We start from the raw sequence: 45,769 nt of genomic DNA, 5'->3' as shown, positions 1-45,769 counted from the left end.
ACCAGATGGTCGCCCAAACACCACCAGGAGCACTCGAAGCCGCAACAACATGAACGGCTCGACGGACGAGACGACGAAAACGATCATATGGAGGTTAAATGGCGATCCAGTTCCTAACCGACGACTGGGCGACTGCGGTGACCGACGCGGCCAATGCCGACGAGAGGTTCCGCATTGCAGCGAAGGGACATGACGTGGTGCTCCGCGTATCCGTGTCGCAGAGCCCGGCCAGCGATGACTACTACATGCATTTCTCTGACGGGTCGCTCATCGTCGGTATCGGATCCCCGCCGCGCACGCCCGACGTGGAGGCCGAGCTCAGCTACGAAACAAACGTCGAGCTGTCTCGGGGTGCGCTCAACGGCCAGACCGCGGCCATGACCGGGCAGATGAAAGCCGTCGGCAACATGATGAAGATGATGTCGATCGGAAAAGCCCAGGATCGGCTCGCAGAACTCGAGAGCGGCTTAGACATCGACTACTAGCATTTATCGCGGCGCCTGAGTTGACTTCGCGCCGAGGGACACAATGCCACGAACGGGAGTGCATCGGCACCTACCATCGGCTCAAGTCCCACCCTGGACGGTCCGGCGCGACCATACCGCCAACAAAGCCATTCCGAAAATCCTCAAACCAGATTGGACACGGCTCATGACAACACGCACCAGCGAACTCGTTCCCAGCGACATGAAGGGGTTGTGGGGATTCGTGCCGGCCTGCTCGACGCCGGACGCCGCCGATGTCAACGCGGTCGACACGATCGACACCGATGCGCTGGCGTCTCTGGTTGATCGACTGGTTCGTGATGGTGTCGACGGCATCGTCACGACCGGCAGCGCCGGCGAGTCGCACACCCTTTCCGACGACGAATACCGCACGCTCATCACCACGGTCGTGGAGACGGTGAACGCTCGGGTTCCGGTGTTCGTTGGTGCCAGTACGCTCAACACGCGCGACTCGATCCGACGCGCCCGCGTCATCGCCGACCTCGGGGCGGACGGCATCATGAGCGGACCGCCGATGTATTTGCCGCAGACTGCCGAGAACGCGGTCCAGTACTACAAAGACCTCGCCGAGGCCGTTCCGGAGCTGGCGATCATGATCTACCAGAACCCGCACGCGTTCCGCATCACATTGCCGCCCGGTGCATTCAGGGAGCTGGCCCAGATTCGCAATATCGTTGCGCTCAAGCAGACCTCGATGGACATCTTCAATGTGATCGGCGCCATCAAAGCGGTCAAGGACAAGATGTCGGTCCTCGTCTTGGACCAATTGATGTACCCCGCAATGATGTTCGGTGCTGCCGGAGCGTGGAGCATCGACGTATGCATGGGTCCCTGGCCCGCGCTTTCGCTGCGCGATGCATGCCAGCGTGGCGACTGGGCAGAGGCCGCGACCATCGCCGACCAGATGCAGGCGCCATTTCGAACGCTGGGCTTGACTATGGAGGAATTCCAAGCCATGCAGTCCGCCTGGTGGAAGATCGCAATCGACACTGCGGGCTATGGGCGTGCTGGGGCTGCTCGGCCGCCCTTCGTTCACATACCGCAGACCGTCGTCGACTCCGCGCACCGCTACGGTGAACGCTGGGCAGGACTTGCGGAGCGCTACCACCGGTCAAGGGAAGCCGCTGGGCTGCCGCCTGCCGCGGCGAACGGCACCCCCGCCTCGTCGTCGACGCCGGGAAAGAACCTTCAGGGCGACCTGCTGACCACGCCCGCCACCTAGGCGTCTAGGTCTGTAGCCAACGTCGCCAGCCCACTCAGCACCGGCTGAACTTCGGGAAGGACTGCCAAGCCGAGCACTGCGACGGTGGCGAGGTTGAACAATGCCGCCTGCTCGCGGCCACCGACCTGGTGGGCTTCTCCAGAGCCCGTGCACGATGATGGGTCAGCCAGTCAGGATTGTGATCGAGAGCAGCGTCAGGATAGGAAGTCGCACCCGACCCAACGCGTCGCCGAGCACCCAGATGTTCGGCGTAACAAGCGTTTTCGCCGCCGTGGCCGCAGCGAGCATGTCACAAGTCACAAGCGCCACGGGCGGTCTGCCAGGGACCACGCCGGCGATCACTCGGAGATGTCCGAACCCATAGGTGCGACAATCATCATCGCCTGCCGACCCGGGCGATCCGGGGAGAGAAGCCGGCTAACGCCCGCAACCGGGGTGTTTGTCGGCTTCGCCGCGGACAGTAGCGGCAGCGACCGCCGCGAGCGCTTTCTGTTCCCGAGCCCCGCGGCCGAAAGCTCCCAGCAGGGCACCGGCAGCACGACGACATCGCCAAAACCTCCGCCGTGACCGGCTGGCGGCCCCGGCGCAAAGGCAAGTCGGTCAACGAGATCAACACGTCCCGGTCTCGATCTTGCTTGAACTGCCGCAGCCTGCCGAGCGCGTCGTAAATGCCTGATTCGTCAGGATTTAGCGTGATCTCGCCGACATAAGGTGACGCGTCAGGCGCCCGGGTATCGCGCATCGGCTGGAGCCGCCACGTGAGCTCGCGTCCAGATCGGTTGTGCAGCATCGTCGTTAGCTCCGCGCCGTTTTGGTCGTGGTTCATTCCGACATGGCGTCTTGACGGGCCGGTGTGACGTATCTAGCATTCTCTACAGCGGAGGACGCATCTGTTCAGCAGAATAGAGAGTGAGTGTTGACGGGTTGATCGAGGAGTTCGGTGTGATGAATGCGGTCGGGGTCGATCGGGATACCCGTGAGGCTGTCGAGGCGTTCATGTTCCGGGAGGCGGAGCTACTCGATGGGGGGCAGTTCCGGGAATGGTTGGGTCTGCTCGACCCCGACATCCGGTATGTGGTTCCGGTGCGCACCACGAGGGAGGACTCCGCGGGTTGGGTGGGCGCGATCGCGCACTGGAACGACGACTACACGGGTTTGGAGATGCGGGTTCTTCGCGGCGAGACGGACTTCTCGTGGGCCGAGTCACCTCGGTCGCGGACCCGGCACTTCGTGTCCAACATCCGCACGACTGCCGGACCGGGGACTGATGAGTTGACCGTGCGCTCGAACCTGTTGTTCTTTCGCAGCCGCGGAGATAGCGGCCGCTGGGAGTTGCTCTCGGCCGAACGCGTCGACGTGTTGCGCCGGACCGACGATTCGCTGCGGCTGGCTCGGCGCGAGGTGTTGCTCGACCACTCGACGTTGCCCATCGACAACCTGTCGGTATTCCTGTAGGGCCAGCTCCCCTCACCACCTCCTCGTGGATATCGCCAATTCCAGAAAGGGCCCGACCATATGACCACCGAAACAACCGAGACGGACGTGATCGAGATGTTGGTGAAGGCGTGACTGACGTTATGGGCAGTGACCTGGATGTGTCGGTCCAAGAATGCGACGTCTTGGTGGTGGGTGGGGGAATTGGCGGAGTGCGGGCAGCACTACGGGCCGCCGAGTTGGGGTCGTCGGTGATTCTGGTGGAGAAGGCGGTGGTGTCTCGGGCAGGGCCGATGACGTATGTCCACAGCCAATACGCCCCTGATCACCGGGTGCAGGGTGAGGAGATGACGGAGTGGGCGCGCGAGTTCGTAGTGGGCAGCAATTATTTGGCCGATCAGGATTGGGTGCAGCAGTACATAGCCGAGGCCTATGACAGGGTTAACGAGCAGATCGGGTGGGGTGTGCCCTATTCCACCCATAAGGATGGGTCGCTGAAGTATGTGACGGTCCGCGGCCATAACCTTGGCACCACGCTGGGTGTGGATGGTCGCGTGTGTATGGAAATCCTCAAGGAGAGGATGAAGGCGGCGGGGGTGCGTCTGTTCGAGCGAGTCGATGTGATCGATCTGCTGACCACCGACGGGTGCCGGCCCACCGCTGGTGCGGTGTGTGGTGCGGTGGGGGTAAACGTTGTCACTGGCCAGTGTCATGTCTTTACGGCGGGCAGCGTCATCCTCAACACCGGCCCCTGGTATCCCAAGCTGCATTACGCGTTCGCCGACCATTGCAGCGGCGAGGGGCATGTGGCGGCGTGGCGAGTGGGTGCCGAGTTCGCCGGCATGGAGTTCGGCCAGTTCGCCGCCTGGAGTTACTTCAATCGTTCATTCTTCACACCGGGTCAAGCCAAGATTCAGGGGATCGGTGGCAAGTTCTGCAACGTGGCGGGCGAGTACTTCATGGACCGCTATGACCCGATCTGGGGGGATAAGGGCGGGCTGTTCACCATCGCGCGCGCGATCATGACCGAGATGGTGGAGGGCCGAGGGCCGTGCTATCTCGACTTGCGTCACGTACCACAGGCGGATCTAGAGGTGCTGTATGAAGTGTCTCCGACGGTGCGGCGCGCCTTTACCGAGTTTGAGGTCGATCCCTCCACTGACCTGCTGGAGGTGACCCCGTTCATCGTGCTCGGCACGAGCAGCACCAGCGGTCCCACGATCGACTTGGACGGAGCCACCACAGTGCCCGGCCTGTACGCGGCCGGGTATGGCACGGCGTGTCCGCATTTGATGTCGGGAATTTCTGGCAGCGGGATCTCGAGCTTCTCCGCGGTTGCGGGGTACCGGGCGGGCACTGCGGCGGCGGCGCGCGGCGGTCACGCGGTAGCGCGCAGTGTGTGGGAGAACCAGGCGCAGGAGAGCTTCGCGGAGTATTTCGCGCCGATGCGTCGGCTGCGGCAGGTCCGGCCGGTTGATGTGTGGAAAGCCATCGGCGAGGCGACGGCCAATCCGGCATTCGCATTGTTCAAGTCGGAGGCACGGATTGATTCAGCGCTCGCTGAGCTGTACCGGATCCGGGATCGGGTACTGCGTTACGTTTTCGCGCCGGACTATCAAGAACTTAAGAAGGCGCACGAGGTGCGCGCATACCTGACGTTGGCGATCATCACCTGTGAGGCGATGAAGCGGCGCACCGAAAGTCGCGGGGAGCTGTTTCGTATCGACTACCCCTACGCCGACAACGATGAGTGGCTGAAGTGGCTGCTCGTGCGCCGGGGCAGCGGCGGTGAGTTCGACCTGCAGTTCAGCGAACGCGACCTGCCGATCCAGTCGTGGCCGGTGCAGGCCCCGCCCGGCCGCCATCCAAGTCCATATACCGTGCCGCAAGGCTACCGCGAGGAGGCGGCGGTTCAGTGATCGAAAGCATCGACGAGACAACGTGCGACGGGTGCAACGTCTGCATCGACAGCTGCCCAACCGGGGTGATCCGGCTGGTGGAGGGCGACGAACCGTGGGCCACGACCAAGTGGCGAGCCAAGATCATCTACCCCAACGACTGTCATTCCTGTCGGTTGTGCGCAATCGATTGCCACGTGGACGCGATCGTTGTCAGCCACGCACTAGTGATCCCGGACCCCTTCCTCCCGGGCGTAGAGCCCCTCGACGGCAGCGGCGACTCTCCGCCCGACGAAAATAAAACTTGATGTCCTTCGGAGTAGCGCAAGCCGGGACGTGTTCGGCTTCGGCAAGGTCCAGGCTGCGGGGTCAGGCGATGATGGTCCCCCGATGCGGCCGGCGCCGGATTCGGCACTTATCTGGCGGTCGCCGGGCGATCCTCCGATGACCCAGACATGGCTCCCACAAATCAACCGTTCCCCGCAGGAAAGTTAGGACTTCGGCATGATCAACGCAAACCTCATCATCAACGGACGTGAGGAAACATCCGACCGGACGATCGACGTCGTCAGCCCGGCTGATATCCGAGTACTGCTCGGTTCGGTCCCAGACGCCGCACCCGGGCAGGTCGACGAAGCGGTTGCAGCGGCCTCAATGGCGTTCCCAGAATGGTCGTCGCGGCCCCTGGAAGAACGCCAGGGAGCACTACTTGCCGCCGCAGGCACGATCCACGACATGATCGAGGAATATGCGCCGATCCTGAGCCGGGAGAACGGAAAGATCCTCGAAGAGTCGCACGTCGACCTCGAATTCGCGTCGGGCATTTGCGGCTACACCGCAGGCATTTCGGCTGAAATCCTGGCAGACCAACAGATTCGCGACACCGGGGGCACGACCCTCATCCGCCGCCGCCCAATCGGGCCGGTGGCCGCCATCACGCCGTGGAACTTCCCGGTGGTCCTGGCATTCATGAAGCTGGCGCCCGCGCTCGTCGCCGGCAACACAGTCGTGTTAAAGCCCGCGGCAAACTCCCCGTTGGTTCTCGCTGAAGTCATCCGAGCCCTTCAACAGCACTTTCCTCCGGGCGTGCTCAACATGGTCACCGGAGGCGACGCGGTCGGAGAAGCACTCGTCGCTCACCCGAGAATTCGCAAGATTGGTTTCACCGGCGGCATCGATACCGGGCGCAAAGTTATGGCCGCGGCCGCGCGCGACATCAAGCGGGTGACGCTCGAGCTGGGCGGAAACGACCCTGCGATCCTCCTCGACGACGTCGACCTCTCGCCCGAGACTATGCGGCAGATCGTAAAAGGCGCGTTCGCGACCACCGGCCAGGTGTGCTTCGGTCTCAAACGTATCTACGTGCCGACCCGCATCCACGACCGCTTCGTGGAAGCGTTCTCAGCCGCCGTGGATGAAATCGTCGTCGGGCCCGGCGACGACCCCCGAGTCACCATGGGGCCGCTGAACAACGCTCAGCAGAAGAACCTCGTCGAGAAGATCGTGGACGACGCGCGCTCGAGCGGCGCGACCGTCACCACCCTCGGGCAGCGGCTCGATTCGGCGGCCTGGGACCACGGCCACTTCATGATGCCCAGCGTGGTCACTGCGGCTGATCCCCGCCTCGCAATCGTCGAAGAGGAACAGTTCGGCCCGGTAGTGCCCGTGCTGAAATACGACGAACTGGACGACGTGATCCGGCTCGTGAATCAATCGCAATACGGGCTTGCCGCCTCGATCTGGACGTCAGATGAAGAGCGGGCGTTCCTGCTTGGCCGTCGGTTCGACACCGGCTCCGTCTTCATCAACAGCCACACCTTCACCTCCCTCGACCCCCGCGCACCCTTCGGTGGGGCGAAAGCAAGCGGCTTGGGACGCGAATTCTCTCCAGCCAGCCTGGATTCCTACACCGAATTACAAACAATCAGCCGTCGCATCGGGCCGCCAGGCCCTCCGCTGTCCTGAGTCCGGCCGGGAGCCTGACCGACACATAAACGTCACGGGCGTAGATCCGCGACGACGACGCGGCGGTATCGATGCATAGGGATAACTCCGCCGAAGGTGCGGAGGCATGAGCGGCGCGTGCTTTAGCAGGCTGCCGCCATTAATGATCCATTCCAGCCCTCTAATCGCGGCGATTCGACCCTCATAACGTAGGGACCGGCCAATAGACGTGCGTGTGCTGCCGCGCGTTGACGAGGAAAACGCCGGCAGCGCTCTCACCGACAGTGCGCACATTGCAAGGGCCGCCGCCGCTGTCAAGCCGCCGGGCAAGGCGACGACCGGGCGATACATCCGGTTGTCGTCTGCAGGTTCGCTGGCCGTCAATGACGTGTGCCGTGGGGCTGGTTCGGGGAGCGCCGTGGGGCTTGCTGTGGGAGCCGTTTTGGTCGTGGTTCATTCCGACATGGCGTCTTGACGGGCCGGTGTGACGTATCTAGCATTCTCTACAGCGGAGGACGCATCTGTTCAGCAGAATAGAGAGTGAGTGTTGACGGGTTGATCGAGGAGTTCGGTGTGATGAATGCGGTCGGGGTCGATCGGGATACCCGTGAGGCTGTCGAGGCGTTCATGTTCCGGGAGGCGGAGCTACTCGATGGGGGGCAGTTCCGGGAATGGTTGGGTCTGCTCGACCCCGACATCCGGTATGTGGTTCCGGTGCGCACCACGAGGGAGGACTCCGCGGGTTGGGTGGGCGCGATCGCGCACTGGAACGACGACTACACGGGTTTGGAGATGCGGGTTCTTCGCGGCGAGACGGACTTCTCGTGGGCCGAGTCACCTCGGTCGCGGACCCGGCACTTCGTGTCCAACATCCGCACGACTGCCGGACCGGGGACTGATGAGTTGACCGTGCGCTCGAACCTGTTGTTCTTTCGCAGCCGCGGAGATAGCGGCCGCTGGGAGTTGCTCTCGGCCGAACGCGTCGACGTGTTGCGCCGGACCGACGATTCGCTGCGGCTGGCTCGGCGCGAGGTGTTGCTCGACCACTCGACGTTGCCCATCGACAACCTGTCGGTATTCCTGTAGGGCCAGCTCCCCTCACCACCTCCTCGTGGATATCGCCAATTCCAGAAAGGGCCCGACCATATGACCACCGAAACAACCGGAACAGCTGACGCGACCGATCCCTACCTGCGGCTCGCGTTGCGCGACGTAGCGGACGGGCTCAAGGTCGGGCGCTTACCGGCCCGCGTCGTCAGCGATCCTGCGCTGCACACGATCGAGATGGAGCGGATCTTCGGACGAGCGTGGGTGTTCCTCGGACATGAGTCGGAGTTGACCAAGTCCGGCGACTTCGTCGTGCGGCACATCGGGGCCGATTCGGTGATCGTTTGCCGGGACAGCTCCGGCCGGATCCAGGCGCTGTCCAATTCTTGTCGACACCGTGGTGCGCTCGTGTGCCGGGCGGAGATGGGAAACACCGCGCATTTCCAGTGCCCGTACCACGGCTGGGTGTACAGCAACACCGGCGAGCTCGTCGGTGTGCCGGCGATGAGGGAGGCCTATCCCGGCGGCTTCGACAAGTCGCAGTGGGGATTACGTCACATCCCCCATGTCGACTCGTACGCCGGATTCATCTTCGGCAGCGTCGATCCTAAAGCGCCCAGTCTGACCGACTACCTCGGCGACACGACGTTCTACCTCGACCTCATTGCGAAGAAGACGGCGGGCGGTTTGGAGGTGATAGGGGCACCGCATCGATGGGTGATGTCGGCGAACTGGAAGACAGCCGCCGACAATTTTGTCGGCGACTCCTACCACACCCTCTTTGCTCACCGCTCCATGGTCGAGCTGGGAATGGCGCCCGGTGACCCGAACTTCGCGAGCGCACCAGCGGAGATCTCGCTGCAGAACGGCCACGGCGTCGGCGTACTCGGCTTTCCGCCCACGCTCGCCGATTTTCCCGAGTACGAGGGATACCCCGACGAAGTCGTCGACCAGATGGCGGCGTCCTATCCGTCGCCGGCACACAAGGACATGATGCGACGCTCGGCCTTTATTCACGGCACCGTGTTCCCGAATTTGTCGTTCATCAACGTGACCATCGCGCCGGACCATATGTCGCCCCCAACCCCCTTCATCACGTTCCGGGTGTGGCATCCGCTCTCTCATGATCGGATGGAAATCCTCTCCTGGTTCCTGGTCGAACGCGACGCTCCGGAATGGCTGCGCGATGCGTCCCAGGCGTCCTACGTCAACAACTTCGGCCCGGGCGGTGTTTTCGAACAGGACGACGCCGAGGCATGGAAGGCCATCACCGAATCTGTCCAGGGTCCGTTCGCCGGTGCAGGCCTGCTGAACTACGAGATGGGCATGGACTTGACTCCGCTCACCGACTGGCCAGGGCCGGGAGAGGCTCTCCCGAGCGGGTACGCCGAGCAGAACCAGCGGCGGTTTTGGGGGAGATGGCTGGAATACATGGGCCAACCTGCCGCATTCGGTGGGCGTGCTTGATGAACCTGTTACCCAGGCTGTGCGCGAAATGCGCCCGTCCAACGATCGGCGCCGCGTGAGTGCCGTGACGGCGGGGGACCGCCGGGTCGCGATCGTCACCGCCGCCGCGGCGGGGATCGGTAAGGCGATCGCCATGCGGTGGTGCCGCGAAGGTGGGTGCTGTGTCATGGCCGACACCGACGGCGAGGGTCTCGATGCCGCCGTGGCCGAATTGGCCGAGTCCGGCGCGGCAGTTTGCGGCGTCGCCGGCGACGTTTGCCTCCGCGAGGTCGCCAACGGTGTCGTCGAACGGACAATGACCGAGTTCGGGCGGCTCGACGCACTGTTCAACGTCGTCGGCGGGAGCCTGGCCCGCAATGTTGAGGAGATCAGCGAGGAGCAGTGGCGCAGCCAGATCGACATGAACCTCGGCAGTGTCTTTCAGATGTCCAAACCCGTAATCCCCTTGCTACGCCAGGGTGGCGGCGGATCGATCGTTAACGTCGCGTCGACGGCCGGGATTCTGGCCGAGAACAGGTGCTCCGCCTACAGCGCGAGCAAAGGCGGGGTCGTGCTGCTCACGAAAAACATGGCCCTCGACTTCGCTCGCGACAACATCCGCGTGAACGCGATCGCCCCTGGGGGCACCCGTACGCCGAGGATCGAACGGTTCCTGGCCGAGCACCCCGAACACGCCTCGATGATGGTTGACCTCTGCGCGATGCAGCGTTTCGCAGGACCAGACGAGATCGCTGCACCGGCTGTGTTTCTTGCCTCGCCCGAGGCGTCCTACATCACTGGTGCCGTGCTGCCGGTCGACGGAGGCATGACCGCCGGCGTCACTTTCCGGGCGTTCGAGGCGGTATGAGCATGGTCCCTAACCATTGGAATCGTCGCCGGACCCACGAAAGCGCCGCGGGCTGAGATGGAAGCGATCGTTCTTAACGGCAACAACGACGTCGGTCTGACATCGGTGCCAGACCCGGCGCCGCAGGCCGGTGAGGTCATCATCGAGGTGGCGGCGACCGGACTATGTGGAACTGACCTCCACGAGTTTGTCGCGGGGCCTACCTTCTCGCAGCCGCCAGTGGTGCTCGGCCACGAAATCTCGGGCCGGATCGTTGAGGTTGGAGCGGGCATCGACCAATCCCGCATTGGCGAGGGCGCCGCGGTGATTCCGATGGACTTCTGCGGGAGCTGCCACTATTGCCACCGGGCGCTCTATCACTTGTGCCAGCGCCCAGGGTGGATCGGCTTCACCCGAAACGGGGGCTTGGCGAACTACGTCGCAGTGCCATCTCGGCTCGCGGTCCGAGTGCCGGACGTGGTGGACCTCGAGGTGGCGGCGCTGACCGAGCCGACGGCGGTGGCGTTCCACGCGGTGCGGCGAGCGAAACTGCTCCTCGGCGAAACGGTGATGGTCCTCGGCGCCGGGGCACTCGGGCTCACCGTGATCCAGTGCGCACGCGCAGCCGGAGCTGCGCGAATCTACGTCACAGAGCCAAGCGGCGTACGCGGCAGCCTGGCGCGCGACCTCGGTGCGACGTTGGTGCTCGATCCGAATGACCCCGGGACCACCGCGCGAATTTTGGAGGAGACACGGGGCGTAGGGGTGGACGTCGTCTTCCATGTGGCAGGCAGCGTGGAGGCGTTCACACAAGGCCTGGACTGCCTTCGCAAACAAGGCCGCTTCATGGAGATGTCGTCATGGGCCGGTTCGGCCTCGCTGGATGTCAACCGCCATCTGCTCAAGGAGATAGAGCTCCGGATGGTTTTCGGTTACGACATGTTCGACGATTTCCCGGCTGTTCTCGCCCTGATCGCTGACGGAAAACTCGCGCTAACGCCGCAGATCACCGCTCGAATCCCGCTGGACCGCGCTGTCAAGGAGGGATTGGGCGGGCTATTAGAGGGCCGGGAGGGTTTGGTCAAGGTGCTGGTGAAGCCGTGAGTGAGGGAGGCTTGATGGTCGTCGCCGCGACAAGCCGCGGTGTGTTCACCGTGTCCGGCGACGGCAAGTCCCGGGCCTGGCCAGAGTTGCCGGGGCAGGTGATGGCCTTGGCTGTCCAGGACGAGCGCGTCGCCGTCGCCGTCCATAAGCACGGCGTGTTTCTGGCCACCGCGGGCGCAGACCACTGGACTGACCTCGGCGATGGCCTCGCCCATCGCGACGTGCGCGCCCTGGCGTTCGACCCGCACACACCCAACGCGCTCTACGCCGGAACCGAACCAGCGCACTTGCTGCGGTGGCAAGACGGGACCTGGGCCGAGTGCGGAAACGTACTCGGCGTACCGGAAGCGAAAAGGTGGAGTTTCCCCATCCGCCCGGGAATCGCGCATGTCCGTACCATCGCCGTGCACCCACGCGAAGCTGACGTCGTCTACGCCGGCATTGAAGTCGGCTCCCTCCTGGTCACCCGGGACCGGGGACAGACGTGGGAGGAGATCGACGGCCTCGGTCACGACATCCACCGCGTGGTCCTGCACCATGATGCTCCCGACCGGCTCATTGTCACCACCGGCCAGGACACCAAGCCTTACCGCGGTGGCAAGGGCATTTACCGCAGCACCGACCGAGGATCGAGCTGGGTGCAGTCCAACGACGGACTCGGCGAGCGCAACTACACCGAAGACGCGATCGTGGTGCATCCCGCCGACCCCGACGTGGTGTTCCTCGCCGCGGCCGACGGCATCCCACCGAAGTGGGCCGCAGTGCGCCGGCTGGTGATGGGCGTGCTCAACGGCAATGTCTATTTCCTGTCGCCGTCCAAACTGCGCCGACGCCGCGGCGCCGACGTGGGATTCTTCCGCAGCAACGACGGTGGCGCCTCCTGGGTACGGCTGGATAGCGCGGACGACCGCGGCTTGTTCGACATGGTCTGGGCGCTGGAGGGCGAGCTCACTGATGGCGGCGAGCTGCTGCTGTACCACGGCACCACGGCGGGTGGGCTTTACGTGTCGGAAGACGAGGGCCACACCTGGAAGTGCCTCGCCGACGGCCTCGGCGCGATCACCCACATCGCGACGCCGAAGAAAGGAACAGCGCAGTGAAGCTTGGACCGACGCTGGAGTTCGACCATGTACAGCCGGCGATCCGGAAACGGTTCACCTCTGCCGCGGACATTCCCAAGGAGGTGTTCAGCGACCCCGACGTCTACCGGGAAGAGCTCACCCGCATCTTCTATGGCCCCTACTGGCATCCGATCGCGCACCGGGCCGAGCTGGCCGAGCGCAACGCCTTCCGGACGAGATGGCTAGCCGACGTGCCGCTGCTGATGGTGCGGGACGGCGATGACCGCATCCGCGTGTTCGTCAACTCCTGCGCCCATCGGGGAACGCTGCTGGAGCAGCGCCGGTGCGGGGTCGCAGAGCGATTCGAGTGTCCGTACCACCGGTGGCTCTTCAACAATGACGGCCGGTTCGCAGGCGCGCCACGCCGCATGCAGTTTCGCCCCGACTTCCGCGAGGAGGACTACGGCCTACGAGAACTGCACCTAGTCGAGTCGTGGGGGTTGATCTTCGTCAGCATGGCCGATGAGCCGCCGCCGTTCGACGATTACCTCGGCGATAGCGCGGCTCCGTTGCGCGACTGCATGCTCGACGACGGGGACTTGACGCTGCTGGGCTACCAGACGGTGGTGTTCCAGAGTAATTGGAAGACCTACATAGACAACGATCCCTACCACGCGCCACTGCTGCACAGCGCGTTCAAACTACTCAACTGGCAGGGCGGCAGCGGCAACGTGCTGGTCAGCGAGCCCTACGGGCACATGTCGATTCTGTACGATGCGCAACCCTACGTAGACAACGGCTTCCTGGCTGACCCGAGTGTGGTCACGCGGAAGGGGGACGACAGCCGAGCTCGCGTCATCGCGTTACGGCCGGTCACCGGGATCGTGCGTCACGTCGACACGATCAACATCCGGTACGCCCGCCCGCTCGGGGTTGATCGTACCGAGGTTCGATACACGTTCTTCGGCCACGCCAGTGACAGCGAGGACTTCGCACGCCACCGAGTCCGCCAGTCGTCGAACCTGCTCGGGCCGAGCGGCTTTATCAGTATCGAGGACGCCGCCGTCTACAACCGCGTGCAGGCGACCGCGCGTGACGGCGGCTATCAGCGGTTTGTCGCCGGGGTCGGCCGACCATTATCGGAATCGTCGCAGAACGATGAGGTCGCCAACACCGGCTGGTGGGCGCACTACCAGGAGGTGATGGAGTTTTGTTGACATCGAGCATCGAAGATCGGCGGGCACGTGCCGCGTACCTGGTGGACGAACTGCTGGGAGCCTACGCACGCGCAGTCGACGAGCGAGACTTCACCGCCTGGCTGGCCCTGTTCGCGCCGGAATGTGCCTACGAGGTGCGCGCGATGGAGAACGTCCGTGAGGGTCTGCCGCTGGCGTACATGATGGACGATTGCCGAGAACGGCTGGCCGACCGCGTGAAAATGATCCAGGAGGTCTGGGCGGGCACGGTCGAACCTTACGATACCCGCCACATTCAGCAGCGTACGGCGATGCGTGAGGTCGGCGAAGACCGCTGGGAGGTACGGTCCAACGTCCTCGTCGCCTACACCGGCTCCTCCGGCGAGCCCGGGATCTTGGTCAGCGGCTATAGCGAAGACGTCGTGGTCCTTGGCGACGAAACCGCGCTGTTCCAGCAGAAATTCGTGGTGGTGGACAACACTCCGCCGCGCTATCTGGTGTACCCCGTTTGACTCATCGACCGAAGGAGAGGATTCGATAATGACTGCCGTTGCGTTGATGTCGCCTGAGTGGGCACGCGCGTACCGCGACCTGTGGAATGACTCGGCCGAGATCCGGCAGGGTGCCAAAGAGTTGAGCATGCTGATCGAATGGCGGGTTCAGGACGCCGACGACCAGATCTCACAGTTGGAGATTACCGATGGTGAGGCCATCTACGGCGGGGTGCAGATCCAAGGGCGAAAGCCGGACTTCGTTCTGACTGCAACCGCGAGCGTCTGGCACCGGGTAGCGGAAGGCGAGATCGGCGTAGCGAGCGCCATCGCGACGCGCAAGATCAAATTCGTAGGCCCGATCAAGGTGGCGATGGCGAACATGGCGGTGCTCGGCGCCGGACTCCGCCTCGTAGGCCAGGTCGACGGACTCGTCTGGGGAGACTGAGGATGGCAGCTACTTCGCGGTGGCGTTGGGACCGGAGGGCCGGCGCCTCCGGGGCCATTCAGTTTCACGGGGTGATCACCGGTGAAGATGGTCGACCAGTTCCTGACGCCTTGATCGAGACCTGGCTTTCCGCGGGCGACGACAACAACGCGGTGGAAAAGACCGGACTGCTTCGGAGCGACGGCTGGATTAATGCTCGACCGACTTGCGTCATCACCGACCAACAGGGTCGATACAGCGTGAAAATGGTGCCGCCTCAAGCACCTGAGCACGGATCAGCACCGTTCATAGCGGTATCAGTAGAAGCCCGGGGGGGTCTCGATCGGCTGATCACCCGCGCCTACCTTCCGGGGTGCCATCTCGCCAAAGACTCCCTGCTGCGCCGCTTGCCCGCCGAGCAGCGGCAAGCCCTTATCACGACCCGCGACGACATCGGACTTCGTTTCGACATCACACTGCGGCCAGCAATTTGCGTGACGGCTGAAACCTCTGATGAGTCGCGCCAGGGAGCAGTGACGTGAACGTTTTGGGGCGATGCGGCCTCGCCGTACCGGCTGTCATGGACGCATTCTGGCGATGCTGTTGGCGTCGGCGTGGCCGCGGCGACGCCGACGGTCCCGGAGGCGCACCTCAGCACGGTAATGGGTTCTTCGAGTGAAGCGCTTTTCCCTCCGTAACACGGTCGCAGCCTTCCCGACAGCGGCTGACGTCAAAGCGCTGAAACCACTCAGCATTATTGGCGGGCTCTACGCGATGACGCTGGACATGTTCGTCGCGATGGTCAAGCCACCGTTTCAATGGCGCGAGTTCCTCTTTCAAACATGGTTCGTGGCGCGGGTTTCTGTGGTTCCCGCGCTGACGTTGTCGATTCCCCTCGTTGTCCTGACGTCATTCACCTTCAACACGTTGCTCAGCGAATTCGGCGCCGCCGACTTCTCAGGAACCGGCGCCGCATTGGGCGCGGTCAACCAGATCGGCCCCTTCGTGACCGTTCTCGTCGTGGCGGGCGCGGGCGCTTCGGCGATGTGCGCCGATCTCGGGTCGCGCACCATCCGCGAGGAAGTCGATGCGATGCGGGTCCTGGGGCTTGACCCGATCCATTCCCTTGTCGTCCCCAGGGTGCTGGCGACGACGACGGTCGCGGTGCTCCTGTCATCTGTCGTGACCGTGACTGGTCTCCTGGGCGCTTTCTTGTTCTCGGTGTACTTCCAGCACGTGACTCCCGGGTCATTCGTTGCCAGTATGACGCTGATCACGGGTCTCAGCGATGTCCTCGTGTCTCTGGTCAAGGCCACGCTGTTCGGTTTCGTGGCGGGTCTGATTGCCTGCTACCAAGGCTTGCGGGTGCAAAAAGGCGCGGCCGGTGTGGGTAACGCGGTCAACGAAACCGTTGTCATTGCGTTCTTGTTGCTGTTCGTCGTCAATGCCATCGTCACTGCGGTCGGGTTCGAGGTCACGAAATGAGCGCCGGCGTTGTCTTACGGCAGCGGTTTCCAGGCACCGCCCGCTCTTTGAGCCAGTGGAGGGCCAAGTGGAGAGATCTCGGCGATCAGGCCCACTTCTACGGACAGTCGGTCGCCTCGATCGTCCAGGCGGTGGGTATTTATCGGGCTGAATTGCTGCGCCAGATCGCCGCGATCGGTCTCGGAGCGGGATCCCTAGCGGTGGTTGGTGGCACCGTGGCCGTCGTTGCCTTCTTGAACTTATCGACCAGCGGCGCCCTCGCAAGTCAGGCCTACAACCAGATGTCTCAAGTCGGCGTGGAAGCGTTGGCAGGCTTCACCTCTGCCTTCGTCAACGTTCGGCTGGTAACCCCGGCCAGCTCCGCCTTCGCGTTCGCCGCGACGATCGGTGCTGGTACCACCGCGCAGCTGGGCGCAATGAAAATCAACGAGGAGGTCGACGCGCTAGCGGTGATGGGCATCCGGCCCATCGCCTACCTGGCCTCCACCCGTTTGCTCGCCGGCATGATCGTGGTCATTCCACTGTATTGCGTGGCCTTGTTGATGTCGTTCTTCTCGGTACGGGTCATCACCACCGCTTTTTACGGGCAAGGGCCCGGAGTATTCGACCACTACTTCGACACCTTTCTCAGTCCGCAGGCTGTGTTCTTCTCCTTCGCCGTCACGGTCGCCGAAGTGCTGGTGATCATGTTGATCCACACGTACTACGGACTTAACGCCACCGGCGGGCCCGCGGGCGTGGGCGAGGCGGTCGGGCGCGCGACCCGGACCTCACTGATCGCGTCTCAAATGGTGATTCTGTTAGTCACCCTGGCTCTCTACGGCCAGACCGGCAACTTCAACTACGCGGGGTGACGCATATGGCAGACGGTATGGGCGCTCGTCGGATCTCCCCTGAATGGTGGGCGATGTTGCTCGTCGTGGGCATCGTCGCGGCGGTGGTGCTAAGTCTGACCATGTTCAACAGGACGTTCACCCCAAGCGTGCCGGTGACTCTGACAGCGGACCGCTCCGGTCTGGTGCTGGAGCCCAACTCCCGCGTGAAGATGCGCGGGGTGCAGGTCGGCCGCGTCAGTTCTGTCGGCGGCGGAGACTCGACCCGCATCCAGCTGGACATTGACCCTGCCCAGATTCAATACATCCCGGCCAACGTCGAGGCGCGAATCCAATCGATATCCCTGTTCGGGGCGAAGTACGTCGACCTCGTCTACCCACCCAACCCAAGCCCACAGCGACTGTCCGCGGGAGCGGTGCTGAGATCATTGAACGTCGCCACCGAGGTCAACACCGTGTTTCAAAACGCGGTGCAGCTGATCAAGGCGATCGACCCGTTCAAGCTGAATGCCGTACTCAGCGCGCTTGCCGAGGGCGTGAGAGGACAGGGCGACAGGATCGGCGAAGCGATCACCGCGAGCAATCAGGTTCTGCTGCAGCTGAATCCGCGCACAGACACTCTGCGGGAGGACTTCCGCGCGCTTAAAGGTGTGAGCGACACCTACAGCGCCGCGGCAAAGAACATCATCGACACCCTGGCCGCCGCGACCACCACCAGCGCGACAGTCACCAGCCATGCCGAGCAACTCGATGCGCTGCTGCTCAACGTAGTGGGGCTGTCGCGCAGCGGAGTGGACCTGCTAGGGGCCAGCAAAGACAACCTGGTGACTGCGGTCAACCTGCTGGAACCCACGACGAACTTGCTTATGAAGTACAACCCCGAGCTCACCTGCTTGATCGTCGGCGCCAAGACCACTCTGGACTCCGGCTATGCCGACATGCTTGGCGGAAACGGCAAGTCTCTCATCATGGACGCTGAGCTGTTGCCGGGATATGACCCGTACCGGTATCCGAAAAACTTGCCCATCAACGCTGCTAAGGGCGGGGAAGGAGGCAAGCCCGGGTGCGGCTCGCTCCCCGACGTCGCCCAGAACTTCCCGGTGAGACAGCTGATCGCCAACACCGGCTTCGGCACCGGATTGGATTGGCGGCCCAATCCCGGCATCGGATTCCCTGGGTACGCCAACTACTTCCCGGTGACTCGGGCGGTCCCCGAACCGCCGAGTATCCGCTACCCGGGCGGCCCGGCGCCCGGTCCCATGCCCTACCCCGGTGCGCCGCCCTACGGCGCACCCCAGTACGGCCCCGACGGAACGCCCCTATATCCCGGGGTCCCGCCACCGCCGTCACGGGGACCCACACCACCGTGACCGCCCGCCACGCAAATGGTTCGAAACATACCTGCAAATGATCGGAGGGGAGCATAGCCGTGACCAATAGAGTGTCGGCTGTCTTGTGGCGCCTCGGCATCTTCGTGCTCGTGTGTGCTCTGGGTGCATTTGCCCTCTTTGCCGTCTTCGCGCAGCTGCGCTTCGAGCGCGAACAGACCTATACCGCTGTCTTCACCAACGTCAGCGGACTGGAGAGCGAGGATTTCGTCCGCATCGCCGGTGTGGAGGTCGGCAAGGTCCAAACCATCACAGTCCGCGATGACTCCACGGTGCAGGTCGAGTTCGGGGCCGACGACTCGGTGGTACTCACCGACGGCAGCCGCGCTGTCATCAAATACGACAACCTGATCGGAGACCGCTACCTGGCGATCGAGGAAGGCGCGGGCGGGACCAAGAAACTGCGGCCCGGCGACACGATTCCGTTGAATCGCACCGCGCCGGCACTGGATCTGGACGCCGTGATCGGTGGGTTCCGGCCGCTGTTCCGCGCCCTGGACCCCACACAGGTCAACACTCTCACCAGCCAACTCATCGCAGCTTTTCAGGGTCAAGGCGCCACGATCGGTTCCATACTGGCTCAGACCGCAGCGCTGACGAACACTCTGGCCGACCGAGACGAGCTGATCGGGCAAACCATCGTCAACTTGAACGTGGTGCTGGGATCGCTGGGCGACCACAGCGAGCAATTCGGCAAGGCTGTCGACTCGCTGTCGCAGCTCGTGCACGGGCTGCAAGCCCGCAAGCAGGACATCAGCAACGGAGTGGCCTACGCCAACGAGGCTGCCCGCTCGATCGCCGATCTTCTCGCACAAGCCCGACCACCGCTGCAGAAAACTGTGCACGAGACCGATCGCACCGCGACCGCTGTGCTCGCAGATCGTGACTACTTCGACAACCTCCTAAATACATTGCCCGACGCCTACCGAGTACTGCTGCGGCAAGGGCTCTACGGCAACTACTTCGCCTTCTACCTGTGCGATCTGCTGCTGAAAGTGAATGGAAAGGGCGGACAACCCGTGTACATCAAGCTGGTCGGACAAAGTAGCGGCAGGTGCACACCCCAATGAAGCCGTTCGCGGAGCGCAACTTCGTTCTCATGGGAACCATCGGTGTATTGGCCACCGCCGTGCTCGTAGTCGGCGCGCTCAACTACAACAAGCTGCCGTTCGTCTCCTCCGGCAAGACCTATTCGGCATATTTCGACGAGGCTGGTGGACTGACCACCGGAGCTCCGGTGCGGGTGTCGGGCGCTCCCGCCGGCCAAGTCGAGAGCATCACGCTCGACGGGCAGTGGGTACTGGTCAAGTTCACGGTGGCCGACGGTATCCGGCTGGGGGACCGCAGCGAGGCGTCGATCAAGACGACCAGTGTGCTTGGCAATAAGGTCCTTGATCTCACTACCCGCGGCGCGGGGACACTCTCCGGCGCCATCCCTGTCGAGCGGACGACCTCACCGTATCAATTGCCGGACGCCCTCGGAGACCTTACGACTACCATCAGCGGGCTCGACACCGAGCAACTGTCAACGTCGTTAGCAGTGCTGTCCCAGACGCTCCAAGACACCCCCGATGACCTGCGCCTCGCCGTCGCGGGTGTCGCACGTTTCTCGGAAACTCTCAACCAGCGCGATGCCCGGCTGCGCGAACTGCTCGCGAACGCCGCCAAGGCGACCACCGTCCTGGGCGAACGCACTACCGACATAGTGCGTCTGATCTCCGACACCAATGCGTTGCTGGCGCAGCTGCGTTCGCAAAGCGCTGCGCTGGATGAGATCTCGACGAACATCACTCAGCTCAGTCGGCAGATCGCCGGGTTCATTGCGGAAAACAAGACGACGCTCAAACCTGCACTCGACAAACTCAACGAGGTTCTCGCGATCCTCGACAACCGGAAAGTTCAGATCCAAGAGTCCATCAAAGGACTGGCGGCCTATGCAATGCAGTTCGGCGAGACCGTCGCTGCCGGTCCCTTCTTCAACGCTTACCTCGCCAACCTAGTGCCTGGACAGTTCATTCAACCGTTCGTCGATGCGGCATTCTCCGATCTCGGTCTGGATCCCAACGTGCTGCTGCCCTCCGAGCGCACCGACCCCCAGGTGGGCCAGCCCGGCACCCCGGCGCTACCGATTCCATATCCGAGGACCGGCCAAGGCGGCGACCCCAAATTGACTCTGCCGGATGCGATCACTGGAAACCCGGGCGATCCCCGCTACCCGTACCGCGAACCCGTACCGGCCCCGCCGCCAGGCGGCCCCCCGCCAGGTCCGCCGGCACCCCCGCCACCCGATCAGCAGTTCCCACAGCCGCCGACGCCAAGCCCGGTCTTCCTGCCGGCGCCCGACGAAGTCGCGCCCGGACCAACAGACTCCTCGATCCCCCAAGGCAGACCATGACAAACTCTCGGACCAAACTCGCACTGGCAATCGTTTTGGTCAGCCTCATTGTGGGCGGCGCGATTGCGGTGACGCGTGCGGCACACCAGGTCGATCGTGTGCACGTCGTCGCCTACTTCGACAACAGCAACGGAGTGTTCGTCGGCGATGATGTGCGTATAAAGGGCGTTCGCGTAGGCGGGATCGAGGCCATCGAGCCGCAGCCCACACTAGTCAAAATCGCGTTCTGGTTCGACGCCAAATACACGGTGCCCGCCGAGGCCAAAGCGGTGATCCTGTCGCCGACGCTGGTGACCTCTCGCGCCATCCAATTGACCCCCGGCTACACCGGTGGCCCAATGCTGCAGGACAACGCCGTCATCCCCAGAGAACGCACCGCTGTTCCAGTGGAGTTCGACGAGTTCCGGCAACAGCTCGAACGGTTGACGACACTGCTGCAGCCAACCGAGCCCGGCGGAGTCAGCACGCTGGGCGCCCTGGTAAACACCGCCGCCGACAACTTGCGTGGCCAAGGCCCGGCAATACGCGACGCCATCATCCAGTTGTCACAGTCGGTGTCCGCGCTAGCCGATCACAGCCCGGACATCTTTAGCAGCGTCAAGAATCTTTCGACACTCGTGTCTGCGCTGCAGGACAGCACTGTGCTGGTACGTCAGCTGAATCAGAACCTGGCGGCGGTAACCGGGCTCCTGACCAACAACCCGACCGAAGTCGGGGACGCTGTGAAGAACCTCAATGACGTGGTGGGCGACCTGACGGCCTTCGTCGCCGCAAACCGCGAGACGATCGGCGCCACGTCGGACAAGTTGACGTCGGTCTCCGATGCACTGACGGGCAGCATCGACGACATCAAACAGCTGCTGCATATCGCGCCGACGACGTTGTCAAACGCCGCCAACCTCTACAAGCCCGCCCAGGGCACACTCACCGGAGTGCTCAACGTCGCCAACTTTTCGGATCCGATCACTTTTTTGTGCGGCGCAGTACAGGCCGCCTCGCGACTGAACAGCGAACAATCGGCGAAATTATGCGTGCAGTACTTGGCGCCGATCATCAAGAACCGCCAATATAACTTCCCCCCGATCGGGGTGAACCCGTTCGTCCAGGCCAGCGCCCGGCCGAATGAAGTGACGTACAGTGAGGACTGGATGCGGCCGGACTACGTTCCGCCGCAACCGATTTCGCCACCCGATGCAACCGCCTCCGACCCGAATGCGCCGCCACCGCTTGCCGGGCCAGCGCTGCCTGCTGAAGCCCCGGTGCCGGTTTCTGGCCCGTCGGGTCAGCCCACCGATCCGGCCGCCGGGCTGCCCGGCATGATGATTCCACCCGGGGGCGGCTCATGACGGGGAAGCGCTGCTTTCGTGCCGCCGCGGTGCTCGTGATCGCGCTGACCATCGCCGCGCTGCCGGGATGCGGTTTTCGCGGCTTGAACTCCTTTCGGCTGCCCGGGACGCAAGGCCACGGGCAGGGCTCTTACACGATCCAAGCCGAAATGCCCGATGTCGAAAACCTTCAGCCGAACTCGCGTGTCCGAGTGGGTGACGTCAATGTGGGTACGGTCACGAAGATCGAGCGTCGAGGGTGGCATGCGCTGCTTACCCTCGCACTCGATGGTGGCGTCGACCTTCCCGCCAACTCGACCGTGTCGCTGGGTCAAACCAGCCTGCTGGGCTCGCTACACATCGAGTTGGCGCCCCCCACCGATGTTCGCCCGGCGGGAAAACTCCGGGCCGGTTCGCTGATTCCGTTGTCCTCGGCTGGGGCCTACCCGTCCACCGAACAGACCCTGGCGTCGGTCTCCCTCCTGCTCAACGGCGGCGGAGTGGGGCAGGTACAGGACATCACCACAGCACTCACGTCCGCGCTGGGAGGCCGCGAAAACGAATTCCGCAGCCTGCTCACACAACTGGACACCTTCACCGCCAACGTCAACGGTCAAATCGACGACATCATCGCGGCCACCGAGAGCCTCAACAATCTGGCCGCCCAGTTCGCCGCACAAAAACCGGTCATCGACAAGGCGCTAGAAACGATTCCCGACGCGCTGGCGGTGATTAACGCCGAACGCGACCAGCTCGTGGAGGCGGTCGACCAGCTCGGCAAATTCGGCGCACTGGCCGCCGACACAGTCAACCAGTCGCAAGAGTCATTGATCCAGATCTTGAACGACCTGGGACCGGTACTGGAATCACTGGCGAACGCCGGTCCCGCGTTGACCCGTTCACTGAACCTGTTCACCACGATTCCGTTTGTGAAAGACAACCTGACCAAGTGGTGGCGGGGTGATTACGCCAATATCACCACCATCGTCGACTTGACATTAAGTCGCATCGACGCGGCGCTATTCACCGGTACCCGGTTCGAAGGCAACCTCACCGAACTCGAATTGCAGTGGGGCCGCACGATCGGGCAACTGCCAAGCCCCTACACCGCGCGAAATCCGCTAATTGTCCCCTACCGGTTGGACCAAGGACCGTAATGTACCTGAGTAAACGAGTTCGGGTGCAGCTGGCCGTGTTCGGAGCGGTGACGCTGTTGGCCGGTGGAACCATGGGCTTCTACTACCTTCGGCTGCCGAGCCTGCTCTTCGGTGTCGGCCGCTATCAGGTCACCATGAAGCTTCAGGACTCAGCAAGCCTGTACGACAACGCCAACGTGACCTACCGCGGCGCGACGGTAGGCCGGGTCTCAGATGTCCGCCTCAGTGACACGGGCGTCGACGCCGTGCTGTCGCTGCAGTCAGACATCAAGATCCCGGCCGACCTCGACGCTCACGTGGGCAGCCAGACCGCGGTAGGCGAATTGTTCGTCGACCTCGTCCCGCGAAGCGGTGACGGCGCGCCGTTGGAGAACGGCGACGTGATATCGGCCGACCGCACCTCGGTCCCTGCCGACATCAACGCACTGCTGCGGGGTGTCAACACCGGTGTCCAAGCGATCCCGCGCAACAACCTCAAAACGGTGATCGACGAGTCCTACACGGCTTTCGGTGGTCTGGGGCCTGAACTTTCCCGGCTGACCCGGGGTGCCACCACGCTCGCGATCGATGCGCGCAACAACCTGCCTGCACTGACCACCCTGATCGACGAATCCAAGCCCGTCCTTGATACCCAGACCGAAACCTCCGACTCCATCCAGACCTGGGCAGCCAATCTCGCTCAAATCACCAATCAGTTGCAGCTGCACGACGAATCGGTGAAAGGCCTACTGGTCAACGGACCCCCCGCCGCTGACCAGGTACGTCAGCTGTTTGACCGCGTACGGCCCACTCTGCCCATCCTGCTGGCCAATATGGTCAGCCTCGGGCAAGTGGCCCTGACCTATCAACCCAATCTCGAGCAGATCCTCGCCCTCTACCCGATTGAGATCGCCGGCCTCCAAGGTGCCGCACTGGCCAACCGAAACACCAAACAGGACTACAAAGGTGTGTTCTTGTCCTTCAACCTGAACCTCAATGTGCCCCCGCCGTGCAGAACGGGATACCTACCCGCCCAACAGCAACGCGTACCGTCTGAAGTGGATTACCCACCGAAGCCCGCCGGTGACTTCTACTGCCGGATACCGCAGGAATCCGGCCTCACGAACGTCCGCGGAGCGCGCAACCTGCCCTGTGTGACTCGGCCGGGAAAGCGTGCGCCCACGGTGAAGATGTGCGAAAGCGACGAAAACTACGTACCACTCAACGACGGCACCAACTGGAAAGGCGATCCGAATGCGACGCTGTCCGGTCAGGCGGTTCCGCAGCTGCCGCCAGGAACGCCACCGCCCACCCCGGTGCCGGCGACCGCCCCGATTCCGGTCGCCGAGTACGACCCGAGCACAGGCAGCTACATCGGACCGGATGGAAAACAGTACAGGCAGGCGGATTTGGGCCGGAATGCTGCCGGGGATCAGACCTGGCAGGACATGCTGCTTCCGCCAAAGGACGGTGAACGGTGACCATCCACACCGCCGACGACCCGGCCGACGATCCCACAGCGAGTGGGACGGCCCCTGATGACACCGTCGATGTCGGTTCGGCCGAAGGCGCCGACGGCGGGGACCCCGAAGTCGCCAACGAAAAACAACATGGGGACACCGCGCCCCCCTCGCGAACCCCGATGCCGCCGCAGCGACTAGCGCTTGTGATGGGGTTGCTGGCGGCCGTGACGATGGCCGCACTAGCCAGTTGGCTGGGCTACCAGGCCCGCCAAACGCATGAGTCCTCCGAACAACGGCAGCTGTTTGTTCAGGTCGGACGTCAAGGAGCACTGGATCTAACCACGATCGACTGGCAGCACGCCGATGCCGACACTAAGCGCATTCTCGACTCGGCGACTGGCACGTTCTACGACGAGTTCTCCCAGCGGTCACAACCATTCATCGACGTGGTCAACAAAGTGAAGTCCAAATCGGTCGGCACCATTACTGAGGCGGGCTTGGAGTCCCAGTCTCATGACACGGCCCAAGTGCTGGTCGCGGTCAGCGTGAAGACCACTGTCGGCGATGGGCCCGAACAGGAGCCCCGAGCATGGCGAATGCGCGTCACGGTGCAGAAGGTTGGCAACGATGTGAAGGTCGCCGACGTGGAGTTCGTGTCGTGAGAACTTCACCAGCGAAAGATGAACAGGATGATGCCGTCCACTCCGCCGAAGTCGACGATCCACCGCCATCACCCGGGAACGCATCGAGCAACTCGTCGGGATGTGAGTCCGGCGACGCGCCAGAATGCCAGGACCCTGGCGATGTCGACTCGACAGACGATCGTCGCGGCACCTTTGTGCGGATGCTCGCATTCTGGCTCTTGCCCTTTATCGCGTTGTTGTTGGCGCTGGGTGCGGCCTACTTCAAGTATCAAGCGGGGACCGCCGCTGGCACGGACCGCGCCCGCGCGGAAACCGTTCAGGTCGCCACCGAAGCGACGGTCGCGATGCTGTCCTACACGCCTGAAACGGCAGCCGAGAAACTGAAGGATGCGCGCGATCGACTGACGGGACCGCTTCGCGACTCATATACATCGTTGACCGACGATGTCGTAATTCCGGGAGCACAGCAGAAGCGAATCTCGGCCACCGCCAGGGTGTCAGCCGCTGCCTCCGTGTCCGCCGGTAAGAACCGTGCCATCGTCTTGGTGTTTGTCGACCAAACCACCACCGTGGGCAACGACGCGCCGACAGACACCGACTCCGTCGTTCAGGTCAGCCTCGACAAAGTCGGATCCCGCTGGCTGATATCGGGTTTCGAGCCGAAATGAGCACCATCCCAACCTCAAGGTCTGCTGGTGTCTCCCTCGTCAGCCCGATGGCAGCGTGTGAGGAGGTGGGATTTTGAGTGGTCTGCCGGCGGTGAGACCGTTTTGCATCGACGTCGCTGATGACGTTCTCGATGATCTACGAACGCGTCTGTCGCGGACCCGTTGGCCCGAAGCCGAGTGTGTACAGGACTGGACCCAGGGCATCCCACTCGGGTACACCCGCGACCTGACCGCGTATTGGGCCGACGTATACGACTGGCGGTCCCGTGAAGCCGCCCTCAACCGATTCGATCAGTTCATCGTCGAAATCGACGGCGTGGACATCCATTTCATTCACCAGCGATCTCCGCACGAAGAGGCTTTCCCGCTGGTCATCACCCACGGTTGGCCTGGCTCGATCGTGGAGTTCCGCAACGTGATTGAGCCACTGACCAATCCGACTGCCCACGGCGGACGCGCCGAGGACGCCTTCCACGTGGTCTGCCCGGCGCTTCCCGGCTACGGCTTCTCCGGCAAGCCCACCCACTCCGGGTGGGGTGTTGAAAGAATCGCGCAGGCGTGGGAGGCGCTCATGCTGCGACTTGGCTACGAGCGCTACGGTGCCCAAGGCGGCGACTGGGGAGCAGCTATCACCACACAAATGGGCCGCAACCGCGGCCACTGCGCCGCCATCCATCTGAACATGCCGATCGCTTACCCTCCCGCGGGCGGCATCGCCGATCCGACCGAGGAAGAACAGCTGGCCCTGGCCGCCCTGACGGCTCATCAGCGTTGGGGGACAGGCTATTCCGAGCAGCAATCCACCCGGCCACAGACCATAGGCTACGGACTGGCCGATTCGCCAGTCGGCCAGATGGCGTGGATCGTCGAGAAATTCGCAGCGTGGATGGACTGCGACGGGCATCCCGAGAACGTGCTCAGCCGCGATGAGCTCCTCGACAACGTCATGATCTACTGGGCTACCAACAGTGGCTCCTCGTCGGCCCGGTTGTACTGGGAGAGCTTCAAGACCCTGGACGCGACAACTCGTGTGGAATTGCCCACCGGTATTGCTGCCTTTCCCAAGGAGGTCCTGCGCTCACCACGAAGTTGGTGCGAACCGATCTACAACATCACCCACTGGACGACCATGCCGCGCGGCGGGCACTTCGCCGCTTTGGAACAACCGGGTCTCTTTGTCGACGACGTCCGCGAATTCTTCGAAACCGTGCGGTGATACGGCCAGTTGGCAGGCCACGAAGCCTTGGTAGCACACCTGCGATGAGCTAAACTCTCTGCATTGCGGAGATCCGATCTGCTAGCAAGAGGACACGTACGAACATAGGGGCACGTGTCAACTGTCAAGGAGGCTACGAGTGGTAGACGACGCACGCAGTGCAGTCATGAGAACGTGGACGCTACCCCTAGGTGCCGCGACTTTGCAGAGCCAGAGCGTCTACGACGTCGAGGACCCGTGCACCGGCAACGTGCTGACCCAGGTGCCCGACTGCAGCGGCGAAGATGTCGACAGGGTGGTGACAACTGCACATGCCGCTCAACGCGAGTGGGCGCTGCGGACGCCTCGCCAGCGCGCCACCGCGCTGCGGGCTTTGGCGACACTCATGCGCGATCACTCCGAAGAACTCGCGCTGCTCGACGCCGTTGACGGCGGCTTTCCATTGCCTGCGATGCGCGACGATGTCACTTGGGCGGCCGACGTGTTGGAGCTGATGGCAGACGGCGCGCTCAACCTCGGCGGGCGGACTATCCCTCTCTCGGCGAACCTGCACTACACGCTGCAGCAACCGTACGGCGTGGTTGCTCGAATCGTGCCCTTCAATCATCCTGTCCTATTTGCAGGAGCCAAGATCGCCGCTCCGCTGATGGCGGGAAACGCCGTGGTGCTCAAAGCTCCCGATCAGACACCGTTGTCGGCCATCCGGCTCGCCGAGCTCGCCAGGGAGGTCCTGCCCGAAGGCCTATTTGGGGTGGTAACCGGACATGGGGCGACTGCCGGCGCCGCGTTGGTCGCTCATCCACTAGTCCGGCGAATCGGCTTTATCGGCTCCCCGGGCACGGGCCGCCATATCCAGCGCTTGGCCGCCGAGCACGGCGTCAAATACGTCACGCTGGAACTCGGCGGCAAGAACCCCATGATCGTCATGCCCAACGCCGACCTGGAGGCGGCTGCCAAAAGCGCCGTCGTAGGGATGAACTTCACCACCACAGCCGGCCAATCATGCGGATCAACAAGCAGACTGCTGCTGCACGAAGCGATCGCTGACGAGGTTATTAATTTGGTCGTCGATCAAGTCGCTGCCATCAAGGTAGGCGACCCGCTCGTTGACGGCACAGAGATGGGACCCGTCATCGACCAAGCGCAATACTCAAAGTCGCTGCAGGCCATCGAATCAGGACGGGCGGCCGGCGCCAGCGTGCTTACCGGTGGGGGACGCGCGCAGGGTGTTGGGCCCAAAGGCTGGTATGTCGCACCGACCGTATTGGCCGACGTGGCACCACAAGCCGCCGTCGCCCGCGACGAGATCTTCGGGCCCGTTCTTTCGGTGCTAACCGTTCGCGACGAAGCCGAGGCTGTTCAAGTCGCCAACAGCGTCGAGTTCGGATTGACCGCCGCGGTGTGGACCAACGACTTAAGCCAAGGTCACCGCATGGCTGCGGGACTTGATGCCGGCTACGTCTGGATTAATGGCAGCGCACGCCACTACTGGGGATTGCCATTCGGAGGCTGGAAGTCATCAGGCGTTGGATCGGAAGAATCTACGGAGGAATTGCTGTCGTACACACAAGTCAAGGCGGTAACCGTCACCATGGAATAAGGCGCGTCCATCCCCGGTCGGACACGGATCGGCGAATGTCAATGCGTAGCAGTGGATTCGGAGCACCGTCTAGTCGCCTCCCAGCCTAATAAGTAGGTGACCGAAGCTTCAATGTGACGCGACGCGTTCGAGGTCCACCGCACCGAAGTCGGGCAGCGGTGACCGCCGGACACCGCAGCGAAGGGGTCGTAGTTCTGTGAATGAAAGTGCTGTCGGACAGCTGAGCCGCCGACGTAAGGCCTTCGTCTTGGCGTCCTGCTGCATGAGCGTGCTGATTGTGTCGACTGACGTGACGATCGTCAACGTTGCAATCCCGAGCATCCGCGCCGAGTTTTCGGCGTCGCCTTCGCAAATGCAATGGCTCGTCGACATTTACACCTTGATGGTGGCCTCGCTGTTGCTACTGTCGGGTGCCACGGCCGACCGATTCGGCCGGCGGCGCACATTGCAGATCGGGTTGATGGTCTTCGCATCGGCCTCCCTACTCTGCAGCGTGGCTCCCAACGTCGAAACGCTGATCGGCGCCCGCTTCCTGCAAGCTATCGGCGGCTCGATGCTCACCCCTGCTGGATTGTCGATCGTCACGCAGGTGTTCACCGGCAGAGTGGAGCGCGCGCGTGTGATCGGCATATGGGGGGGCGTCGTAGGCATCTCGATGGCGTTGGGTCCGATCGTGGGCGGAATACTTATCGAGTACGTCGACTGGCGAGCAGTGTTCTGGGTCAACGTGCCGATCTGCGCAGTAGCCGTACTATTGACCGCTGTCTTCGTTCCCGAATCCAAGTCGGTCACCATGCGCGACGTCGACTTGATCGGCTTGGGCCTGGGCATGGCCTTCCTGTTCGGACTGGTTTTCGTGCTCATCGAGGGGCCAGGAATGGGCTGGACCGACACGCGTGTCGTCGTCACATGCGGACTCTCAGCCATTGCGTTCGCGATTTTCCTGCGCTACGAGTCACGCCGCCCCGACCCGTTCGTCGAGCTGCGATTCTTCGGCAGCATCCCGTTCGCTTCGGCGACGGCCATCGCGGTGTGCGCATTCGCTGCATGGGGCGCGTTCGTATTCATGATGTCGATGTATTTGCAAGGGGAGCGGGGGCTCTCCGCGATGCACACGGGCCTGATGTTTCTGCCCGTCGCCGTCGGCGCACTCATTTTCTCACCTCTGTCTGGCCGGCTGGTGGGGCGATTCGGTGCCAGACCGTCGCTGATGATCGCCGGGGCGTTGATTGCCGCCGCGACTCTAATGTTCGCGCAGTTGAGCGACGCTACCCCGCAATGGCAGATGCTGGTCGCCTTCGCGGTCTTCGGCATCGGTACTTCGATGGTGAACGCACCGATCACCAACGCGGCCGTCAGCGGTATGCCGATCGACCGTGCCGGTGCGGCGGCGGCCATCACGTCCACCAGCCGCCAGGTGGGCGTGGGAATCGGTGTGGCCCTTTGCGGTTCGGTCGCTGGTACGGCATTGGGCGACACCAACGTCGATTTCGCGGTCTCCGCCCGGCCGCTTTGGCTGGTGTTCGCCGGAGTTGGTGTGCTAATTATCGCGCTCGGTGTCTACTCGACGTCGAAGCGTGCGCTGCGCTCAGCTGAGCACCTAGCGCCGCTGATCGCAGGAACCGATCCGCGACGGGAGGCTGCCGGTGTCGCATAATGCAGAAGCGGACGAGGTCTGGCGCGTGATGACCACACTGGTCACCGACAACCGCGACAGCTGGAGGCGAGCGACCGCCGACCAAACGGGCCTGCCATTCAGTCGCATCCGAATCCTGCTCCGGCTGGCCCGTGGTTCGATGACCGTCAAAGAGGTCGCGCAAGCCGTGACAATCGATGCCCCGGCGGCCACGGTGGCGGTAAACGATCTGGAGGACCGCGGGCTAGTCATGCGTCAGACTGTTCCCACCAACCGGCGGTGCAAAGTGGTTTCACTGACCGACCGCGGCTGGTCGATGGTGGCCACGATCCATGGGATCGTCGACCCGGCTCCCGAAGCGCTTGCCGCACTTGATAGTAACGAGCTAAAGGCTCTGCGAGTCGCGATAGCCAAAATCAGCGCTCCCGCCAAAACACCGCGGCGTGAACGCTGAACGAACCGTTGTCAGTCCACCAGTCGGCGCATGGACGGCTTGAACTAGGCGCGCCCCTACGTGGTGGTGATGGACTTCGGCCATCGAGCCCACCGATCATCCTCGAAGTTAGCGTGTTCTTCGTCGCCGAGTTTCCAGGGGCCAAATGAAATTCAGCAATACCCAGTTAATCCTGACGTGCCCCGACGTAGGTCTGCAGGGATGCCACCTAGCGCTGCAGGTACCACGGTAGCCTAAATAATAGCTTGCAAACAGTTGCTGTCCTATGTAAACTTCGCAGTGGTGTAGCTCACGTGAGTGCTCATGTTTCTGCAGGCAGGAATCGACAGGAAGGTGCGCCTGGTGAATTCGATGGCGCCGGATGCGACGACAATGCGACTATTAGAGAATGCGCGCGGCTCCATCCTGAAGGGCCGCCTCCCTGCGTCTCTCATTGCTAATGCGGCGCTCTACCAGCTTGAATTAAAGCGAGTATTCGGCAGGACATGGCAGTTTCTCTGCCACGAAGACGAGATCCCTAATCCAGGCGATTATGTTGTCCGCTACATCGCTGATAACTCTATTATTGTTGCGCGGCAGCAGGATATGACGATTCGGGCGATGTCGAACTCGTGCCGGCACCGCGGCACGCTGCTTTGCCGAACCGAGGCGGGGAATGAGTCGGCGTTCCAGTGCCCGTACCACGGTTGGACCTATCGAAACAACGGTGATCTCATCGCGATACCTGCGCAGCAGGCCGTCTACGGTGCTGCGTTCGACAAGAGTCGGCTAGGGTTGCGCGCTCTGCCGATGCTCGACTCGTACGCGGGCCTCGTTTTCGGGTGTGTGTCAGATGAGGCCCCAGGGCTGGATGAGTACCTCGGGGATATGCGCTGGTATCTCGACTTGATGATGAGTAAGAGCGCGGCCGGCATTCAGGTGTGGGGGGCTCCGCAGCGTTGGGTGATTGACGCGAACTGGAAGACAGGCGCTGACAATTTTGTTGGGGACGGCTATCACACGGTCATGACGCACCGCTCCATGTGCGAGTTGGGGTTGTTACCGCCCGATAATGTGGCCGTTTCGCCGGCGCACGTCAGCCTATCGGGGGGGCACGGGGCGGGCGTTTTAGGCGCACCCCCCGGCATACCCGCACCACCGTATATGGGCTATCCCGAGGAAATCGTCTCCGGTCTCAGCGAAGGTTACGGCGATGACGTCCATGGCGAGATGCTGAAACGGACAATGTTCATTCATGGCAATGTGTTCCCGAACTTGTCCTTCTTGAACGCCTTCATCGCCAAGGACGGCGAGTCTATGCCGGTGCCCATTCTGACCTTGCGGCAATGGCGTCCTCTGGACGCGGCGCGCATGGAGGTGTGGTCGTGGTTCTTCGTGGAGCGCAATGCGCCCGAAGAATTCAAGCAGCAATCGTTTGAGACTTATGTTCGGACGTTCGGGGTTGGGGGCGTCTTCGAGCAGGATGACGCCGAGATATTCCAGGCTATTACCAAGGGAACCCGCGGCGAGTTGGCTGGTGGTGTGGAGTTGAACGTGGAGATGGGACTGGACAACTTGGCCCCTGATCCAACGTGGCTGGGTCCGGGACGACCGTTGGCCAGTGGCTACGCCGAACAAAATCAGCGCGAGTACTGGAAGCAGTACTTCGACTATCTGGCCACCCCGAGAAGGGATGAGAACGTATGACGACAACGCTGCCGCAGGATCCACCTCAAGCTGCGAGGGTTTCGCGGGAGGTGCGTGAGGAAATCGAAGACTTCCTTTTCGACGAGGCTGATCTGTTGGATCGCGATGAGTTCGAGGAGTGGCTGGGATTGCTGGCACCGGATGTGCACTATTTCGCGCGCGTCCGTCAGACGCTTCGAAGAGCAGGGGGACGGGGGTTTTCTGAGCGCTCCATGCATTTGAACGATAACTACACGAGCCTGAAGATGCGTATTCAGCGGCACCGAACGTCGTCGGATTGGGCTGAGGATCCTCCCTCGCGGATCCGGCACTTCATAACCAACGTCAGGGTCAGGTCTGGTGACGGCGACGGTCGGTACCGAGTCACCTCGAATGCATTGCTGGTGCGCACGCGCGCGGACGAGGCCAAGGCGGAGACAGTCTCTGCCGAGCGCCGAGACATTATTCGTCGCGACGAGGGGGGTTGGAAACTGGTCCAGCGCGAGATCCTGCTGGATCACACCACGTTGCCCACGCACAACCTGTCATTCTGGATCTAAGGTGCCGGTGAGCTTGACATCAACCTGGCGGCACCTCCGCCGAGACTCCGGCCAACGAAAGTCGTTGCTGCCGAAAGAATCCGGGTCCGTCCTGAAGGTAGGCCGGTAGGTGCGCGCAGCTGTTTATCACGGTCGCGAAGACGTGCGGATCGAAGAACTTCCCGATCCGAGTCCACGTGCGGGAGAAGTGGTCATCGAGGTGGCCCGAGCGGGGATCTGCGGCACAGACCTGCACGAGTACATCGCCGGTCCGATGCATGCTGCACCAGGGGTCGTCATGGGGCACGAATATTCCGGGACGGTGGTCGGCGTCGGGCCCGACGTGCACGAGTTCACCGAAGGTGACCGGGTTTGCGGCGTCGGCGTTTTCGGCTGCGGTGAATGCGGCTCCTGCAAACAGGGCGCTGAAGCACTCTGCGGGACAGTCGGTTTCATCGGCTTCGCTCTCAATGGGGCACTTGCCCGCTACGCATCGGTGTCGGCGAAGGCGTTGTTTCGCATCCCGGATGACATCAGTCTCGTCGAGGCTGCCGTCGTCGAACCGATCGCGTCGGCGTACCACGCTGTTCGCCGTAGCCGGCTGGCAGCGGGTGAGACCGTCTTCATCGCCGGTGCCGGCGCGATCGGCCTTGCCCTTGTGCAGTTCTGCCTTGCTCAAGGTGCGACTCAGATCATCGTCAGTGAGGTTTCGGCATCGCGCCGCGTCGCCGCCCACCGGGTCGGGGCTACTCGCGTAATCGATCCTCTGGTCGAGGATCCAGTCGAGGTGGTTCAGACGTTGACACACGGAAACGGCGTCGATGTCTCCTTCGACGCCGCGGGCGTACAACCCGCGCTTGACGCGGCGTTGAGCGTTCTCCGCCCCCGCGGTCGATTGATGGTCGTGGCGATATGGGAGGCCGCGGCTGGTATCGACATCAATCGAAGCATCATGCGCGAAGCTAATATCGGCTTCTCGTTTTGTTACGAAGCCCAAAGTCAGGTTCCGGCAATTCTCACCTTACTTTCTGTTGGGGCCCTCAGCCTAAGTGAACTGATCACCGATGAGATCCCGTTGGACGCCGTGGTCAGTCAGGGTTTCGAGGAATTGCGCATCAACCGCGATGCACACATAAAAATACTGATCGACCCATCGGCATAGCTGCGATCGCTACCCGCAGTGGATATCACGCCGCCGCACCAAAGGAGTTAAGTGTCCGCGAATATGGAGAGCCTTTTCGACGGTCTCACGGTCCTCGAGCTGGGGCACGTGATCGCGGCGCCTTTCGCTGCGTCGTTGATCGGCGACTTCGGAGCACAGGTCATCAAGATCGAAGACCCCGGCTCGGGCGACATGTTGCGCGGGTCCGGTCCCACGAAGGACGGAGTGCACCTTTGGTGGAAGTCCGCGGCCCGGAACAAGTCAAGCGTGGCTATCGATCTGCGCCTCCCCGAGGGGCAAGCGCTGGTGCGCAAAATGGTCGAACGCGCAGACGTGGTGATCGAAAACTTCCGTCCGGGAACGCTCGAGCGTTGGGGACTGGGATGGGAGGAACTGCACGCAGCCAACCCGCGGCTGATCATGTTGCGGATTTCTGGGTATGGCCAGATCGGCCCGGAGAGTGCGAAGCCGGGATACGGACGGGTCGGGGAGGCGATGAGCGGAGCGGTACACATCACCGGCCACCCTGACCGACCACCGACACATTTCGGTTTCTCCCTGGGCGATGTGACGACAGGAATCATGGGTGCATTCGCTGTTGCCGGAGCACTGTTCAAACGTGAAGTGATCGGGACTCGCTTCGATGGGGAATGTATCGATCTGGCTCTCTACGAATCACTGTTTCGTGGCATCGACTGGCAGGTCATCCTCTACGACCAGTTGAACTTTGTTGCCGAGCGTCAGGGCAACCAGTTCCAGGTCAGCCCGTCACCGGTGTCAGATACTTATCTCAGTTGCGATGGGGTGTGGTACACCGTGGCGACCGGCACCGTGCGGTCAGTGCAGAGCCTTCTCGACCTGTTGGGCGGCACGACTCTGCGCAACGATCCGAGGTACGCGACTCAGGAGCTGCAGATGTTGCACCGCGAAGAGCTCGGCGAGATGGTTCGGAAGTGGTTCGCCGAAAACAACTCCGATATTGTCGAAAAGGCCTGCGCGAGTGCGGGCGTCGTTGCTGCGCGCATATTCACGCCGGCAGAGATGTTCTCAAGTCCCACGTTCGCGGCTCGCCAGAGCCTCGTCGAGGTCGCTGATCAGGAATTGGGTCCGGTCCGTGTCACCGGGGTGGTGCCGAGGCTGACGAACTTTCCCGGATCCATACGCAGCACCGGGCCCCGTCTCGGGATCCACGGCAAAACGGTGCTGACTGAGTGGCTCGGCTTGGCCGACTCGCAGTACGAGGCCCTGGTATCTAGGGGTGTCGTCGGGGCGGTCGACGTCGACGGAGAGGTTCCCGGGCATTGACTGCGCTGCGCGACAAGGCCTGCATCGTCGGCGTTGGTCATACGGTCTACCGTCGTGGTGGTACTGAGTCGGCAACAGACCTTGGCCTGCAACTTGAAGCAGCCCGTGCCGCGATTGCGGATGCCGGGATGTCGCCTCGTGAGATTGATGGAATCATCTGCCCCATTAACGGTGGCACGGCCGAAGACTTCGTAGCGAATCTCGGCCTGACACAACTTCGTTACGCGGTGACATCCCATACCGGAGGGGCGGCAAGTGTGGCGGGTCTGGCCACTGCGGCGATGGCGGTGTGGTCGGGCGTCGCGCGTAGTGTCCTCATTGCCGCGGGCTGGTGTGGGTACTCCGGTCCGCGTGCTCGCGGGATGGCGTCGAGCGCGGAGATGGCGATAGGCAAGGTTGTTCGGGACTATTACGCCCCACAGGGCGCGGTGTCGGCTGTGCACCAGTATGCGCTCGTGGCCGACCGATACGTCCGGAAGTACGACGTGCCGCCTGAAGCGTTGGGGGCCGTGGCAGTTGCGTTTCGCGCTAACGCGCAGCTCAACTCGAATGCGGTGATGTGCGGCCGTGAGTTGACGATGAAGGAATATCTCGACTCTCCACCGATCAGTACGCCGTTTCGTTTGTTCGATTGCAGTTTGGAAACCGACGGGGCAGCTGCAGTGGTGGTATCAGGGGCCGATAGTGCGGCGGACGGTCCGCACCGGCCGGTGTTTGTGATGAGTGTGGCGGAAGGGCGCCCATTTCCCGTCGATGAATTCGCCAACAGGGCAGACCCGTTGGAGATCGGGCTTGCCGAGGCGGCGCCGCGCGCATTTGCCGACGCTGGTGTCGCCCCGTCTGATATCGATCTGTTTGAGGTTTACGATAGTTTCACGATCAACGTGTTGCGTCAGATCGAAGCGACCGGGTTCTGTAAGGCCGGCGAAGCAGCGGATTTCGTGCTCGACGGGCATATCGCCGCCGACGGCTCGTTGCCGACGAATCTCAACGGCGGTTTGCTGTCCGAAGCGCACGTGCAGGGGATGAACAATCTGGTCGAGGCGGTGCGGCAGCTGCGCGGGGGCTTAGCGGAGCGGCAGGTCCACAATGCGGAGTTGGCGGTAGTGACCGGTATGGGCGGCGGATGGGGTTCAGGTGCTCTCGCCATATTGCGTCGGTGACAGCGTCGTGACCGGCGGGTTCACGAGAGGCCCGGTGTGACACGAATGGGAGCGGATGTCGCAACACCGCCACTGCCATCCCTGGAAGGTCTCACGGCGGAGTTCTACGGCCATTGCCGACGTCAAGAGCTGTCGTTTCAGCGATGCTCAAGCTGCGGTCGTTGGCGTCATGTTCCTCGCCTGGCGTGCGTCGGGTGCGGCAGTAACGCATGGTCTTGGCAGAGGTCGTCGGGTAGGGGAGTGGTATTCAGCTTCACGGTTATTCACCGCGCGCTGCATCCCGGTTTCGACGAGGACGTCCCGTTCGTGTGTGCCGTCGTCGAAATGGATGAGGGTGTGCGGATGGTGGCACGGATAGTGGACGAAGTTGCCGACCGGACAGCGACGCTGGCGGATGCGGCCGTCGAGGTTGTCTACGTGCACGTCGCCGATAATGTTGTGCTACCGGCATTTCGGCTGTCCACTGCGGAAGCGCGGGGCAATGACCGCCGCTGACGAGTTACGCGATCGTGTCGGTGAGAAGATCCGCTTCCGCGGCGCCGACTCGGTGACGCAAAATGATATCCGCCGCAAATTAGAGGTTTTCACCTTTTCCTGCCCGCTGCATGACGACGAGGCGGCAGCGAAGTCACACGGCTACCTCGGCGTCGTGGCTCCGGTGACAATGACTCCGCTGTGGGGACTACCGCCGTATTGGGCACCCGGCCAGCCCAGTCCTTATCTGGCCGACGGGCAGGAAATGACAGGGAATATCACCGACACGTTGGCTCTGCCGTTCAGCCGATCGGTCAACGTCAGTAGCGAGTGGCAGTACCACACACCGCTATACCTCGGGGACAGGCTGCATGGGACTACGACGATAATCTCGGTAGAGCAGAAGCGAACCCGGGTCGGTACCGGAATCTTCCTGCAATACGAATCAGAGTACTTGAAGGATTCTGGAGAACTTGTCGCGCTCAACCGAAATACCGTCTTCAACTACGACGCCTCCACGCCTCGGCATGAGCCCGGCACTTCCGCACGCACCCAGCAGGGCGACCGAGGTCCCCGCCCACTTCAAGTGCAAGATACCGATATCCGTGTCGATTGGACCACGCCACTTGAGTTCGACGACGTTGAGGTCGGTGCTGAAGTGCGCGGACCGGCTTTGGCCCTGACCTACCAACGCATTGTGATGAACATTGCCGCGGATCGCATGTTTTCCGGGATACACCACAGCGCCGCGGCCGCGCATGCCGCGGGGCTGCCGGACATCATCTTCAATACTCGTGGCCTGGAAACCCTTTTCGAGACCGGGCTTCGTCGCTGGATGGGCCTTGGCGGCAGGTTGGTGCACCTCGGTCCATTCAAGATGAGTGCCTCGATTCACCCGGGCGATGTGGTGCAGGCGCGATGGACTGTGACCGGCAAGCATGCGCAGGCGGGCGCAGAAGCCGTTGATCTCCAATTCGGCGTCTTCGCTGGGGATCGGCAAGCGGTGCAAGGGATTGCAACCATCACGCTCGATGGGAAAAGCAATGCTAATCAGAGTTCTGTAGGAGAAGGAGGGTTCCCTTGAGTGTCATCAAGGCGGACGAGGAAGTCTGCCAGGGTTACGCGAACTGTGTCGTCGCAGCGGCCGACATCTTTGACATCGGTGATGCGGGAACCGTTGTCATTCTTGATGACACGGTAGCCGAGAGCGATGAGGCACGGATCGTCACAGCAATTCGCAGTTGCCCCGTCTCGGCTCTACGTCTCGAAACGGCGTGAGCGAGACGGCCGTGAACGGCGCAAATACCAGGGGGTCAATGCGTCAATACATGGTGGAGACGAGTCGTTTCCCGAATGTGCTTGCCGCTCAACCGACTTTGGTTTACCTGCGAGGTACGACGTGAGATCGACACTTGGCAGACGGGGTGACGGTTTGTGGCGATCTGATTTACGGCTGTCTACGGGTGGCTCGGGCATTACAGCAAAGGAAAGGTACCGATGACGTTAGAAATGAGTACTTCAGGCGGTGCGGATCGGACCGCTCGTAGTCTCGTCGATGTCGATCGCGGGGAGATCAGTCGGGAAATCTTCGTCGATGCTTCGATTTTCAACCTTGAGCTGGAGTGTTTGTTTCCGCGGACCTGGTTGTTTGTGGGTCATGCCTCGCAGGTGTCTGCGCCGGGTCAGTTCTTCTCGTCGAGGATGGGTTCGGATCCGGTGCTGTTGACCCGTGACGCGCAGGGTGGCGTGAATGTCCTGCTGAACTCGTGTCGACATCGGGGTATGGCGGTGTGTCGCTATGACGAGGGCCGTGCGCTTCAGTTCACCTGCCCTTACCACGGCTGGTCGTACTCGATGGACGGTTCGCTGGTGTCCACTCCAGGAGATTTGCACGGTGTGCCGCAGCAGAGCATGGCCTACGGTAATGACCTTGACAAAGCGAGTTGGGGGCTTGTCAGCGCTGCCAAGGTCCACAATTACAAGGGCCTGATCTTCGCGTGCTGGGATCCCGCTGCCCCGGACTTCGACGAGTATGTCGGTGACTTTCATTATTGGCTGGACAACCTGGCCGATGCTTTCGATGGCACCGAGGGCGCTACGGAGGTGTTCCGCGGAGTGCAGAAGTGGCGCATCAGGTCGAATTGGAAGTTCGTTTCAGAGAATTTTCTCGGCGATACCTATCACGGGGCGACGACTCATGCCTCGGTTGAGCAGGTGGGTATTGGCCCGGGCGGCAGGAATTCGCGGCGCCACGGTGAACGACAGGATCAGGGTGGTTTTTCGAAAGGCCGAGTGAAGACGTCGTTTCGTACGGGTCACGGTGCGTCGGACAACCTGGCGTATGAGATCGCCTATCCTGAGTTCGCCGAAGAACCGGCCTTGAGTGAGTACTTCTCCCAGGCCTGGGCACTCCGTAAAGAGCGGTTGGAGGCGCAGGGCAGACAGCTCGGTGGTCGTGGACCAGCGACGATGTTCCCCAACATGTCGTTTTCCGCCGGTTTTCCGAGGACGATTCTGGTGTCACACCCGATCAGCCCGACCGAAACCGAGGTGTGGCGCTGGTACCTCATCGACAAGAGCGCACCCGATTATGTACGTGATTGGCTGCGACGTTATTACATGCGCTACTCCGGTCCCGGAGGGATGACGGAGCAAGACGATATGGAGAACTGGAATTACGCGACGCAGGCCAGCCAGGGCGTGATAGCCCGACGCTATCCCTACAACTATCAGCAGGGACTGGGTAAGGAAACTCCCAGTGCGCTCGACAAGGCTGTTCATTCCCACCAGCCCATCGCCGGAGAGGTGAATGCACGCGCCTTTTACCGGCGATGGGCCGAGTTCATTGACAACCTCTCGTGGCCTCAACTGACCGAGCTCGCCAAATCCGACGAGAGAGCCGCACAGTCGTGAGCCGAGCGACGGGCGATGAAATTGCCACGAGGCAGGATGCGGTCGAGAAGTTGCTGCTCCAGGCCGAAATCGCCGATTTCCTCAATCGGGAAGCCGACCTGCTCGACGAAAGGCGTTACTCCGAGTGGCTTGGTCTGCTCACCGACGACTACGAGTACTCCGTTCCACTGCGGGCGAACGTCGCCTACGACGACCTCGCGGAGCTGGAGCAGACTCAGGAAGGTAACGACATCTGCTGGTTCGACGAGACGAAGGAGACCGTCGCTTTGCGGGTGAAGCAGCTGATGACAGGACTGCACTGGGCCGAAGAACCCGTCTCGCGAGTGTCACACCTGGTCACCAACGTGCGCATCGAGGGGATCGACGGCGCGGAAGTCGATGTGAGTTGCCGGTTCCTGGTGTATCGAAACCGGGTCGCCGATGAGACTGATCTGCTCGTCGGTCGGCGTAAGGACCGGTTGCGCCGTGTCGCTGGTGACTGGCAACTGTGCCGTCGCCGGCTACTCCTCGATCAATCGGTGTTGCTCGCCAAGAACCTCTCGATCATCTTATGAAGCGGGACTCTATCCTTGAACTCTTGACCTTCAGTACGCAAAAATATATTGTTCTCTAAACATTATGCAATGGTGCGCGACCAACGAGGGGGCAGCTGGAATGTCTACTTCGCTCCAACCGAAGCGGCGTGCCGATGATGTGACCGCCCTGCGAGTGATGACAGAGGAAATGCGCCCGCTTCTCGTCGGCGACGGGTATCAGATGTTCGATGTGCGCGCTCCGCAATCATCTGGACCTCCACCGCACCAACACCCTTGGGATGAAAGCTATGTGGTGCTCGAGGGCGAACTGTGGGTGAGCCGCGGCGGCGAAGAAACGACCCTGCAGGTGGGTGAGGCGATTCGGGTGCCGGCTGGCGTCGTGCACGCCTATCGCGTTCTCTCTGAGGGCGCCCGGTGGCTTACGACCTCGTCTTTCCCGGGGGGCGCGCTGGATTTCTTCTCAGATGTGGATGAAACCTCGAACGGCCCCGGCGACGTGAAGGCCCTTATTGAGGCGGCCAAGCGAAACAATGTCAAATTCGCCGATCCTGCGCTGGGATAGCCGTCGGTTGAATCATCGGGCCGCAGTTGCCATTTGCCGACTGTGTCGGTAGTCGGTTTACAACCCGACATTCGGGGGTCGGTGTCATGAGGCGGGTCGGCGTGATCGGTTTGGGCGGTATGGGCTCCGCCCTGGCAGCGTCACTTCTCGCGACGGACCATTCGGTAGTTTGTTTCGACATTCGGCCCGACGTGTTACGCCCAGTTGTAGAGCTAGGCGCCCAGTCAGCTGGGGACGCGCGTGAGCTGGCCGGCGCATGTGACGTCGTTTTGACGGTCCTGCCGGGGCCGACTCAGGTGCTGGAGGTCGCGCTCGGGTCGGAGCGAGGTGTGCTGGCCGGCCTTCCCGAAGGGGCCGCCCTGCTGGATATGTCGACGTGTAACCCCGAGGTTGCAGCGGTCATCGGGCAGGCCTACGACGCGGTTGGGAGGCGCTTCGTCGATTGCCCCGTTAGCCGAAAGGCGCCGGACCTGACCGTTCTGGTCGGAGGGCCGCGCGGGGTGCTCGGCCCTGATGCCGATGTCCTTGCCGCCGTGGCCCGCACCTTGGTGTACTGCGGCCAACGAGGTGCGGGCTACGCCACCAAGCTCCTCAACCAGCATGTCAAGTACAGTTGGTACCTCGCCTCTGCGGAAGCGCTTTTAATTGCTGAGGCGATGGGGTTGAAGGCCAGCGAGGTTGCCGAAGCGATCGCGGAGTGCAGCGGGGGGGACTCGGGTCTCGCTACGGCGGCAGCGTATTTCCGTCACGACACTGAGTTCGTTCGTAGCCGCGCACCCGCTAGCACCATCGAAAAAGACTCCGCGCTGGTGGAGAGAATGGCGACGAACGCCGGTATCCGCAGTAGAACGCTTGCGGTCGTCGTCGACTTCTTCCAAAGCGTTGCGGCCTCGGAGTTTCGCGACCGTGCCTACCCCGAGAGCACAAAACTTCTTAAACGAATCCGGTCGATGCCTCCGAAGTCGACCTCCACGCCGTGACATAAAGGCGCTCACGCTGTATAGCTAGCTGAATTGCAAATCGCCGAATATCGGCGAACGTATAGAAAGACCACTGGCCGTTTGCCGGTATGATCATGATCAATACGCCGGAGATGTGCCAAACCGCTGATCAACGTTGCGAGGGACGTCATGACTACCGAGAAGTTGACGATGGCCCAACAGGTCGCGGCCAAGACCCGCGAAGCGGGACCCGATCACGATCCTTCGTCATTGGCGCTCCCGCTTGCGCTCTACCGTGCCGTGACGGCGTTCGGCCGGGTAGCCGTCGATGAGCTTGCGCCTGTTGACCTTTCGATGAGCCAATTCAATGTTCTCACCGTCCTCAAGCGGGCCGACGGGCCGATTACGATGGGCGCACTGGCCGATTCGATTTCTGTACGCCAAGCCAGCCTGACGAGCGTGGTGGACAGCCTGACCAAGGCTGGGTTGGTCACGCGCAAGATGAATCCCCGCGATCGGCGCTCGGTAGTGGTCGCGATTTCGAAGAAGGGGGATCAGTTCATGACCGAGTTTCTGCCCGGTCATTACGACTTCCTCGAGGGACTCTTTGCCGGTATCAACCCGCGACACAGGCAGCAGCTCCTCGCACGACTGAACGAACTCATAGATTGCTTGGAGAGTTATCCGACCGGCCAGCGCACCTCCTGATCGGTAGCCGGATAAAAGATTGTGACCGCCGATATGGATTGGGCCCCATCCTCGAACTGACCGGGCGATGCTACGACTTCTACAACGTTGAGCGCCTTCACAACTACCTCGGTACTTAGCTATGGAGTTTCGGAGCGCGCTCTGACGCCCGCTTGGCAGTCCTCGCCTCGCATACCTACGGCTCGAAATGGCCCGTCAGATCGGCTGCACTCAGGTAATGAGCACTCCCGAGAAGAAGATTCGCTCGGCGGCTAGGTTGCGTCCTCCTACGTGTCACGTGGGAGTTCCAGTGTGGCGTTCAGCGTTGGTCGCAACGTGTCGAATGACATTGTGACACAGGGGAATTGTTGACACGACCGCGGCACGACCGCAGCGAAGCCGCACCGCTGCGCCGGCTTCTCTGACAAGCCCATTTACACAGAAGCCTAAATTTCTATCTTGCAGATATTCGGAAGCTGTGGTAAAACGTTGTTACCGAACTTGCTGAGAGGACGTCCGAGGTTGCTCAAAGACACTTCGATTTGTGTGAGCTTGCTTGGGGCGGAGACACGCTTCGTGTATGTCGATGGCATCCGAACTAGGACAATTCAGGCGGGCGAAGGTCCGGACCTGATTCTCTTGCACGGGGGAGGTGGTCACGCCGAAGCCTTCGCACGCAACGTGTCGACGCTGTCGCGTCATTTCCGGGTGCATGCGCTGGATCTGTTGGGTCACGGTCTCACCGGTCCTTGCGATGTCGCCCCGGGGCGAAAGGACTATGTCAGTCACCTTCTCGGATACATGGACCAGGAAGGTATCGATCGAGCCCACTTGTTGGGCGAGTCGTTGGGAGGTTGGATCGCAGCGTGGACGGCGCTGGAACATCGCGACCGTGTCGACCGGTTGATCTACGTGTGCGGCGCGCGGTTGACACTGCAGGTCGGCGCCGATGCCGAGGCTCGCACCGCTGCCGGGCGCGCAGAGCTTGCCCGACTCACCCAGCAATTCCTGGCTGACCCCAGTCCGGCGAATGTACGGGAGAGAATGGCCTGGCTTTTCCACCAGCCTGACCGCGATCTGACCGATGAACTTGTGGCGCTGCGGTGGGCGCTCTACGAGACCGAAGAATCGCGGTCGGCGATGACCAATGCGACGGCGCCGCCATCAGCGGCCACTGCGCATGACAATCTCACGGCTGAGCGGCTGGCTAGCTTGAGCACGCCCACGCTAGTTCTGTGGACGAGTCACAATCCCTCGGCGACTGTGGATTTCGGCCGGCGCGCAGCCGAGCTGATTCCCGATGCCGAATTCGCATTGATGGAGGACTGTGGCCATTGGCCGCAATGGGAACGGCCGGAGGAGTTCAACCAGATCATCACCGACTACCTCAACGGTGATCGCGCATCCCGAGGGCAAGGTTGATGGAGACAATCTCTTCCATAACAGGCTCGGCGGGGCTCGTCGACTCCTCGGCCTTCTACGACGAGGCGGTGTACCAGCGGGAACTCGAAGTCATCTTCAAGCGTTCGTGGCTATTCGTCGGCCATGAGTCCATGATCCCCAGGCCCGGTGACTTCCGCACGACCTATATGGGCGACGATGCGGTGATCGTGTGCCGGGATAAGGAATCCGGTGTTCGTGTGCTGCTGAACAAGTGTCGGCACCGGGGCAATAAAGTCTGTCAGTTCGACAAGGGCAATGCCAACATCTTTCGCTGTAGCTACCACGGCTGGAGTTACGACACCGCCGGGCAGTTGCGCGGTGTTCCGCTGGCCGAAAGCGCCTATGGACCGCAGTTCGACAAGTCCAGTATGGGTCTGGTTTCGCCGCGGGTGGCTACCTACAAAGGACTTATCTTCGCGTGCTGGGATCACTCGGCGCCGCCGCTGACCGAATATCTGGGTGAGGGCCTTCTGTGGTACCTCGACAACTTCCTACTCGACAGCGACCCCAACGGCCTGCAGGTCGTTCCCGGCCTGCACCGCTATCTCATGCCCGTCAACTGGAAGTTGTTGGCCGAGAACTTCGGCGGCGACCAGTACCATTTTGCGGCCACTCATGGATCGGTCGCCGCACTGTCGAAAGCGGGGCGGACTGCCCGCATTGACTTCTCGATTGACGAGGGTCAGCACTACAGCGTGGTTCTCGATGGCGGCGCACCCCATGGGTTGCTACAGCTGGCAGTCGGCAAGAATTTTTATCAAGACGATCTCGCCCAAGCCGAGACGCTCGGTGCCGAAGCGGTCCACTGGCTAACCGAGCGGCAGCGTCTGCAAGACGAGCGGTTGGCGGCATACTCCGTGCAGCCCTACAGCTTTCATGTGGCCAATATCTTCCCGAACTTCAGCATGATTGGCATGGGCACGGCCTTCTATGGCCGGGGTTTCATCATGTGGCAGCCTCGGGGACCGCGGTTGACCGAGGTTTGGGAGTGGTGTTTGGTGGAAAGCTCTGCGCCCCGGTCGGCCAAGGAACGCATGGTCTTCGTCTTGAGCCAGCGGCAGTCGGCGGCCGGCCTCGTGACGCCCGATGATCACGAAAACTTCGAACGATTGTCCGACGCCCTTGAGACGGGAATCGCCCGGGAGGTGCCGTTCAACTACTCACTTGGCGAGGACGTCGAACCGGTGGAGTCGCTGATCGCGGAGTTACCTGGCAATGTCAGGCCACAGGTCAGCGAAACCTACCAGCGTGAGTTCTACCGGCATTGGCACCAAATCATGACGGAGCCGGCGTAGCCATGGAGACCAGCCAGTTGGACGTGGAACTGCGGCTGCGAATACATGAATTCTATGCCCGGGAGACCATGCTTCTCGACGATGGGCGGCTGGACGAGTGGCTGCGCTTATTGGCACCGGATGTCAGATACACGATGCCATTCCCAGAGTCCAGCACGCATCCGCGAGCCTGTCACGAATTCTGTGTAAGTCCGAGATGGGACTACTACGAGTTGTAC

General features: G+C 62.2%; 44 protein-coding genes and 1 pseudogene. All 45 read left to right on the top strand.

What is annotated here, in order from left to right; translation table 11 throughout:
- Positions 1–98: 98 nt before the first annotated feature.
- On the top strand, positions 99–485 hold the full coding sequence (locus M1248_RS31165) for an SCP2 sterol-binding domain-containing protein (RefSeq protein WP_014211444.1): 387 nt from the start codon (positions 99–101) through the stop codon (positions 483–485).
- Between the two features lie 166 nt (positions 486–651).
- Complete coding sequence (locus M1248_RS31160; RefSeq protein WP_317150689.1) at positions 652–1,728, top strand: dihydrodipicolinate synthase family protein; 1,077 nt, start codon at positions 652–654, stop codon at positions 1,726–1,728.
- 945 nt (positions 1,729–2,673) lie between these two features.
- A complete protein-coding gene (locus M1248_RS31155) occupies positions 2,674–3,183 on the top strand; it encodes an aromatic-ring-hydroxylating dioxygenase subunit beta (RefSeq protein ID WP_083129082.1) in 510 nt (169 codons plus the stop codon).
- Positions 3,184–3,305: 122 nt separating this feature from the next.
- Positions 3,306–5,081, top strand: coding sequence for an FAD-binding protein (locus M1248_RS31150; RefSeq protein WP_317150693.1), 1,776 nt, complete (start codon positions 3,306–3,308; stop codon positions 5,079–5,081).
- Positions 4,997–5,368: a ferredoxin family protein gene (locus M1248_RS31145; protein WP_308205963.1), complete on the top strand. Its 372-nt coding sequence runs from the start codon at positions 4,997–4,999 to the stop codon at positions 5,366–5,368. Before M1248_RS31150 ends, M1248_RS31145 begins: the two co-directional genes overlap by 85 nt.
- 196 nt (positions 5,369–5,564) lie before the next feature.
- Positions 5,565–7,025 (top strand): aldehyde dehydrogenase family protein, encoded by a 1,461-nt coding sequence (locus tag M1248_RS31140; protein WP_163687421.1) that lies wholly within the window; start codon positions 5,565–5,567, stop codon positions 7,023–7,025.
- Positions 7,026–7,580: 555 nt separating this feature from the next.
- Positions 7,581–8,090: an aromatic-ring-hydroxylating dioxygenase subunit beta gene (locus M1248_RS31135; protein ID WP_083129082.1), complete on the top strand. Its 510-nt coding sequence runs from the start codon at positions 7,581–7,583 to the stop codon at positions 8,088–8,090.
- Positions 8,091–8,150: 60 nt separating this feature from the next.
- Positions 8,151–9,518, top strand: a complete 1,368-nt coding sequence (locus tag M1248_RS31130; RefSeq protein WP_083129047.1) for a Rieske 2Fe-2S domain-containing protein — start codon at positions 8,151–8,153, stop codon at positions 9,516–9,518.
- A gap of 64 nt (positions 9,519–9,582) precedes the next feature.
- Positions 9,583–10,365, top strand: a complete 783-nt coding sequence (locus M1248_RS31125) for a glucose 1-dehydrogenase (protein ID WP_317150692.1) — start codon at positions 9,583–9,585, stop codon at positions 10,363–10,365.
- Positions 10,366–10,422: 57 nt separating this feature from the next.
- Complete coding sequence (locus tag M1248_RS31120) at positions 10,423–11,448, top strand: 2,3-butanediol dehydrogenase (RefSeq protein WP_163724447.1); 1,026 nt, start codon at positions 10,423–10,425, stop codon at positions 11,446–11,448.
- A complete protein-coding gene (locus M1248_RS31115; RefSeq protein ID WP_317150688.1) occupies positions 11,445–12,548 on the top strand; it encodes a hypothetical protein in 1,104 nt (367 codons plus the stop codon). The genes M1248_RS31120 and M1248_RS31115 overlap by 4 nt, the downstream gene beginning before the upstream one ends.
- Positions 12,545–13,726: an aromatic ring-hydroxylating oxygenase subunit alpha gene (locus M1248_RS31110; protein WP_163724450.1), complete on the top strand. Its 1,182-nt coding sequence runs from the start codon at positions 12,545–12,547 to the stop codon at positions 13,724–13,726. Before M1248_RS31115 ends, M1248_RS31110 begins: the two co-directional genes overlap by 4 nt.
- Positions 13,723–14,217 (top strand): aromatic-ring-hydroxylating dioxygenase subunit beta, encoded by a 495-nt coding sequence (locus tag M1248_RS31105; RefSeq protein ID WP_232076032.1) that lies wholly within the window; start codon positions 13,723–13,725, stop codon positions 14,215–14,217. Before M1248_RS31110 ends, M1248_RS31105 begins: the two co-directional genes overlap by 4 nt.
- Before the next feature lie 28 nt (positions 14,218–14,245).
- The gene (locus tag M1248_RS31100; protein WP_163724457.1) at positions 14,246–14,644 is read left to right on the top strand and encodes an SCP2 sterol-binding domain-containing protein; all 399 of its coding nucleotides are present in this window, start codon (positions 14,246–14,248) and stop codon (positions 14,642–14,644) included.
- Positions 14,645–14,646: 2 nt separating this feature from the next.
- Positions 14,647–15,165, top strand: coding sequence for an intradiol ring-cleavage dioxygenase (locus tag M1248_RS31095; protein WP_163724460.1), 519 nt, complete (start codon positions 14,647–14,649; stop codon positions 15,163–15,165).
- Positions 15,166–15,298: 133 nt separating this feature from the next.
- The gene (locus tag M1248_RS31090; protein WP_163724464.1) at positions 15,299–16,108 is read left to right on the top strand and encodes an MlaE family ABC transporter permease; all 810 of its coding nucleotides are present in this window, start codon (positions 15,299–15,301) and stop codon (positions 16,106–16,108) included.
- The gene (locus M1248_RS31085) at positions 16,105–16,962 is read left to right on the top strand and encodes an ABC transporter permease (protein WP_163724466.1); all 858 of its coding nucleotides are present in this window, start codon (positions 16,105–16,107) and stop codon (positions 16,960–16,962) included. Before M1248_RS31090 ends, M1248_RS31085 begins: the two co-directional genes overlap by 4 nt.
- Before the next feature lie 5 nt (positions 16,963–16,967).
- On the top strand, positions 16,968–18,311 hold the full coding sequence (locus M1248_RS31080) for an MCE family protein (RefSeq protein WP_317150687.1): 1,344 nt from the start codon (positions 16,968–16,970) through the stop codon (positions 18,309–18,311).
- Between the two features lie 59 nt (positions 18,312–18,370).
- Positions 18,371–19,399 (top strand): virulence factor Mce family protein, encoded by a 1,029-nt coding sequence (locus M1248_RS31075; RefSeq protein WP_317150686.1) that lies wholly within the window; start codon positions 18,371–18,373, stop codon positions 19,397–19,399.
- Positions 19,396–20,724, top strand: a complete 1,329-nt coding sequence (locus M1248_RS31070) for an MCE family protein (RefSeq protein WP_317150691.1) — start codon at positions 19,396–19,398, stop codon at positions 20,722–20,724. Before M1248_RS31075 ends, M1248_RS31070 begins: the two co-directional genes overlap by 4 nt.
- Positions 20,721–22,070, top strand: coding sequence for an MCE family protein (locus M1248_RS31065; RefSeq protein ID WP_014211464.1), 1,350 nt, complete (start codon positions 20,721–20,723; stop codon positions 22,068–22,070). Before M1248_RS31070 ends, M1248_RS31065 begins: the two co-directional genes overlap by 4 nt.
- Positions 22,067–23,206, top strand: a complete 1,140-nt coding sequence (locus M1248_RS31060) for an MCE family protein (protein ID WP_083129061.1) — start codon at positions 22,067–22,069, stop codon at positions 23,204–23,206. Before M1248_RS31065 ends, M1248_RS31060 begins: the two co-directional genes overlap by 4 nt.
- On the top strand, positions 23,206–24,666 hold the full coding sequence (locus tag M1248_RS31055) for an MCE family protein (RefSeq protein WP_083129062.1): 1,461 nt from the start codon (positions 23,206–23,208) through the stop codon (positions 24,664–24,666). Before M1248_RS31060 ends, M1248_RS31055 begins: the two co-directional genes overlap by 1 nt.
- Positions 24,663–25,310, top strand: coding sequence for a DUF1109 domain-containing protein (locus M1248_RS31050; RefSeq protein ID WP_083129063.1), 648 nt, complete (start codon positions 24,663–24,665; stop codon positions 25,308–25,310). Before M1248_RS31055 ends, M1248_RS31050 begins: the two co-directional genes overlap by 4 nt.
- Positions 25,307–25,960, top strand: coding sequence for a hypothetical protein (locus M1248_RS31045; protein ID WP_083129064.1), 654 nt, complete (start codon positions 25,307–25,309; stop codon positions 25,958–25,960). Before M1248_RS31050 ends, M1248_RS31045 begins: the two co-directional genes overlap by 4 nt.
- Before the next feature lie 91 nt (positions 25,961–26,051).
- On the top strand, positions 26,052–27,176 hold the full coding sequence (locus M1248_RS31040) for an epoxide hydrolase family protein (protein WP_165799856.1): 1,125 nt from the start codon (positions 26,052–26,054) through the stop codon (positions 27,174–27,176).
- A gap of 166 nt (positions 27,177–27,342) precedes the next feature.
- A complete protein-coding gene (locus M1248_RS31035; protein ID WP_317150685.1) occupies positions 27,343–28,776 on the top strand; it encodes an aldehyde dehydrogenase family protein in 1,434 nt (477 codons plus the stop codon).
- 196 nt (positions 28,777–28,972) lie between these two features.
- Positions 28,973–30,433 carry an MFS transporter gene (locus M1248_RS31030; RefSeq protein ID WP_317150684.1) on the top strand — a complete coding sequence of 487 codons (1,461 nt, stop codon included), beginning with the start codon at positions 28,973–28,975 and terminating at the stop codon, positions 30,431–30,433.
- Entirely contained in the window at positions 30,423–30,866 is a 444-nt protein-coding gene (locus M1248_RS31025) for a MarR family winged helix-turn-helix transcriptional regulator (RefSeq protein WP_317150683.1), read from the top strand. The genes M1248_RS31030 and M1248_RS31025 overlap by 11 nt, the downstream gene beginning before the upstream one ends.
- A gap of 303 nt (positions 30,867–31,169) precedes the next feature.
- Positions 31,170–32,552 (top strand): Rieske 2Fe-2S domain-containing protein, encoded by a 1,383-nt coding sequence (locus M1248_RS31020; protein WP_014211473.1) that lies wholly within the window; start codon positions 31,170–31,172, stop codon positions 32,550–32,552.
- The gene (locus M1248_RS31015; protein WP_083129068.1) at positions 32,549–33,091 is read left to right on the top strand and encodes an aromatic-ring-hydroxylating dioxygenase subunit beta; all 543 of its coding nucleotides are present in this window, start codon (positions 32,549–32,551) and stop codon (positions 33,089–33,091) included. Before M1248_RS31020 ends, M1248_RS31015 begins: the two co-directional genes overlap by 4 nt.
- 109 nt (positions 33,092–33,200) lie before the next feature.
- Positions 33,201–34,232, top strand: a complete 1,032-nt coding sequence (locus M1248_RS31010) for a 2,3-butanediol dehydrogenase (protein WP_163724484.1) — start codon at positions 33,201–33,203, stop codon at positions 34,230–34,232.
- 51 nt (positions 34,233–34,283) lie between these two features.
- On the top strand, positions 34,284–35,537 hold the full coding sequence (locus tag M1248_RS31005) for a CoA transferase (protein ID WP_317150682.1): 1,254 nt from the start codon (positions 34,284–34,286) through the stop codon (positions 35,535–35,537).
- Positions 35,534–36,700, top strand: coding sequence for a thiolase C-terminal domain-containing protein (locus M1248_RS31000; RefSeq protein WP_317150681.1), 1,167 nt, complete (start codon positions 35,534–35,536; stop codon positions 36,698–36,700). The genes M1248_RS31005 and M1248_RS31000 overlap by 4 nt, the downstream gene beginning before the upstream one ends.
- A gap of 45 nt (positions 36,701–36,745) precedes the next feature.
- Positions 36,746–37,195, top strand: a complete 450-nt coding sequence (locus M1248_RS30995) for a Zn-ribbon domain-containing OB-fold protein (RefSeq protein ID WP_317150690.1) — start codon at positions 36,746–36,748, stop codon at positions 37,193–37,195.
- Positions 37,182–38,258, top strand: coding sequence for a MaoC family dehydratase N-terminal domain-containing protein (locus M1248_RS30990; protein ID WP_014211479.1), 1,077 nt, complete (start codon positions 37,182–37,184; stop codon positions 38,256–38,258). Before M1248_RS30995 ends, M1248_RS30990 begins: the two co-directional genes overlap by 14 nt.
- Positions 38,255–38,452 (top strand): ferredoxin, encoded by a 198-nt coding sequence (locus tag M1248_RS30985; RefSeq protein WP_083129073.1) that lies wholly within the window; start codon positions 38,255–38,257, stop codon positions 38,450–38,452. The genes M1248_RS30990 and M1248_RS30985 overlap by 4 nt, the downstream gene beginning before the upstream one ends.
- Positions 38,453–38,671: 219 nt before the next feature.
- Positions 38,672–40,087, top strand: a complete 1,416-nt coding sequence (locus M1248_RS30980; RefSeq protein WP_014211481.1) for an aromatic ring-hydroxylating oxygenase subunit alpha — start codon at positions 38,672–38,674, stop codon at positions 40,085–40,087.
- Entirely contained in the window at positions 40,084–40,641 is a 558-nt protein-coding gene (locus tag M1248_RS30975) for a 3-phenylpropionate/cinnamic acid dioxygenase subunit beta (protein WP_014211482.1), read from the top strand. The genes M1248_RS30980 and M1248_RS30975 overlap by 4 nt, the downstream gene beginning before the upstream one ends.
- Positions 40,642–40,741: 100 nt before the next feature.
- Positions 40,742–41,185, top strand: a complete 444-nt coding sequence (locus M1248_RS30970; protein WP_014211483.1) for a cupin domain-containing protein — start codon at positions 40,742–40,744, stop codon at positions 41,183–41,185.
- Positions 41,186–41,271: 86 nt separating this feature from the next.
- Positions 41,272–42,165, top strand: coding sequence for an NAD(P)-dependent oxidoreductase (locus M1248_RS30965; protein WP_317150680.1), 894 nt, complete (start codon positions 41,272–41,274; stop codon positions 42,163–42,165).
- Positions 42,166–42,315: 150 nt separating this feature from the next.
- Positions 42,316–42,834: a MarR family winged helix-turn-helix transcriptional regulator gene (locus tag M1248_RS30960; protein ID WP_014211485.1), complete on the top strand. Its 519-nt coding sequence runs from the start codon at positions 42,316–42,318 to the stop codon at positions 42,832–42,834.
- Positions 42,835–43,335: 501 nt separating this feature from the next.
- Positions 43,336–44,235, top strand: a complete 900-nt coding sequence (locus M1248_RS30955; RefSeq protein ID WP_317150679.1) for an alpha/beta fold hydrolase — start codon at positions 43,336–43,338, stop codon at positions 44,233–44,235.
- Entirely contained in the window at positions 44,235–45,551 is a 1,317-nt protein-coding gene (locus M1248_RS30950) for an aromatic ring-hydroxylating oxygenase subunit alpha (protein ID WP_163724501.1), read from the top strand. Before M1248_RS30955 ends, M1248_RS30950 begins: the two co-directional genes overlap by 1 nt.
- Positions 45,552–45,553: 2 nt before the next feature.
- A pseudogene (locus tag M1248_RS30945) lies at positions 45,554–45,769 on the top strand (hypothetical protein); the annotation flags it as partial.

It is taken from the genome of Mycobacterium sp. 29Ha (assembly GCF_032883055.1).
GTDB lineage: Bacteria > Actinomycetota > Actinomycetes > Mycobacteriales > Mycobacteriaceae > Mycobacterium > Mycobacterium gallinarum.
This window is presented reverse-complemented; position numbering and strand designations above follow the sequence as displayed.

Bases quoted from the DNA above. Each gene is read 5' to 3' on its own strand.
- M1248_RS30960 (WP_014211485.1), top strand. From the start codon at position 42,316: ATGACTACCGAGAAGTTGACGATGGCCCAACAGGTCGCGGCCAAGACC.
- M1248_RS30980 (WP_014211481.1), top strand. From the start codon at position 38,672: ATGACGTTAGAAATGAGTACTTCAGGCGGTGCGGATCGGACCGCTCGT.
- M1248_RS30995 (WP_317150690.1), top strand. From the start codon at position 36,746: ATGGGAGCGGATGTCGCAACACCGCCACTGCCATCCCTGGAAGGTCTC.
- M1248_RS31015 (WP_083129068.1), top strand. From the start codon at position 32,549: ATGACGACAACGCTGCCGCAGGATCCACCTCAAGCTGCGAGGGTTTCG.
- M1248_RS31160 (WP_317150689.1), top strand. From the start codon at position 652: ATGACAACACGCACCAGCGAACTCGTTCCCAGCGACATGAAGGGGTTG.
- M1248_RS31100 (WP_163724457.1), top strand. From the start codon at position 14,246: ATGACTGCCGTTGCGTTGATGTCGCCTGAGTGGGCACGCGCGTACCGC.
- M1248_RS31120 (WP_163724447.1), top strand. From the start codon at position 10,423: ATGGAAGCGATCGTTCTTAACGGCAACAACGACGTCGGTCTGACATCG.
- M1248_RS31130 (WP_083129047.1), top strand. From the start codon at position 8,151: ATGACCACCGAAACAACCGGAACAGCTGACGCGACCGATCCCTACCTG.
- M1248_RS31055 (WP_083129062.1), top strand. From the start codon at position 23,206: ATGTACCTGAGTAAACGAGTTCGGGTGCAGCTGGCCGTGTTCGGAGCG.
- M1248_RS30950 (WP_163724501.1), top strand. From the start codon at position 44,235: ATGGAGACAATCTCTTCCATAACAGGCTCGGCGGGGCTCGTCGACTCC.
- M1248_RS31155 (WP_083129082.1), top strand. From the start codon at position 2,674: ATGAATGCGGTCGGGGTCGATCGGGATACCCGTGAGGCTGTCGAGGCG.
- M1248_RS30970 (WP_014211483.1), top strand. From the start codon at position 40,742: ATGTCTACTTCGCTCCAACCGAAGCGGCGTGCCGATGATGTGACCGCC.
- M1248_RS31135 (WP_083129082.1), top strand. From the start codon at position 7,581: ATGAATGCGGTCGGGGTCGATCGGGATACCCGTGAGGCTGTCGAGGCG.
- M1248_RS30965 (WP_317150680.1), top strand. From the start codon at position 41,272: ATGAGGCGGGTCGGCGTGATCGGTTTGGGCGGTATGGGCTCCGCCCTG.
- M1248_RS31140 (WP_163687421.1), top strand. From the start codon at position 5,565: ATGATCAACGCAAACCTCATCATCAACGGACGTGAGGAAACATCCGAC.
- M1248_RS31035 (WP_317150685.1), top strand. From the start codon at position 27,343: ATGAGAACGTGGACGCTACCCCTAGGTGCCGCGACTTTGCAGAGCCAG.
- M1248_RS30990 (WP_014211479.1), top strand. From the start codon at position 37,182: ATGACCGCCGCTGACGAGTTACGCGATCGTGTCGGTGAGAAGATCCGC.
- M1248_RS31085 (WP_163724466.1), top strand. From the start codon at position 16,105: ATGAGCGCCGGCGTTGTCTTACGGCAGCGGTTTCCAGGCACCGCCCGC.
- M1248_RS31095 (WP_163724460.1), top strand. From the start codon at position 14,647: ATGGCAGCTACTTCGCGGTGGCGTTGGGACCGGAGGGCCGGCGCCTCC.
- M1248_RS31080 (WP_317150687.1), top strand. From the start codon at position 16,968: ATGGCAGACGGTATGGGCGCTCGTCGGATCTCCCCTGAATGGTGGGCG.
- M1248_RS31065 (WP_014211464.1), top strand. From the start codon at position 20,721: ATGACAAACTCTCGGACCAAACTCGCACTGGCAATCGTTTTGGTCAGC.
- M1248_RS31020 (WP_014211473.1), top strand. From the start codon at position 31,170: ATGTTTCTGCAGGCAGGAATCGACAGGAAGGTGCGCCTGGTGAATTCG.
- M1248_RS31150 (WP_317150693.1), top strand. From the start codon at position 3,306: ATGGGCAGTGACCTGGATGTGTCGGTCCAAGAATGCGACGTCTTGGTG.
- M1248_RS31060 (WP_083129061.1), top strand. From the start codon at position 22,067: ATGACGGGGAAGCGCTGCTTTCGTGCCGCCGCGGTGCTCGTGATCGCG.
- M1248_RS31070 (WP_317150691.1), top strand. From the start codon at position 19,396: ATGAAGCCGTTCGCGGAGCGCAACTTCGTTCTCATGGGAACCATCGGT.
- M1248_RS31165 (WP_014211444.1), top strand. From the start codon at position 99: ATGGCGATCCAGTTCCTAACCGACGACTGGGCGACTGCGGTGACCGAC.